A 56,137-nucleotide genomic window follows, 5' to 3' on the forward strand; every position below is an offset into this window, starting at 1 on the left:
GATACGCGCTCTCGCCCGCGCGCCACGCACGGCGCCGCGCCGATCGCGCGACTTGTTTGCGATTTCCCAAGGCGTAACCGTCCGCACTCGCCAGCGGATGCAGCGTAGCGTCATGCAAAAAGGGGCCACCGCAGCAGCCCCTCTCCGTTCACTCCACCACGAAGCTCAGCGCGCCATCACCCTCGTCGATGCGCACAGTGCTGCCATCCGGCACTTCGCCGCCCAGCAGCTTCTCCGCCAACGGGTCCTGCAGATACCGCTGCACCGCCCGCTTCAAAGGCCGCGCGCCATAGACCGGATCGTAGCCGACCCGGCCCAGCCAGCGCTTTGCCGCATCGGTCAGGTCCAGCACGATCTTGCGATCTTTCAGCAGCTTGGCCACCCGCGCCACCTGAATGTCCACGATCGGGGCCATGTGCTCCTGACCTAGCCTATGGAACAGGATGATCTCGTCCAAGCGGTTCAGGAACTCCGGCCGGAAGTGGCCGCGCACCACATCCATCACCTGCGGCTCCACGGTGCCCACGTCCTGCCCCTCTTCCAGATTGGCGAGGTATTGGCTGCCGAGGTTGCTGGTCAGGATGATCAGCGTGTTGGTGAAGTCCACCACGCGGCCCTGCCCATCGGTCAGGCGTCCATCGTCGAGAACCTGCAACAGCACGTTGAACACGTCGGAGTGCGCCTTCTCCACCTCGTCGAACAGCACGACCTGATAGGGCCGCCTGCGCACCGCTTCGGTAAGAACACCACCTTCATCATAACCAACATAGCCCGGAGGCGCGCCGATCAACCGGCTTACGGAATGCTTCTCCATGAACTCGGACATGTCGATGCGGACCATCGCATTGTCGTCGTCGAACAGGAAGCCCGCCAACGCCTTGGTCAGTTCGGTCTTGCCCACGCCCGTCGGGCCAAGGAACAGGAAGCTGCCCAGCGGACGGTTCGGGTCTTGCAAGCCAGCACGCGCACGGCGCACCGCCTTGGACACGGCCAGCACCGCGTCCTTCTGTCCGATCACGCGCTTGCCCAGCACCTCTTCCATCTTGAGCAGCTTCTCGCGCTCGCCTTCCATCATTCGGTCAACCGGCACCCCGGTCCATTTGCTGACAACGGCGGCGATGTCGTCGGCGGTCACTTCCTCGCGCAGCATCGCGTTCGCGCTCACGCCCTGCGCCTCGGCAAGCTGCCGCTCCAGATCGGGAATGCGGCCATAGGCAAGCTCCCCGGCCTTCGCCAGGTCGCCATTGCGCTGCGCCACGTCCAGCTCGCTGCGCGCCGCATCGAGCGCTTCTTTGACCTTGCCCTCGGCGGCAATCTTGTCGCGCTCGTTCTGCCAGCGCGTCGTCAGCTCCGCCGATTGCTGCTCAAGGTTCGCCAGTTCCTCGCGCAAGGTCGCCAGCCGGTCCTTCGACGCGGTGTCGGTCTCCTTCGAAAGCGCCATCTCCTCGATCTTCATCTGGATGATGCGCCGGTCGAGTTTCTCGATCTCCTCGGGCTTGCTTTCCACTTCCATGCGGATGCGGCTCGCTGCCTCGTCCATCAGGTCGATGGCCTTGTCGGGCAGGAAGCGGTCGGAGATGTAGCGGTTGGACAGGGTTGCGGCCGCGACGATCGCATTGTCGGCAATGCGCACGCCGTGGTGCAGTTCGTACTTGTCCTTGATGCCGCGCAGGATGCTGATCGTGTCCTCTACGGTCGGTTCGCCCACGAACACAGGCTGGAACCGCCGCTGGAGCGCAGGGTCTTTCTCGACGTACTTCTGGTACTCATCCAGCGTCGTCGCGCCGATGCAGTGCAGTTCGCCACGCGCCAGCGCGGGCTTGAGCAGGTTGCCCGCATCCATCGCGCCTTCCGATTTACCCGCGCCGATCAGCGTGTGCATCTCGTCGATGAACAGGATGATCTGCCCCTCGGCGCCCTTCACCTCGTCAAGCACGGCTTTCAACCGTTCCTCGAACTCGCCGCGATACTTTGCGCCCGCGATCAGGCTGCCCATGTCGAGCGCCATCAGCGTGCGGTCCCGCAGCGAATCCGGCACGTCGCCATTTGCGATGCGCAGCGCAAGGCCTTCGGCAATCGCGGTCTTGCCCACGCCAGGTTCACCGATCAGCGCCGGATTGTTCTTGGTGCGGCGGGCAAGGATCTGCACGGTGCGGCGGATTTCCTCGTCGCGGCCAATAACAGGATCGAGCTTGCCCTCACGCGCCGCCTCGGTCAGATCGCGAGCATATTTCTTCATCGCGTCATAGGCATTTTCCGCGCTGGCGCTGTCCGCCGTTCGCCCGCCGCGAAGCTGCGTGATCGCAGCTTCCAGCGCCTGCGGCGTCACGTTGGCCGCCTTCAATGCCTGCCCGGCAGACGTTGCAGAGGCCAGCGTAAGCGCCACCAGCATCCGCTCCACGGTAACGAAACTGTCGTTCGATTTCGCCGCAATCTGCTCAGCCGAATCCAGCACGCGCACGGCGTCGTTGTCCAGACCGGGCGTCTGTTGCGCGCCCGAACCTGAAACAGCGGCGATCTTCGCCAGCGCCTTGTCCACTTCGGTCTGCGCCAAAGCAGCATTGCCGCCCGCGCGCTGGATCAGCCCGCTGGCCATGCCTTCGCTGTCTTCCAGCAAGGCTTTCAGAATATGGTCCGGCGTGATCCGCTGATGGTTCATGCGGATCGCCACGGTCTGCGCGGCTTGCAGAAAGCCCTTGGCGCGGTCGGTGAATTTTTCGAGGTTCATGGTGTTGAACGTCCTCCTGTTGCGCCAGACATGGTGTGGCTTTTTCGCAACACAAGGGCTGCGCCGACGAAAAAGCTACGACCTTCGACTAGGGTCGTTCCTTGATGGAACGCAATGCGCATTGCCGACCTCCAACCCCTCCCGCCTGCGGGAGGGGAGCGAGACTTACTGAACGCAGTGAAGTTAGTCGCAGCGGGGTGGGCTTTGGCGCAACGTCACTTCCCTGGATCAGCCGCCTTCGCCGCTCCCGGCGCAAACTCCTTGCCGAAGAAGCTGCCCGCATACCACTTGGGCCGCTCATCCGCGTTCGCCAGCGCCTGCACGGTGTAGTAGTTCACCTTGGCGAACAGTGCGCCTGCCTCCCAGTCAAACGGCAGCTTCATGTCGTCGCTGGGTTTGTGGTAGTGATCCTTCAGGAAATCGCGGAAGGCCTTTTCGCCCGGCCCGGCAAAGCCCGTCATCATGAACACGGCGGGCACGCCCTGCTGCACGAAGCGGTAGTGATCGGAGCGGGTGAACAGCCCCTCTTCCGGCATCGGATCGGGCGAAAGCGTCAGCCCGGCCTTCTTCGCAGCTTCGGCCACTGCCGGCCCCATCGTCGAATTTTCGGCACCAAACGCCACCACATCGCTGAACTTGTAGGTCAGGACCGGCATGTCGAAGTTGACGAGGCCGACTACTTCACCCTTCACCACCGGATTGCGCGCCAGATAGTCTGACCCGATCAGCCCGCCCTCTTCGCCCGTCAGCGCCGCGAAAAGCACCGAGCGGCGGGGTTTGTCCTGCGCCACCGCACGCGCCACTTCCAGCATCGTCGCCACGCCCGAAGCGTTGTCCATCGCGCCGTTGAACAGCTTGTCATCACCCTTGCCGTGATCGCCAATGTGATCGAGATGCGCGGTCATGCCCACGAATTCGGCGCTGAGTTTCGGATCGCTCCCCGGCAGCATGGCAACCACGTTTTCGCTCGTCACGTCCTTCCACGCGCTGGCGAACGCAAGGCTGGCTTTCGCTTTCAGATCAAAGCCCTTTGGCCGCCCGCCCTTGCGCTCCGCCTCGGCCAGAACTTTGGCCAGTGGCTTGCCCGCAGCGGCAAAGAGCGGCGCGGCGGCATCGGGGTTCAGCGTAACCGACCCCTTGATCGCGCTCGCCCGGCTGAACGCCTTGCCATCGGTGCCGACCCAGCCCTTGGCCGGACCATCAGAAATCTCCACGCGGCGCGGCCACGGGCGGCGGGCGGTGTCTTCGGTCGTCGGCACGGCGATCACCGCCACCGCGCCGCGTTTCATCGCCATCACCGCCTTTTCGGAATTGAGATGCGCGCCCAGTTCGCTCGGCGTGCCTTTGGGAAAGCCCGTCAACACGACCACGATCTTGCCCTTCACATTCAGGCCCTTGTAATCGTCAAAGCCCAGATCGGGGCGGTCGAAGCCGAAGCCTGCAAAAACCAGCGGCGCTTCCACCGCCACCGCCTTGTCGGTCAGGCTTGGCCGCACCAGAACTTGGGTGGTGTCAGACAGCACCTTTTCCTTGCCGCCGAATGTCAGTGCCAGCTTGGGCGTTCCATCAAGCCGCGCTTCACGCACGGTCAGCTTTTGGAAGAACGTGCCATCGGGCGCTGCGGGTTTCAGCGCCATCGCGATGAACTGCGACGCCACATAATTTGCCGCGATATCATAACCGCGTGTGCCAGTGTCGCGCCCTTCCAGCAGATCGTCGGCAAGGAACGTCACATGCGCACGCACAGCCTGCGCGTTGAAAACCGGTTCCTGCGCAAAGGCAGGCGCGGCGGTCGAAGCCAGCAGGGCGGTGGAAAGGAACAGCTTGACGTTCATCGGGTTCTCTCTGTCGTTCGTCGAAAGGAATTGAGCGGCACCTGCCCGATGGGCACGCGCCCCTTGCACGCGCGATCATGGGCACTAGAAAGTTACCAATCAAACCAAATCTGGGGCACGCCATTCGGGCCACGTTCAGGCCGAACCCGCTCTGGATTTACGGAACAACGGCAGCTTTCCTGCCAGACTGACAACATCGGGAATTCCATGCAGCGCAAAATCACCGCCAGCCTGATCGCTCTTTCCGCCGCAACCGCGCTTTCCGCCCCGACATTCGCGCAAGAGGCAAAGCCCGCGCCGCTCTCCGATCTGGTGTCGAAGGTCCAGATTCCCTACGAAAGCTTCAAGCTGGACAACGGGCTGACCGTGCTGGTCCACACCGATCGCAAGGCTCCGGTGGTGGCGGTATCGATCTGGTACGGCGTGGGGTCCAAGAACGAACCCAAGGGCAAAACCGGATTTGCCCACCTCTTCGAACACCTGATGTTCAACGGCACCGAAAACGTGCCGGGCGATTTCTTCACGCCACTGCAGCAGGTTGGTGCGACCGATGTGAACGGCACGACGTGGTTCGATCGCACCAACTATTTCGAAACGGTGCCCACCGCCGCGCTCGACATGGTGCTGATGATGGAATCGGACCGCATGGGCCACCTGCTGGGCGCGGTGACGCAGAAGGTGCTCGATAACCAGCGCGCGGTGGTGCAGAACGAAAAACGGCAGGGGGACAACAACCCCTATGGCATGGTCGAATACGAACAGCTCGAAAACCTCTACCCTACCGGGCACCCCTATCATCACTCCACCATCGGTTCGATGGCAGACCTCGATTCGGCCAGCCTTGACGATGTGAAGGGCTGGTTCAACGATCACTATGGCCCGAACAATTCGGTCCTCGTGCTGGCGGGCGATATCGATGCCGCCACCGCAAAGGCCAAGGTTGCCAAGTGGTTTGGCGATATCAAGCCCGGCCCGGCGGTAAAGCCGGTCAGCGCCCCGGTGCCCACCCTGCCCGCACCATTGGCCAAGACGATCAAGGATCAGGTTGCCACCACGCGCATCTATCGCATGTGGGCGATCCCCGGCCTCGACAATTCCGATTACCTGCCGCTGGAACTGGCAGGATCGGTGCTGGGCGGGCTGGCCTCGTCGCGGCTCGACGATGCGCTGGTGCGCCAGCAGAAGGTTGCCGTATCGGTTTCCGCCGATGCGGAAGTCTTTGCCCAAGCCGCGCAGTTCGTGGTCAAGGCAGATGTGACGCCGGGGCAAGATCCGGCCAAGGTCGCCGCCGCGCTGGACGCTGAAATCGCCAAGTTCATCAAGGAAGGGCCGAGCGCCGACGAACTGCAGCGTGCCGCCACGACCGAGACCGCAAACCAGATTCGCGGGCTGGAACGCACCGGCGGCTTTAATGGCAAGGCCCCGACGCTGGCCGAGGGCCTGCTCTACAACGGCGACGCCGCCCATTACCGCACGGAGCTGGAACGCATCGCCGCGATGAAGCCTGCCGATGTCCAGGGCGCAATGGCCAAGTGGCTGACCCGCCCGGCCTTTGCGCTGACGGTGGAACCCGGTGAGCGGACCGAAGGCGGCGAAGGGCGCGGCGGCTACTACACCGACAACGCCACCGGAATGCGCCCGGCGTTCTATGCCGATCCGGCCATGCCAATGAAGGGCGCGCCGTCCTCCACCGTGGGCGCGGCGGACCGTTCTAAGCTGCCTGCGGTGGGCGAACTTGCCCCGCTCGATTTCCCCGCGATCCAGCGCGCCACGCTGAAGAACGGCATCCCGGTCTATTTCGCCAAGCGCAGCGAAGTGCCGACCGTCTCGGTCCGCGTCAGCTTCGATGCGGGCTATGCCGCCGATCCCAAATCGGCACTGGGCACGCAGTCCCTGCTGCTCAGCCTGATGAACGAAGGCACTGAAAAGCTCGACAGTTCGGCGCTGGCGCGCGAACGCGAACGGCTGGGGGCGAATATCGCGCTGTCGGCGAACAGCGACATGACCTCGTTCCAGCTTGATGCGCTGTCGCCCAACCTTGCCCCTTCGCTGGGCCTGCTGGCCGATGTGGTGCGCCGCCCCGCGCTCAGCCCCGCCGAGCTGGAGCGCGTCCGCACGCAGCAGCTTACCGCGATTTCGGCGGAGATGAAGGACCCGCAGGCGCTGGCCACCCGCGTGCTGGTGCCCACGCTCTATGGCAGCCATCCTTATGCTTTCCCGTCGAGCGGGCTGGGCGATGCCGAGGTGGTGAAGAAGCTGACCCGCGACGATCTGCGCGCTTTCCACGCGCGCTGGTTCCGCCCGGATACGGCGAAGATCTTCGTCGTGGGCGACACCACGCTGGATGCGGTGGTGAAGATGCTGGACGACAGCTTCGGCAACTGGCCATCGAACCGCATGGCGCGCCCGGTGAAGGATTTTTCCACCGCGATCCCCACACAGAAGGCCCGCGTCATTCTGGTGGACCGCCCCGGATCGCCGCAGTCCTACATCATGGCAGGCAAGGTCATCGACACCAAGGGGACCGACGATAACGTGGCGCTGGGCACCGCTAACGACATCCTTGGCGGCAACTTCCTTGGCCGCATCAACATGAACCTGCGCGAGGCCAAGGGCTGGACCTATGGCGCCTACAACGGCGTAACCGAGCCGCTGGATCGCGCGCGCTTTCAGGTGATCGCCCCTGTCCAGACCGACCGCACGGGCGATTCGCTGGTCGAAATCAAGCGCGAGATCGACGAATATGGCACGACCAAGGGCGTGACAGCGGAAGAACTCGACTGGTCAACCAAGGGCAGCGCCCGCGAACTGCCCGGCATGTTCGAAACCAGCGCCACCGTACTGGATGGCATGGCCAAGATCGTGAACTTCAAGCGCGCAGACGATTTCTACGAAACGCTTGGCGCACGCTATGGGAAGATGACGGTGGCCGACGTGGACAAGGCGTTCCGGTCAAAGATCAACAGCGACGGCATGGTCTGGGTCGTTGTGGGCGATGCCGCCAAGGTGAAGCCGCAGCTTGCCGAGTTCGGCCTGCCGGTGGAAGACGTGGCCGCGCCGAAGTGATGCGCGCTCTCCCCCTCCTCTGAAGAGGAGGGGGCTTCACCTCACCAATTTCGTCATTCCCGCGCAGGCGGGAATCCAGCGCGCAACCGTTGTAACTGGATTCCCGCCTGCGCGGGAATGACGAAGGTATGGCGGCAACCCGCCTTGCTATTGACATGTTTGTAGATAAACTACCCCCACCACTCACAATGGGAGAGCATCCATGTCAGTCGCAGGCACGTACACTTGCGTAACCCGCACCCCGATGGGCGATCAGACCAGCACGTTTACTGTCAACGTCGATGGTGACAGCTTCACCGGCAGCAACGCCGGGCAGATGGGATCGATGGAGGTCGAGAACGGCAAGGTCGATGGCAACACGCTGACCTGGCAGATGAAAATGACCGTGCCGATGCCGATGACGCTCGATTGCACCGCCACCGTCGATGGCGACAAGCTGGACGGCAAGGTGACGGCGGGCATGTTCGGCACCTTCCCGATGGAAGGCACGCGCGCCTGATTTTGGGCTTCGAATGATAAAAGGGGGAGTAGGCCGAACGCCTGCTCCCCCTTTTTGTATCAGCGTGCCGCAGGTGTAGTGGCAGCGGCCTGAACGGTCAGGTCCACCACCTTGTCTCGGTCATAGCGCATCACGCCTTCGATCGGCATTACGCGATCGACTTCCAGCCCAAACCAGTTGGGCATCCGGTCCACCGGTGTGAAGCGCGCCGCCACGACCATATCGGCAGGGACGCGCGGGTCGCTGAACGCAGCGGGCGCGAAGGCAAGCGATGTAGTGCCTTCGGGAAGTTCGAGCGAGTTTTTCGCCCGCGTTTCCTTCGGGCCGCGCAGGGATTCGATCCACGGCAGGCGCATCTTGCCAAGCGAGGTGATCTTGCCCGCATCGGCCTTGAACGCCACGGTGCCAAGGCACGCGCAAATCCCGCCGGCAACGCCCATCATCACGCTGCCATAGAACACGTAATCGCCGGGTTCGACTTCCTGCAAATAAGTCGATGCGCCGCCTTCGGCCTTCGCAACGCGGTTTTGCGGACCGATGTAGACGGGGTGAACCTGTTCATAGCGCGGCCATGAGAAGTTTGCCTCGGTCGGTTCCTGCGGCTCGGTCGGGCGCTTGACCGAAGGGGGCGACTTGGCAAACACCGCCATTTCGCGTTCCCAGCTCGCGTGCTTCTTGACCCACTTTTCGTGTTCCTTGGCCAGTTCCTCGGCACGCTTGGTGGCGTGTTTGGCGGCCTCTTCAGCGTTCGGGCGCTTCATCAGCAGCGGGTTGACCTGATAGTCCCCCTGCACCGCGATATAGGCCTTGGCAGGGTTCAGCACGACCTGCGGCTTATCGGCCACGGCCTTGTTTTCCCACTTCTCCTTGTCGTCTGCCGCGTGGGCCGCGAACGGCACGAGGGCGAATGCGCTGATCAGCGCCAGAGCGTTCGAAATCTTCACAGGCCCAGATCCTTTCCTGCCGGGACGGGGCCAGACGCCACCTTGGCTTGTTGGGCCAGCAGCTTCTGCCGCTCGGCCTCTTTCACGCCATCAAGCCCTTCCTCGAAATTGAACGGCTCCCACTTTTCCTTGGCAAGCCCGAAGCGGCCATAACCCTTGTAGTGCATACATTTGCGCATGTTCACGCGGCGCAGGCGGCGCTTTTCGGATGAACCGAAGATCGCGCTCATCATCGCGTTGGCGATCAGACCGCCCGCCGCACCTGCCATCGTGTAGGTATAGGGATAGGGCGCGTCCTGATAGCGATAGCCCGAATCCAGACCGCGCGCCAGATTATCGCATTCGCGGATATCGGTCAGCGCATCGGCAAACGATGTCTCTGCGCGATTGAACACGTAATACTTGTCGAAGTCTTCTTCGATCAGCGGCGTTGGCGTGAATGCCAGATCGGGCATCGGCACGCTGGCCGGGTCCGGGATCGCGGTCATCACATCGTCGGCGGTGGCTTTCGCGGCGTCCTGCGCACGCGCAACCCCGCTTGCCGCCAGCGCGGCACAGGCCAGAACGGCCAGCGTTTGCTTCATATAGGCACCCCCTCGCCACGCTGCATGGTGCAGACGTGACGGGAGATTACCTAACCAGCGGCGCAAGCCCCGGCAAGATGGTCTTACGCGGCGACCTGTGAATTCAGGACAGCTTCTTCTTCAGCAGTTCGTTGACCACGCCGGGGTTGGCCTTGCCCTGCATGGCTTTCATCGTCTGGCCGACGAAGAAGCCGAACAGGGCTTCCTTGCCGCCCTTATACTGTTCCACCTTGTCCGCATTGGCGGCGAGGATGCCGTCGATGGCAGCTTCGATGGCGCCGGTGTCTGACGTCTGCTTCAGGCCTTCGCGTTCGACGATGGCGGCAGCGCCGTCACCCGTCTCCAGCATCTTTTCCAGCACCTGCTTGGCGATGGAGCCGGAGATCGTGCCATCGGCAATCAGCGCCAGCAGTTCAGCGCCCGCTGCCGGGCTGACCGGCGAATTGTCCAGCCCCTTGCCCAGCTTGTTCAGCGCACCGAACAGTTCGGAGATCAGCCAGTTGGCGGCTTGCTTGGCCACCTCTGCCTCCGGCTTCTTCGCCTTCGCTGCGGTTTCGGCCAGCAGCGCTTCGAACCAGCGCGCGGTTTCCACGTCCGCCGTCAGCACGCCTGCGTTGTAGGCCGAAAGGCCCAGCGCGATTTCATAGCGCGTGCGCTTGGCATCGGGCAGTTCCGGCAGGCTCGCGCGGCATTCCTCCAGGAAAGCGTCGTCCAGTTCCAGCGGCAGCAGATCAGGATCGGGGAAGTAGCGGTAATCGTGCGCATCTTCCTTCGACCGCATCGAGCGCGTTTCGTTGCGATCAGGATCGTAGAGGCGCGTTTCCTGCACCACTGTGCCGCCATCTTCGATCAATGCGACCTGACGCTTGGCTTCCTGTTCGACCACGGCCATCACGAAGCGGACCGAGTTGACGTTCTTGGTCTCGGTGCGGGTGCCGAATTCATCGCCCGGCTTGCGGACCGAGACGTTGACGTCCGCCCGCATCGATCCCTGATCCATGTTGCCATCGCACGAGCCGACGAAGCGCAGGATCGTGCGCAGCTTTGAAAGATAGGCCCCCGCCTCTGCCGGAGAGCGCATGTCCGGGCGGCTGACGATTTCCATCAGCGCCACGCCCGACCGGTTGAGGTCGACATAGGACATGGTGGGGTGCTGATCGTGCATCAGCTTGCCCGCGTCCTGCTCCACATGGATGCGCTCGATCCCGATGGTCTTCACGCTATCGGGGTTCTTGTCATCAAGCTGGATGTCGATAGCGCCTTCGCCCACGATGGGGTGATAGAGTTGGCTGATCTGGTAGCCCTGCGGAAGATCGGCGTAGAAGTAGTTCTTGCGGTCGAACCGGCTCCACTTGTTGATCTGCGCATTGATCGCCATGCCGGTGCGCACGGCCTGCCGGATGCACTCGCGGTTGGGCACCGGCAGCATCCCCGGCATTGCCGCATCGACAAGGCTGACCTGCGTATTCGGCTCCGCCCCGAACGCGGTGGCCGCGCCGGAAAACAGCTTGGCATTGGTGGTGATCTGCGCATGAACTTCAAGGCCGATCACGACCTCCCATTCACCAGTTGCGCCCTGAATACGATATTCGCTCATCTTACCACCACTTTGCCGGACGGGCGGAGAACTGTGCGCGCTGTTCGAGCGCGAGGCTGGCGTTGAGGACGCCCTGTTCGTCAAATGCCTTGCCGATGACTTGCAAGCCTAATGGCAAACCATTGCGGTCCAGCCCTGCCGGGACGGACATGGCGGGCAGACCGGCGAGGCTGGCGGGCACCGAGAACACGTCGTTCAGGTACATCTCCAGCGGATCGGCGCTCTTTTCGCCCAGCGCGAAAGCCGAGGACGGCGCGGTGGGGACGAGGATCACGTCAACCTGCTGGAACGCCTCAGTAAAATCGCGCGCGATCAGCGTGCGGACCTTCTGCGCCTGCGTGTAATACGCATCATAGAAGCCTGCCGAGAGCACATAGGTGCCGATCATGATGCGGCGCTTTACTTCCGGGCCGAACCCGGCAGCGCGGGTGGCAGCGTACATGTCCTGCAGCCCTGCGCCATCGGGCAGATCGCGCAAGCCGTAGCGCACGCCATCGTAGCGGGCGAGGTTCGAGGATGCCTCTGCCGGGGCGATGATGTAATACGTCGGCAGCGCATACTTGGTGTGCGGTAGGCTGATTTCGACGATTTCTGCACCCGCATCCTTGAGCCATGCGATGCCATCGTCCCACGACTTGGCCACGTCGGCGTCCATGCCATCCAGCCGGTATTCGCGCGGGATGCCGACCTTCTTGCCCTTCATGTCGGCGTTGAGGCCTGCGGTCCATTCGGGCACCGACAGGTTGAGGCTGGTCGAATCCTTGGGATCGAACCCGGCCATCGCTTCGAGCATGATCGCGCAGTCGGTCACATCGCGGGCCATCGGGCCTGCCTGATCGAGCGACGAGGCGAAAGCGACCACGCCCCAGCGCGAGCAGCGGCCATAAGTCGGCTTGATGCCCGAAATGCCGGTGAAGGCGGCGGGCTGGCGGATCGAACCGCCGGTGTCGGTGCCGGTGGCGGCAGGTGCGATGCGCGCTGCCACGGCAGAGGACGAACCGCCCGACGAGCCGCCGGGGGCCAGTGGCGCGGTGTCATTCGGACGCCGCCAGGGGGAGATCACGTTGCCGAAAGCGCTGGTTTCGTTCGAGGAGCCCATTGCGAACTGATCGAGGTTCAGCTTGCCCAGCATCCCCGCGCCCGCATCCCACAGCTTCTGCGAAACGGTGGATTCGTACTGCGGCTTGAAACCTTCGAGGATTTTCGATGCGGCGGTCGTCTGCGTGCCGTGGGTGGCGAACAAGTCCTTCATGCCGATGGGGACGCCCGCCATCGTGCCAAGCGCCTTTCCAGCGGCGCGGTCCGCATCGACCTTTGCCGCAGCTTCCAGCGCCTTTTCGGGCGTGGTGACGATGAAGGCGTTCAGCGCGGGCTGCGCCGCTGCAACCGCCGCGTTGAATGCGGTGGCGACTTCGGTGGCGGTGAAATCGCCCTTGGCCACGCCATCGCGGATGGCGGCAATGCCGAGATCAGTAAGCTGGGTCATTATTCGATCACCTTGGGCACGCCGAAGAAGCCATGTTCGGGCGCGGGCGCATTGGCCAGCACCGCATCGCGGATATCGCCGCCGGTCAGCGGATCGGCGTTCACCACGTCATCGCGCAGGCGCTGGGTGTTGGGGATGACGGCGGTCATCGGTTCGACGCCGGTCACATCGACTTCGCCCAGTTGTTCGACCCAGGCGAGGATGCCGTTCAGTTCGGGAACCATCGCGGTCAGGTCGGCCTCGGTCACCTTGATGCGGGCCAGCGAGGCGATCTTGGCCACGGTGGCGGTATCTACGGACATGGCGGATACTCTTCACGGGAGAAAAAGGAACGCCGCGCGCTACCAGAGCGCACGGCGTGCTTCAAGCCGAGGCGGGACCACAAGGCCCCTGCCCGGCAGATATCAGGGTTGCTGTGCGCCCGGCATCGGAGGCATCGGCATACCGCCGGGAGCCGCACCGGCTCCACCAGCGCCGCCCTGCATCTTCTGCATCTGTTCGAGCATCATGCGCTGCTGTTCCAGTTCAGCCGCGCTCTTGTAATCGATCAGTTCGATTTCGAACACGAGATCGGAATTGGCGGGAATGACCACTTCGCCAGTCTGCGGGTTGCGCTTTTCGTCTGCGCCGTAGGCCTTCTCCGCCGGGATTTCGAGGACGTACTTGCCGCCCTTCTGCATCTTCGACAGGCCTTCGGAGAAGCCGGGGATCACCGTTTCGAGCGGCAGCACCGCGCGTTCACCGCGATCGAACTCCTTGCCGCTGGCCAGACGGCCGACATAGTTGATCAGCGCAACGTCGGCCTTGGTGGGCGAACCGCCGGTGCCGGCCTTGACCGTTTCGATCTCGATCCCCTGATAGCGCGTGGCATAGGCAACGCCTGACCCCAGCACGACAGCGGCGATAACGCCAAGCCAGATCTTGCCGACCGAGCCTTTGGCAACCGGCTGAAGCGGAACGCGGGTGATTTCCGACATGCTTTACCCCCTGAAGCGCGATTCGCCCGAATCGCGCCGGATGATTCGAATGACTGAGCCGTGCCCAAGGAAAAGGGCGCCGATTTCGGCGCCCTCCTTGGCCCATAAGGGCGCTAACGGCAAGTAGCCAGATGGAGCCTTGCGGCCCCGATCAGCTTACTTCGCGCCGTCACGCTCCTGGCGCTTGCGCTCAAGCTTGCGGGCGCGGCGAACGGCAGCAGCCTTTTCACGAGCGCGCTTTTCCGAGGGCTTTTCGAAGTGGCGACGCAGCTTCATTTCGCGATAGACGCCTTCACGCTGCAGCTTCTTCTTCAGCGCGCGAAGAGCTTGGTCAACGTTGTTATCGCGAACGAGAATCTGCATAAACCGCTACACCTCAAACTGTCGGCAAGAGCCCGCAAAATCAGCGGGAGTTGCCCTGATTCTGGAAATACAAAACGCGCCGAATCCGTACAGGACCGGCCCGAACGGGAGCGCCACTAGCCAAATCGGGCAGCAAAGGCAAGCAAAGTCGTGCATTTCCCGGCCCAAGTGTTTAAGGGGCGGCAGATGAACTCTCCCAATACCCTGACGGCAACCGCCATCGTCGCCATTGGCGGCGGCATCGGCGCTATGCTGCGTTATCATGCGGGGCGCGCGGTTACGTCCGTTGCCGGTCCCAATGCGGTGTTTCCGTGGCACACTTTCCTGATCAATGTGGCGGGCAGCCTGCTGATGGGCCTGCTGGCCGGATGGCTGGCGCGCGAAGGCGGCGGCGAATCGCTGCGCCTGCTGCTGGGCGTCGGCGTGCTGGGCGGCTTTACCACCTTCTCTGCCTTCAGCCTTGAAACGGCCATGCTGATGCAGCGCGGCCTTTATGGCATGGCAGGAGCCTATGCGCTGGGTTCGGTGCTGGCAGGCGTGGCCGGGCTGTTCCTTGGTCTTTCATTGATGCGAGGTGCGGCATGAAGGCTCCTCGCAAGGGACAGGGCGCGCTGTCCGACGTCAACGTGCGCCAGTTCACCATCGGCAAGGATGATGAAGGCGCGCGGCTGGACCGCTGGTTCAAGCGGCACCTGCCGCAAGTGGGCTTTGCCACCGTATCGCGCTGGGCGCGCACCGGGCAGATCCGGCTGGATGGCAAGCGTGCCGATGTGGATACGCGGCTGGAAGCGGGGCAAACCCTGCGCGTACCGCCGGGCAATGCCACGCCGGTCGGCACCCCCGGCAAGGGCGAGCGTCCGCGCGCGCCATTGACCGAAGAGCAGATCGAGCTGGCCGAATCGATGGTGCTGGAGAAAGACCGCGCCGCAATCGTGCTGAACAAGCCGCCCGGCCTTGCCACACAGGGCGGCAGTGGCACCTATGAACATGTCGATGGACTGCTGGATGCCTATGCCGCCGATGGCGGTCCGCGTCCCCGTCTGGTTCACCGGTTGGACAAGGACACTTCGGGCGTTTTGCTGATCGCCCGCACGCCGGGCAGCGCAGCGTTCTTTTCCAAGCACTTTTCCGGCCGCTCGGCGCGCAAGATCTATTGGGCGTTGGTGGTGGGCGTACCCGATGTGAAGGACGGCCTGATCGAACTGCCGCTGGCCAAGCAGCCGGGCACCGGTGGCGAGAAGATGATGGTGGACGAAAGCGGACAGGGCCAGACCGCCCGCAGCCGCTATCGCGTGATCAGCCGCGCAGGCAATGCGGCAGCATGGGTGGAACTGCAGCCGCTGACCGGGCGCACGCACCAGTTGCGCGTGCACATGGCAGCCATCGGCCATCCCATCGTGGGAGATGGCAAGTATGGCGGGCAGGCAGCGTTCCTGACTGGCACGATCAGCCGCAAGATGCACCTGCACGCCCGCCGCTTGCGCATCGAGCATCCCGAAGGCGATCTGATCGATGTGACGGCGCCCCTGCCCTCGCACTTCGAAGCGAGCATGGCCAGCCTTGGCTTCCATGAAGAAGACGGCGATCTGGAAATCGATCCGATCAAGCCGATCCCCGAAAAGACCATGCAGAAGCGTGCGGCCAAGGCCCATGCCAAGGAATACCGCAAGGAACGCCGGGGCGAACGGCGCAAACGCGCCGATGGCGAGAAAGGCGCTGGCAGCGCGGGCCGCAAGCCTACAGGCAAGCGTGCCGGTCCGACCAAGGCTCCTGCCAAGCCGGGGCCGAAGCCTGCAGGCAAGCCTGACGCGAAGGCAGCGGCACGACCTGCCAAGCCCGCCGGAGTTCGCTTTGGAGCCGCACGCGGGTCCGAGGCGCGCAATGCCGAGGCGCGGTCCACCGGCGGCAGGGCCTCTGCCCGCAAGCCCGGCACCGGTGCTCCCAAGGGCAAGCCGCGCTGATGCACCCCAACCCGGCGTTCCGTCATGACGACCGCGCGCTGCTGGAAGCGCTGATCGGCGAGATCGGCTTCGGGATGGTCTTCGCGACCGTCCCTGATGGCCCGCGCGTGGCGCATGTGCCGCTGCTGTCCACTGGAGACGGCGCGGTGCAGTTTCACCTCGCGCGGGGCAATGCGCTGACCAAGCACCTTGACGGGATGATGGCCCTTGCCGTCCTCAACGGGCCCGACGGCTACGTATCCCCGCGCTGGTATGCCGATGCGGCGCAAGTGCCGACGTGGAACTACGTGACGCTGGAACTCGAAGGACGGGTGCGGCAGATGGACCAGGAAGGCCTGCTCGGACTGCTCGAAGCCTCATCCAGCCATTACGAAGGGCGCATTTCCGAAGGCACCCCGTGGACGATGGACAAGATGCCCCACGACACGCTGCGCCGGATGATGGGCGGTATCGTAGGCTTCGAAATGGAAGTGCTGGCGTGGCGGCCTACCTTCAAGCTATCGCAGAACAAGAGTGCCGACGAGCGAGCCCGCGTGGCGGCGGGGCAGGAGGCCCAAGGCTCTCCTGCGATTGCCGAACTGATGCGGAGGCTGGTGCCGTGAAACTTGCGATCTTCGATTGCGACGGCACGCTGGTGGACAGCCAGGCCGATATCTGCGCGGCGATGGATGCGGCGTTCACCGCCGCCGGGCTGATCCCGCCAGAACGCCATGCCACACGCCGCGTCGTGGGCCTTTCGCTGCACGAGGCGATGCGCCAGTTGCACCCGCAGGGCGAGCATCGCGATCACGCCAGCCTGACCGAGCTTTACAAGGACGCCTTCCGCGCGCGGCGGGCAGCGGGTGCCGTGGGCGAACCGCTGTATGAAGGCATCGCCACGCTGGTGGCTGACCTTGCCACCGAGGGCTGGCAACTGGCAGTGGCGACGGGCAAATCGGACAAGGGACTGGCCCACTGCCTCGCCTCGCACGGGCTGACGAAGCACTTCGTGTCATTGCAGACGGCGGACCGGCATCCATCAAAGCCCGATCCGTCGATGATCGAACAGTGCATTGCCGACGCAGGCGCGGACCGGCTGCGCACGGTGATGATCGGCGATACCGTCTATGACATCCACATGGCGGTGAACGCGGGCGTCAAGGGCATCGGCGTGGACTGGGGCTATCACGAAAGCGACGAACTGATCGAAGCCGGGGCGCAGGCCGTGGCGACGAGCATGGCCGAACTGCGCGCGCTGCTGGGAGCCATTGCATGAGCGATCCGGCGGCCGGACGGTTCTTCGCCTTGCAGGCGGTGCGGCTTTCGGGCGCAATCATGGTGCTGCTGGGCGTGATGATCGGGACGGGGCGTGCGCCTTCGTTCCTTGGCAGCGTGCCGCAGGAAGTGGGTTTTGTGCTGGCCGTGCTGGGCATGGCTGAATTCTTTTACGTGCCGCGCCTGCTCGCGCGGAAATGGCGGACGCCGGACGGACAATGAAGCGGTTTTACAAGCATGTAACGGTCGAGGCGGCAGATAGCGGCTTCGGGGTGCGGCTCGATGGGCGAGCGATCAAATCGGTGGGCGGCAGGCCGCAAGTGGTGCCGACACATGCGCTGGCCGAAGCGCTGGCAGCGGAATGGGCTGAACAGGGGGAGGAGATTGATCCCACCCGCTTCCTCTATCGCGACATGGCAGACTACGCTCTGGACGTGGTGGCGCGAGACCCAGCGGGCGTGATTGGCGAAATCCTGCCTTACGCCGAAACCGATACGCTGTGCTATCGCGCCGAACCGGACGAGGCTTTTGCCAAGCGGCAACGCCTGATGTGGGAACCTTTGCTGACGGATGCTGAAACACGGCTGGGCGTAAGGTTCGTGCGCGTTTCTGGCATCATCCACAAGCCACAGCCGCCCGAAACGCTGGCGCGATTGCAGGCGAAACTGGACCGGCTGAACCCGTTCGAACTGGCAGCCCTGCGCAACACGGCCAGCCTTGCCGCATCGCTGGTGATCGGGCTGGCCGCGCTCATGCCGGGGGTTGACCTCGACGCGCTGTGGGACGCGGCAAATCTGGAAGAAGACTGGCAGGCCGAGCTTTGGGGCAAGGACGAAGAGGCGCTGGACCGGCGTGAAAAGCGCTCTGCTGCTTTTGCGGCGGCGGCGCGGTTTGCGGGAATGGCGCGAAGTTAGTCACCTACAAACCACTGCACCCCCGCGAAGGCGGGGGCCTCGGTGTTGTCACAGAACATCAGTGTTAACCGACTGAGGCCCCCGCCTTCGCGGGGGTGCAGTGATTATCGGGTTGAGGGGTCTACTCCACCCAGTCAGCCACCTGCTTGGCTACGGCATTGGCCGCTTCATTCAGCGCAGGGCCAACGTATTGCGCTTCCGCTTCGGCCACGGGCACGGTGCTTTCGAAGCGCTTCGTTTCGATCTTTCCGCCTGCTTCCTTGATCGCATCGAGCCGCACCACCGCCATGCGGCTGCGCGCGTCATAGCCGATGTCGAGCAGGCGACCCGAAAGGTGCTGGCTGCTGGCACCCGGCTCGCCCTCGATCACCAGACGGCTGCCACGCGCGCGGATCGTTTCAGCCAGCAGGCGCTGGAACAGACGCGAGGGGCGTTCGATCCACATCGTCTTCTTCAGGTACGCCACATTGGCATCGTCGATCTGCACCGGCACGCGCGTAACCGAAAGGCGCGCCTCGGCGGCAGGTTCCATCACCACCAGCGCATTGCCGATCGTGCCAATCGTGCCGCTGCCAACAGCGGGCGCGGCAGTGGGGGTGAGCGACAGCAGCGTTTCGGGCACCTTCGGGCCAAGGCTGACGCAGCCGGACAGGCTGGCGACACAGGCGGCGGCGATCATTGTGTTGCGGATCATGGTCATCGCCTCATCAATCCTTGTAATCAGGCAGCTTCGGACCGCCGACAAAACCGCCGATCCCGCGATCATTCAAACGGTCGGTTACTTCACGCAAGGACCGCGTGGTGGCCTGCAGGTCGCGAATGGCGGCTTCGGCAGCAGGCAGCGTACGTTCGTTCAATTGGCGGGCGGCGGGACGCGCCTCACCCAGAGTGCCCTGCAATTCATCCGCCGCGCCTTGCGCCGATTTCAGCGTCTTGCGCAGTTGCTGCGCCAGCCCGTTGCCTTCGTCGTTGAGCATCGAATCTGCCGAGTTCGTCAGCTTCTCGAACGCAGCCAGCGAGTAGCTCGCCTGACGCAGCGTGGCCTGCAATTCGGCCAGTGTGCGCTTCACATCAGGCGAGGCGTCGGCGAGGTTGCCTGAAAGCCTGTCAGTGTTGGCGAGAATGTTCTCGATCGACTTCTGGTTCTTGTCAGACAGAACCATCGTCAACCGTTCCGTCAGCGTGGCAAGCCGTTCGAGCAGGAGCGGCGCGTTGGACAGGATTTCACCCAAGCCAGAGCGCTTGGTCGGTATTACGGGCACGCCTTCGGGGCAGGTCAGGCGCTTGTTTTCTTTCGGGCATTCAATCGGTGGAGCGCCCTTGTGGGCACCGGTAAGCTGAATCGTGGAAACGCCGGTAAAGCTGCCCTGCACGCTGGCGGTCGTCCCCACGAGGATCGGCACCTTCTTGTCGACGGCAATGCGCACGCGCACGAATTCGGGATCGCGCTCCCACAATTCGATGTTCTTCACCTGCCCCGAGGGCACGCCGGAGAACGAAACTTCCGATCCCTTTGCCAGGCCATCGACCGATTGCTTGAAGAAGATGTCGTATTCGTTCAGCTCGCCCTGGTTGAGCCGGGCGATCCAGACGGTGAGCAGGGCGGTGGCCGCCAGCAAGGCCAGTGTGACGAGGCCTACCCAGATATGGTTTGCGCGCGTTTCCATTGCCTGTCCTTATGCCTCATCCGCGCCGGCCTGCGAAGGCGCGTCTGCGGAAATGCGTGTCTTGACCGCTGCGTGCCGCTCTTGCGCGTCCTGCGCCGCGCGGCCACGCGGGCCATTGAAGTATTCCTGTATCCACGGATGGTCGAGCGCGAGCAGTTCGGGAATCGTGCCCACCGCGATCACTTTCTTGTCCGCGATCACGGCCACGCGGTCGCAAATCTCGTAAAGCGTATCGAGATCGTGGGTGATCAGGAATACCGTGAGATCAAGCGTCTGCTGCAATTGCAGGATCAACTGGTCGAAGGCCGCCGCACCGATCGGGTCCAGTCCGGCAGTGGGCTCATCCAGAAACAGCAGTTCGGGATCGAGTGCCAGCGCGCGGGCCAAGCCGGCGCGCTTTTTCATGCCGCCCGAAAGCTCTGACGGATACTTGCTCGTCGCCTCGGCAGGCAGGCCCGACAGCAGAACCTTGTAGCGCGCGATTTCGTGGCGAAGATCGTCGCTGATTTCGGGGTAGAATTCGCGCAGCGGCACTTCGACATTTTCCGCAACGGTCAGCGTCGAGAACAGCGCGCCGCCCTGAAACAGCACGCCCCAGCGGCTGCGGATGTCGATATCGGAATCGTCCTGCGCATCGGTGATCGTATCGCCCAGCACGTCCACTTCGCCCGCGTCGGGGATCTGCAGCCCGATGATCGTGCGCATCAGCACCGATTTGCCCGTGCCCGATCCGCCCACGACGCCAAGGATTTCACCTTTGCGCACGTCAAGGTCGAGGCCGTCGTGGATCACGTGCGAACCGAAGACGTTGCGCAAGCCGCGCACCCGGATGGGGAATTGCGCCTTCTCCATCAGCCCCACCCGATTTCGGTGAAGAACACCGCAAAGAAGGCGTCGAGCACGATGACGGTAAAGATTGCCATGACCACTGCTGCGGTCGTTCGCGTGCCGACTTCCTCGGCATTGTTCTTCACCTGCATCCCCTGATAGCAGCCCGCCAGCGCCACGATCAGGCCGAACACGGGCGCTTTGGTAATGCCCACCCACACGTCGTGCAGCGGTACCACTTCCTGAATGCGCGCAAGGAAGGTGAAAAACGGGATGCCCAGCGTGATGCTGGAGAGAAAAGCGCCGCCGATAATGCCGATAAACGCTGAATAGAAGCCGAGCAGCGGCATCATGAGCATAGTGGCAAGCAGGCGCGGCAGAACCAACGCTTCCATTGGCGAAACGCCGATGGTGCGCATGGCATCGACCTCTTCGGTCAGCTTCATCGTGCCAAGCTGCGCGGCGAAGGCCGAGCCAGACCGACCCGCGACCATGATCGCGGTCATCAACACGCCCAATTCGCGCAAAGTGAGGCGACCGACGAGGTTGACTGTGTAGATTTCGGCCCCGAACTGGCGCAACTGCACTGCGCCCTGTTGGGCGATGACGATGCCCACCAAGAAGCTCATCAACCCGATGATGGCGAGCGAATTGACGCCGACCAGTTCCATCTGGTGCACCAGCGCCTTCATGCGGAAGCGGCCCGGATGGCGGATCAGCGTGCCGGATGACTGGATGACCTGCCCGATGAAGCCGAGAACCTGCAGCGCGCCCTTGCCGAGCCCGATCATCACCTCGCCCACGTGGGCGGGGACGCGGCGCAGCAGCGGCAGGCGCGGGGCGCGCACGTTTTCAGCGTTGGTATCGGCCTTGCTGATGGCATCGACCAGCTTTTGCGCGGATTCGCTGCAACCGGTGATCTTCGCATCGTGATCGCGCGAAAGCCGCCACACCGTCCATGCGCCGACGGTATCCATGCGGGTGACACCCGACAGATCGATTTCCGCGATGGATTCGCTCAAATCACGCAGCCGCGCATCGGTGCGCCCCAGCGAGGATACGGTCATCGGCCCGCTAAACGCGAGCTTCGAGGCCCCCTCCCCGGTGGCGGGCACAATGGTGAAATCGGTCAGTTCCCGCATCTTGCCCGCTTCATGGGGTATTTGGTCCAAGGCGACAAGTGCATCACGTGCGCTGTAACGGTGGAACCGTGTCTACGGTTCCCCGCGGCGCTTGCAGGCAGGCGCGCGGGATGGCAAGGCGCTGCGCCATGACCGAGCAGAATGCAAACGAACTGGCCAAGACCTTCGAACCCGCCGGGATCGAGGCCAAATGGTATGCCCATTGGGAAAACAACAGCCTGTTCCGCCCCGAACGGCCCGATGCCCAGCCCTATACCATCGTCAACCCGCCGCCCAACGTAACTGGCTCCCTCCACATTGGCCACGCGCTCGACAACACATTGCAGGACGTGGTGATCCGCTATGAACGCCTGCGCGGCAAGGATGCGCTGTGGGTGGTGGGCACCGACCATGCGGGCATCGCCACGCAGATGGTGGTCGAACGCCAGATGGAAGCGCGGCAGGACAAGCGCACCAACTACACGCGCGAGCAGTTCGTGGACAAGGTGTGGGAGTGGAAGCACGAAAGCGGCGGCACGATCACCGGCCAGCTTCGGCGTCTGGGCTGCTCGATGGACTGGTCGCGCGAGCAGTTCACGATGGACCCGCATTTCACCAAGGCCGTGGTGAAGGTCTTCGTCGACCTTTATAACCAAGGCTTGATCTACCGCGACAAGCGGCTGGTGAACTGGGACCCCAAGCTGAAGACCGCGATTTCCGACCTTGAGGTGGAAACGCGCGAGATGCAGGGCGGCTTCTGGCACTTCAAGTATCCGCTGGCCGATGGCGTGACCCGCGACGATGGGCTGGATTACATCGAGGTCGCCACCACGCGCCCCGAAACAATGCTGGCCGATATGTGCGTGGCGGTGCATCCTGAGGATGAACGCTACAAGAGCGTGATCGGCAAGGATATCCTGCAACCGCTGACCGGGCGCCGGTTCAAGGTGGTGGCCGACGAACACGCCGACCCGGAACTGGGCAGCGGCGCGGTAAAGATCACGCCGGGACACGATTTCAACGACTTCGAAGTGGGCAAGCGCGCCGGGATCAAGGCGGCGGACATGCTCAACATGTTCGATGCCGAAGCCAAGGTGGTGCAGACCGCTGACGGGCTGGTGCCCGCCGAGTTCATCGGCATGGATCGCTTCGACGCACGCAAGCTGGTTGTCGAGCGGATGAAGGAACAGGGCTTCCTGATCCCGCACGTGACCAAGGACAAGGAAGGCAACGAGGTTCTGCACGACGCCGAACCGCGCACCATCCAGACGCCGTTCGGCGACCGCGGCGGCGTGGTGATCGAACCGTGGCTGACCGACCAGTGGTATGTCGATGCCGAAACGCTGGCCCAGCCTGCGATTGCGGCGGTGCGGTCGGGCGATATCGAGATCGTCCCGAAGACATGGGAAAAGACGTTCTTCAACTGGATGGAGAACATCCAGCCTTGGTGCGTGAGCCGCCAGCTTTGGTGGGGGCATCGGATTCCGGCTTGGTATGGGCCGCGCGCATTCGCTGCTGACGAAAAGCTCTCACCGAATTTTCCAGATTTATCCTACTCAATCTCCCAAGAATTTGCGACCGCTAACTCGGTTTCTTTGGATGACGCAGCATTCGTCTTTGAGTCTGAGGACGAGGCAATCAAGGCTGCGAAAGCCTACTACAAAGAAAAGCTTGGTCGAGATGTTGGCGTAGTCCTTTGTGAGAATAAAGTCGAAGCAACTCATTTAGCGCTTTACGAGATTGAGGACGGCGAGAACGTCGTCGCTATCTGGCGAGACGGAGACGTCCTCGACACTTGGTTCTCCTCCGCGCTGTGGCCCTTCGCCACGCTCGGCTGGCCGGATGAAAACGCCCCGCTGCTGAAGAAGCACTATCCCAACGACCTGCTCGTCTCGGGCTTCGACATCCTGTTCTTCTGGGATGCGCGCATGGCGATGCAGGGGCTGCACTTCATGAAGGAAGTGCCCTGGAAGAAGCTCTACCTCCACGGCCTCGTCCGCGCGGCGGATGGCGCGAAGATGAGCAAGTCGAAGGGCAACGTGGTTGATCCGCTGGGCCTGATCGACAAGTACGGGGCCGATGCGCTGCGCTTCTTCATGTGCGCGATGGAGAGCCAGGGCCGCGATGTGAAGATGGATGAGCGCCGCGTCGAAGGCTATCGCAACTTCGCCACGAAGCTGTGGAACGCCGCGCGTTTCTGCCAGAGCAATGGCATCACCGGCAGCACGTCGGTCGCCGCGCCTGCAGCCACATCGGCGGTGAACAAGTGGATCATCGGCGAGGTCGTGGAAACCGTCGCCGCGCTCGATCAGGCAATGACCGACCTGCGCTTCGATGCGGCGGCGAACACCGTCTATCACTTCGTGTGGGACCAGTTCTGCGACTGGTACATCGAACTGATCAAGGGCAACTTCGATGCCGAAACCAAGGCCGTGGCTGGCTGGGTGCTCGACCAGATTCTGGTGATGCTGCATCCGTTCATGCCTTTCGTGACCGAAGAGCTTTGGCACGCTCTTGGCGATCGGGATGACGAACTGATCGTGGCGGCGTGGCCGAAGCCGGAAGCAGCGGTCGATCCGGCGGCCAAGCGCGAAGTCGAATGGCTGATTACGCTGGTTTCGAACCTGCGCACCGCCAAGAACGAACTCGGCATTTCGCCGGGGGCGAAGCTGGACGCCTACCTGCCCGAACCTTCGGCGCAGACACGCGGCATCATCGAAGCGAACCCCGCTGCCATCGAACGTCTGGCGCGGCTCAACGGTATCCGCTTTGAAGCAGCGCCCGCAGGCGCGGCAATGCAGGTGGGTGCTGGCGATGCCAACATCGTCGTGCCGCTCGAAGGCGTGATTGACATCGCCGCCGAAAAGTCCCGTTTGGAGAAGGCGCTGGCGGTTTCGCAGAAGGAAGCGAAGTCTTTGGAAGGGCGCTTGAGCAATCCTTCGTTCGTCGAAAAGGCCAAGCCCGAAGCGGTCGAGAAGGCCCGCGCCGATCACGCCCTGCACGCTGCCGAGGCCGAACGTCTGGCGGCGGCGCTGGCACGGTTGGGGTGATCTTCAGCGGCACTTTGCTTCCCCTCCTTTTCAAAGGAAGGGATCGAGGGGTGGTTTTGACCCGCAGGGTCACTTCTGCGCGCCACCACCCCCAAACCCCCTCCTCTGAAGAAGAGGGGGCTTAAAGTCATGCTAACGCTCGCCACCGTAAACCCCGGCGAGGCGGAGGTTTTCTCCTCATTACAGGGCGAAGGCCTTGGGCTGGGGCGGCCTTCGGTGTTCATGCGCCTGAGCCGTTGCAATCTCGCCTGCCGCTGGTGCGACACAGCCTATACCTGGCGCTTTGAAGGCGACAATCGCCCGCACCGCGATGAAGTGGCGTTCGAGCGGGCGGAAAACCAGATCGCGATGAGCGAGGAGGACGCCGCTGCGCTGATCCTTGCGCACCCCGAAGACCGGCTGGTGATCACCGGGGGCGAGCCTTTGCTGCAAGGCGCGGCGCTGGCGCGGGTGGTCGCTCTGTTGAAAGCGGCGCGCCCTGCCCTGCATGTGGAGATCGAGACGAACGGGACCGTGGCGGTACACCCCGCACTCGATCCGCTGATCGACCAGTTCAATGTCAGCCCCAAGCTCAAGCATTCGGGGAACGATGCCGCGCTGGCGCTGGTGCCTGAGCGGCTGGCCGAATGGGCGCAGGATGCGCGCGCATGGTTCAAGTTCGTGGTGGCATCACCCGCCGATCTTGCCGAGATTGCCGCGCTGCAGGAGCAGTTTGGTATTGCCAGCGATCATCTGTTCGTGATGCCCGAAGGCACAGCCAGTGCAATCTTGCGCGAACGGTCGCGCTGGCTGGCCGAAGAGGCGCTGGAGCGCGGCTGGCGCTTTACCGACCGGCTGCATATCCATCTTTACGGAGATACGCGGGGGACTTGATCCCGGTCTCAAATCGCCTGTCCTTAAAAAAGCCTCTTCTAAAAACGAAAGCGCCCCCGCGCAGGCGGGGGCCTCAGTCGGTTTACGCTGCCGTTCCATAACAACACCGAGGCCCCCGCCCCCAAGTTTTCTCAGGCGCGGGGGCGCAATGTGGTTTTGCTCAGAACGGAATATCGTCGTCCAGATCGTCGCCAAAGCCGCTGCCGCCGCCTTGGTTCCAGCCACCGCCCTGCGATGCGCCACCCGAAGAGGCACCGCCACGCGCGCCACCGCCGTAGCTGCCACCGCCAGAACCGCCGCCCGACGAACCACCATCATTCCAGCCACCACCGCCGGACGAACGGCCACCGCCTGAACCGCCGCCCGCGCCGTCGAGCATGGTCAGCACGCCGCCCATGCCGCCAACCGAGATTTCGGTGGTGTAGCGATCATTGCCCGATTGGTCCTGCCACTTGCGGGTGCGCAGCTGGCCTTCGATGTAAACCTTGCTGCCTTTGCGCAGAAAGCGTTCGACAACGCCGACAAGGCCATCCGAATTGATCACCACGGAGTGCCACTCGGTGCGCTCCTTCTTTTCGCCGGTGGCGCGGTCTTTCCAGCTTTCAGACGTGGCGATACGCAGGTTGGCGATGCGGCCGCCGTTCTGGAAGCTCTTCACTTCCGGGTCGGCACCCAAGTTGCCGACGAGGATGACCTTGTTGACGCTGCCTGCCATCGAATCGTGTCCCTTTTGATCTGGCGGCTTGCCTAGCGCATCGACCCGCGCCACGGCGAGTCACCGTGGCAGCGTTTCCACAGCCGAAGGCTTCGTTTCAGCCCAATCCGGCGGCAGTCGCAGCCCAGAACGTAATCCCCGCCGCCGCATAGGCCAACGCGAAGAGGTAGGCGAGCATGAAGGCAGGCCATGTCCAGCCATTGGTTTCGCGCCGGGCAACCGCGATGGTCGAAAGGCACTGTGGCGCGAACACGAACCATGCGAGGAACGCCAATGCCATCGGCAAGGTCCAGCGCGATTTCAGCTGTTCGCCCAGATCAAGCGCGGCCTGCTCCTCGTCCTCTGCCCGCACGGCATAAGTCGTGGCGAGCGAACTGACCGCCACTTCGCGCGCGGCCATCGCGGGAATGATGGCAAGGCTCATGTCCCGGTTGAAGCCGATGGGTTCGAGAACGACCGACAGGCCATTGGCCAGCGTGCCTGCAACCGATGCGTTGATCTGATCCTGCCCCGGTTCGGCACGCGGGAAGTTTAGCAGAATCCACAGCGCAATGGTGACAGTGAAGATCATCGTCCCCGCACGCCGCAGGAATATCCACGCGCGCTGCCACAAGCCCAGCGCCAGATCCTTCACCGTGGGAAGCTGATACTTGGGCAATTCCATGATGAAGCCCGAAGCCGCGCCCTTCGTCACCGAGCGCCGCAGCACCAGCGCCACCAGCATCGCACCCAGAATGCCTGCGACATAGAGGCAGAACAGTACGAGGCCCTGCAAACCGACGCCGGGGCCGACTGCCCGGTTGGGGATGAACGCGGCGATGATCACCGCATAGACCGGGAGGCGCGCCGAACATGTCATCATCGGGGCGATCAGGATCGTCGTCAGCCGGTCCTTGGGATCGGTGATGCTGCGCGTGGCCATGATGCCGGGAATTGCGCAGGCGAAGCTGGACAGCAGCGGAATGAAGCTGCGCCCCGAAAGGCCAACGCCTGCCATCATGCGGTCCATCAGGAAGGCCGCGCGAGCCATGTATCCGGTCGCCTCCATCACGAGGATGAAGAAGAACAGGATCACGATCTGCGGCAGGAACACTACCACCGAGCCGACACCCGCGATAACGCCTTCGGTGAGGAGATCGCGCAGAAGGCTTTCGGGCAGCGTGGCCTTGGCGAAATCGCCGACTGCACCGACAAGCGCCTCAATGCCATCGGCAAAAGGCGTGGCCCAGGTGAACACCGCCTGGAACACCACGAAAAGCAGCGCGAACAGGATCGGCGGCCCGGCCCAAGGGTGCAGCAGCAGCTTGTCCATACGCGCATGGATGCGATGCTTCGCGGTTTCCGAAAGGATCGCCCCTTGCGCCATCTGGTGCGCCAGCATCCGCCGTTCGGGCAGAGTAACGTGCGGGCGCGGCGCGGGATGCGCAGCCTCTGGCCGTTCGCGCGCTTCGCCAATGGCAGCGGCCAATTCGGTCAGGCCGCGACGGCGCACGGCGACGGTGGGGATCACCGGCACGCCCAGTGCGGTTTGCAGCGCGGCGGGATCGAGCGTGAGGCCATCGCGCTCTGCCAGATCGACCATGTTGAGCGCAACCACGGTGGGGCAGCCCAGTTCAATCACTTCCTGCGCGAAGACGAGGTGCTGCTCGAGGTTGGAGCTGTCGAGCACCAGCACGATCACGTCGGGCTTCGCCTGCCCTTCCTGCTCACCCATGATGACCTTGCGGGTCACTTCCTCGTCCGGGCTGGTGGCATCAAGGCCATAGGAACCGGGCAGATCGACCAGTTCCACCGGCTCACCCGATGGCAGCAGCAGGCGGCCTGCCTTGCGCTCAACGGTAACGCCGGGATAGTTGGCGATCTTCTGACGCGCACCGGTCAGCGCGTTGAACAGCGCGCTCTTGCCCGCGTTCGGGTTGCCGACCAGCGCGGCGACTGTCGGCATCCGGCTCATGCCGCACCCCTTTCGGAAAGCGCCTCAACCGTCATCGCGCGGGCGTGGACCCGACGCAGGGCCACGGTCATGCGGCCAACCTCCACCGCCAGCGGATCACGCCCCATGAACACCCCGCGATAGGCAAGGCTGACCCGCGCCCCTTCATCCAGCCCAAGCGCGCGCAGGCGCTGCGCCTCTTCCGCAACGAGCGCGGACCAATCAACCGACGCGATTCGCGCAGGCGTGTTCAGGGGGAGTTGATCGAGCGTCACCAGTTCCCGCTGCCATAGCGCGGGGGTGATTGCAAGTCATTCGCAATAGAATTGCTCTGGATCAAAAAGAAGGTTCCGGCTCAAGCTGCCGGGTAACGCAACCTTCCCAGCAGGCGCATCAGCGAGAAGGTCTCGTCGCGCGGCTTGAGCAGCTTGGCTTTGGCCTTTTCGAACTGCATCACGTTCTCGATCCGGCGATCCAGAAACGCGCGCGTTTCTTCATGCCCCTCGCTGCTGTCCTGCGCGAAATAGGCCAGCGTGGCGGCATAGATCGAGCCGAGCGTCATGCGCTTGGTGTAATGGTTGTAATCGGTCGCCACATCGCCCGCGAGCCGCCACATCGCATCCGCGCTGGACCAGCCGAGCCGCGTGGCGGCGGGCACGTTCTGCGGCATGGCCATGATGGCCAGCGCGCGACGCAGCGCCTCCTCCTTGCCCACCAGCGCATCAAGTCGGAACTGCACGAGACGGCGAATACGCTCACGGATCGGCAGGTTACCCAGCTGGCTGGCGGGCAGCGCGGCGGCCATATCGGCATCGATCCGTTCGATCCACGCCGTGATCATCTGCATCGCGCCGCCATCGAAAGCGAATGCGGCCAGCGCCGGATCAACGCCTTCCATTTCGGCGGCTGCGGTCACAGCCTCGCTCTTCCAGCCATCAAAGGCGGCAGACTCGGCAATGGCCGGAGCAAGGCGGAGGCGCAGGGCTTCGAGCGAGGTATCTTCAGTCATATGCCTACAATGCCCGGCTCAGAAAGAAGGTCCATAGGTCTTCTTGGGCGCAGTGCCCTTGGCTTCGGTGGTCGACCGCTCGATTTCGCCAAGCACCGCGCTGCCCTTGTCCAGCGTGGCATAATCGCGCGCGGAACGACCGGAATTGTCCGGGCGGTCGGGGTTGGCCCCGGCCTTGATCAGCATCCGCACCAGCGCCAGATCCTTGCGATGGACCGCACTGATCAGCGGGGTTTCGCCGGTATTGTTCGCCTCATCAATGCGCGCGCCAGACTTGATCAGTTCGTCCACGCCTTCGATGAAGCCCATTTCACAGGCCAGCACCAGCGGGGTAACACCCCGATTGTCGCGTGCATTCACGTTCGCGCCCTTGGCGATCAGGAACTGCACCCACGTGAGGTCGCGGCGCGCGGTGACGATGTGCAATCCGGTTTGGCCGGTGGTGTAATCCTTGGTGTTGACGATCTGGGTGCCCGGCTCGTTCAAAGCCTCGGTCACCTTGTCGCCCTCTTTCTTGCGAACGGCTTCAAGGAACTTGTAGCTTTCGGAGAACTGGGCCTGCGCAGGAATAGCGGTGGCAGCAGCCAGCAGGATCGCCACCACGGTCAGCGGCCTGCGGATAATCGAAAGCATTCATTCCTCCTGTTGCGCGCCCCTGCAGCCTTACCGGCCGGATGGACTCGCCTCTTGCAAGGTCACGGTTAGCAGAGCATGAACCGGCGCGCCATGACCAGCACCTTCAAATCGTTAGCCGTCGCCCTTGCGGCAACCTGCACTTTCGCACTTTCGGCCTGTGGCGGAAGCGTGGGCGAAAGCCCGCCATTGGAAGGCGCAGCCATTGGCGGCAATTTCACGCTGACCGGCAAAGACGGAAAGCCAGTGAAGTGGAGCGATTTCAACGGCAAATACCGCATCGTCTATTTCGGTTACACCTTCTGCCCCGACGTTTGCCCGGTCGACATGCAAAACATCGGCCTCGGCGTGCGCCAGCTTGAAAAGGCGCATCCCGATCTTGCCGGCAAGGTCGTGCCGATCTTCATCACTATCGACCCGCAGCGCGATACGCCCGAAGTGGTCGGTGCCTTTGCCGCGAATTTCGGGCCGAACGTTATCGGCCTTACCGGGACAGAAACGCAGATTGCCGACGTTGCGAAGAAGTGGGCGGTGTTTTACGCCAAGCGCGATGGCGGCACGCCCGACGCCTATCTGATGGACCACAGCCGTGGCGTGTTCCTGATGGGTCCGAAGGGGGAACCGATTGCGCTGCTCCCGGCAGACAAGGATGCCAAAGCCGTTGCCACCGACCTTGAAAAGTGGGTGCATTGAGCGCTGACCGCTTCTGGGAAAGGCCGGTCGAGGCCCTGAGCCGCGAGCAGTGGGAAGCCCTGTGCGATGGCTGCGGCAAGTGCTGCCTGCACAAGCTGGAAGATGATGCGACCGGCGATGTCTATCACACCAATGTCGCGTGCAAGCTGCTGGACCTGAAGACCGCGCGTTGCAGCGATTACAAGCACCGGCGCGCTTTCGTGCCCGATTGCCTGCGGTTGACGCCCAAGCTGGCGCGGCAGTTGCCGTGGCTGCCCGATACCTGCGCCTATCGCCTGCGCGCCGATGGCGATCCCCTGCCCGAATGGCATTACCTGATCTGCGGTGATCGCGATGCGGTTCATCGCGCAGGCCAATCGGTCGTCGGCAAGGCCATCAGCGAGGTCGTGGCGGGGCCGCTGGAAGAGCATATCGTGCCAGCGGACCATTTCGATGCGTGAAACACGCGGAATGCTCGATTGGCTGCGCAAGGCCGATCCGCGCGCCAAGGAAGCGCCAGCGCCCAAGGGCGTATCGCGGCGCATGATCGCCGTGGGCGGGCGCGATCTGCCGCTGGTAATCCGCAAAGTCGGCCATGCCCGGCGTATGACATTGCGGCTCGCCCCGGATGGCAGCGAAGCGCGCGTGTCCATCCCGGCATGGGGCCGCGTGGGCGATGCCGAAGCCTTTGCGCGTGATCGGGCGGACTGGTTGGCCGGGCAACTGGAACGTCTGCCAGAAGCGGCGGCTATCGCGCCTGATGCAAGCCTGCTGTTTCGTGGCGAAACGCTGTTGATCGCCTGGCAGACGTCAGCGCGGCGTAAGCCAGTGATAGAACAGGGGCGCGTGATCGTGGGCGGCCCTGCCGAGGGCCTATCATCCCGGCTGCAAAAGTGGCTTGAAAGCGAAGCGCTGCGGCAGTGTGCCGAGGATCTGACGCATTATTGCACCCGTGCCGGAGAGCCACTGCCACGGCTTTCGTTGTCACGCGCCCAGCGGCGCTGGGGCAGTTGCGCTTCGGACGGCACGATCCGCATCAACTGGCGGCTGATCATGGCGCCCGATTTCGTGCGGCGTTCGGTCGTGGCGCACGAAGTCGCGCATATGCGGCACTTCGATCACAGCCCGGCTTTCCACGCACATCTTGCAGCGCTTTATGAAGGCCAAATTGACGCGGCGAACCGCTGGCTCAAGCGGTTCGGGCGCACGCTTTATGCACCATTCGGGTGAGAACTAGCGAAATGGCCGTCGAACCTCTATCTAGGCGCGCATGAAGGGTTTTTTCCGCAACGTCTCCCCGCGCCGCGCCGCCGTCGATCTGTGGGAAGTGCTTGGCGCTCCAAGCGAATACCGTCTGGTCGGCCTGCTAATGGCAGCGGCGGTCACCGGCGGCGTGTTCTATGTGATGAGCCAGCAGGGCGGCAGGGGTCTGCCCCGCCCGCCTGAGATCATCTATTTCCCCAGCTTCCTCGAAGGCCGCACCGACGCTGAAATCCTTGCGGAAAACCGCGAAGCCAGCGCCAAGGCCCGTGCTGCCGAGGCTGAAGAGGAAGCCAGCGCTGAGCGCGTGCGCCAGATGTATCGCGCAGTGGGCAATGCCACCGGGGTCGATGCCGACAAGGCCTATAAAGAAGGCAATGCCGAGCGCGCCGCGATCAAGGCCAAGATCGACGCCGAACGCAAGGCGATCCTTGACCGCAATCTGGTGAAGAACCCGGTGTTCGAGGCCGAACAAAAGAAGTTCCGGGAAAAGTCCGAAAACACCGGCGAATGAGCGCGGCGGAAGACCAGCGCTGGCTGAATGCAGCCGCTGCGCTGGCCGCGCGTGGACGCCCGCTGAGCAGGCCGAACCCTGCGGTTGGCGCGGTGATCGTCAAGCACGGCATAGTTGTCGGGCGCGGGTGGACGCAGGCTGGCGGAAGGCCTCATGCCGAAGCAGGCGCGCTGGCCCAGGCAGGCGCGGCGGCGCAGGGCGCGACGCTCTACGTAACGCTGGAACCTTGCGCCCACGCCAGCACGCGCGGGCCTTCGTGCACGTCGCTGGCGCTGGAAAGCGGCCTTGCGCGCGTGGTGATCGGCGTTGAAGACCCTGACCCGCGCACGGCGGGCAGCGGGATCGCTGCGATGCGGGCGGCAGGCATTGCGGCGGAACTGGCGCCCTGCCCTGCGGCGCGGGAATCGCTGGCGGGCTACCTGACGCGCACCGCTTCGGGCCGACCGCACATTACGTTGAAACTCGCAACCTCGCTCGACGGCAAGATCGCGCTGGCGGACGGGTCCAGCCAGTGGATCACCGGGCCGGAAGCGCGGGCGCATTGCCATGCGGAACGCGCGCGGGCAGACGCCATCCTTGTGGGCGGCGGCACGTTGCGCTCCGATGCCCCCCGGCTCGACGTGCGTCTACCGGGGCTGGAACAGCGCAGTCCGCGGCGGTTGGTTCTGACGCGCGGGGACGCACCTGCAGGATGGACGGCGGTTTCAGATATTGCCGCGCCCGGCGCATTTGGCGATGCGCAGTATCTCTTCGTTGAAGGCGGCGCGCAGGCGGCAGCGGCCTTTCTCGCCGCCGATATGGTTGACAGGCTGCTGATCTACCGCGCGCCGATCATCGTCGGGAATGGCCTGCCGTGCATCGCAGACATCGGCTTGGAGTCTTTGGCGCAAACGCACGGGCGCTGGCACAATGTCGACAGGCGGACGCTTGGCAGCGATGCGCTGGACGTTTACGAGCGGGTCCGCTGAAGGAGATTTCAATGTTCACCGGGATCGTCACCGAAGTCGGCAATATCCTCTCGATCGAGGAAATGGGCGACCGTCACATCACCATTTCCTGCGCGATGGACCCCGCAAAGATTGCCATTGGCGCTTCCATCGCCTGTTCGGGCGTGTGCCTGACGGTGGTCGATAGAGGCGGCGTGGCGGGTGAAGGCTGGTTCGCGGTGGACGTTTCGGGCGAAACGGTCAGCCGCACCGCGCCCGAACAGTGGCAGGCCGGTGCCCCGCTCAATCTCGAACCCGCGCTCAAGCTGGGCGATGAACTGGGCGGGCATATCGTGACGGGCCATGTCGATGCGGTGGGCGAAGTGGTGGGAATTTGCCCCGAAGGCGCATCGCTGAAGATCGGCATTTCCGCGCCGAAGGAACTCGCGCCCTATATCGCGGCAAAGGGTTCCATCACCGTCGATGGCGTATCGCTGACGGTGAACGAGATTGCCGACCAGCCCGACGGATCATGCCATTTCGCGCTGAACATCATCCCGCACACCGCCGAGGTAACCACGCTGGGAACGCTCGCGCCGAGGCGGAAGGTCAATCTCGAAATCGACGTGCTGGCGCGTTATCTCAAGCGGATGCAAAGCCTCGCCGCCCAGGGTTGAGAGGCATTTTCCGAACGACACCTAGATGCACCTAGATGCACCCAGGTGGCACCAAGGTGTTCAAAACGCAGCCAGAATGCCCGTAAATCAGGCGCAACCCAGCACGATCTGCAACAACTGTTCCGGCTGATCCGACATCAAATCGTGACTGGCCTCAGCCTCGTGATATTCCCACGCGGGATCGTCCTGCACGGCGTCGGCAAACTTCGCAAACGGTGTAGGCTGCCAGCCATTGGCGAAGACATAGATGCGCCGAGGGATTTTCGCTTCCTCGCCGGTGAAGCGCACCGCCTCTACCAGCGTGAGCAACGGATGCGGCGATAGGACCGCGCTTTCAAGGCCCGGCAGTGGGGCGACTGCGCCGGGGCTGTGCTTCTGGCTGCCGATATAGTGGTTGTGTTCCCAATCGCCGGTCAGATCCCAAAGCGACTGGCCATCGCGCGGCAGGAAGGCATCGACATAGACGATGGCGTCTATCCGGCTGCCAAGCCGCGTGGCAACGCCGGTAATCACCATGCCGCCCCACGAATGGCCGACCAGCACGAAGCGGTCTAACCCCGCGTCGGCGATCTGGGCGCAGACATCATCGATGTGCGTCGTCAGCGTGATGCCGGGATGGAACTCTGCCTTGCGACGGCCGAGGCCCGTCAGGTCGGCGGCGAGGACGCGGTGGCCGGCGGCGATGAGATCGGCTTTCAGGCGATCCCATGCAAAGCTGCCGCCCCATGCGCCGTGGACCAGCACGAAATCGGTCACTGATTGATGCCGTGCTTCTTATTGTAGCCCTGCAGCCATTCGAGGGTCTTGGTCAGACCGCCGAAGGGGTAGAAGTGCAGGCGGACCTTGCCATGTTCGGCGCCAAGGCCGCGCGCGAAGGCATCGACCAGCTTGTCCGGTCCGGCCGTGCCGAGCAGGTTCGTGACCGAGATACCGTATTTCTTGAGCACCGAGGTGGAGGCACCGACGCCGCAGCGGGCAGCAAAGGCCAGCAGGCGCTTGATCCCGGCGGGCCCCGGCACGCCGATGCGGACCGGGGCATCGATGCCGCGCGCGCGCAACTCCTTGAGCCAGTTCAGGAAAGCATCGGGATCGAAGCCGAACTGGGTGACGATCAGCGGGGCCATGCCGCGCGCGGTGATATCGGCCACCTTCTTTTCCAGCACCGCCCAGCATTCAGCTTCGGTCATGTTGGGATGCCCTTCGGGGTGCCCGCCGATGCCGATGGCCTTGATGCCGCTGCGTTCGAACGCGCCGGTGGCAATCAGCGCAGAGGTATCGAAATAAGGGCCGACCGGTTCGGGCGGATCGCCTGCGACGATGAAGCAGCGCTCAACGCCAGCCTGTTCGACCACGGCGCGCAAGTAGCCTTCGAAATCGTCTTCCGATGTGATCCGGCGGGCGGAGAAATGGGGCATCGGCTCAAAGCCGAGTTCGCGCACCGCAACTGTGGCCGCAACGCGGGCGGCAACATCCTCACCGGGGAGGAAAGTAATCGCAATTGGGGTTTCAGCCGGGATGAGCGGGGCAGCATCGCGCAGCGACGCTTCGTCCTTCGCGGTCATCTCAAGCGAGAAACCATCGGTGATCCCGTTGGGCACCTTGTCCCAGTTGGGATGGATTTGGGGTGTTGCCATGATCGGGATCCTCATTGAGTCTTGGGCGATCCGCCCGGCCACCTTTGCGGTGATCCGGGCGGAGCCTGTTTGATTGGCCTTAGCGAGCGGTGCGCCAGCCTTCGGCGTAGGCTTCACGCGCAACGCGGCTGTACGGAACCGGCGAGACGATCACGCGGACGTTGAGCTGCTTGTGCGGTTCGACGGTGGTCTTCCTGGTGCCGCCGTTTTCTTCGCCCCAGACCACGTGCAGTTCGGTCCCGAACGGGATTTCGGGATCGATCGTGGCGAGCGAAAGCGCCTGCTTTTCGTTGTAGGAGAAGCCGGTGAACATCGAGAGGCCAACGGTCTTGCCATCGGCATCGACAACGCGATCGTAGTTCGACGACGCATAGTTCGCGAGCGGAACGTCGAAGAACTTGTACGCTTCACCATCGGGGTTGAACATCGAAGCCATGATCTTGGCCATGTCTTCAGGATGCCAAGCCAGCGTCACCTTCTTGCGCTGTTCGGCGGGGTTCAGCGCTTCGAGAGCTTCACGACCGTGGAAATCATGGTCGAACTTCACGAAGTTGCCGTAACCCAGTTCCCACGGGTTGAGGTAGTAGTCTTCGATGTTTTCCGAAACGAACGACCCGCCGATGGAACCGGTTGCTTCGTAGCTGTCAGCCGCCAGCCATTCGCGGAAGCCCTTCAGCTTTTCGCCGGTGTAGATGGCGGGCAGCGGCGACGGGATCCAGCCCGACTCCAGGGTGTTCGAAGGATAGGCGCGGCTGCCGCAAGCGATCAGGCCGAATTCCTTGCCCGCTTCCAGAATGGCGGCGCGGATTTCTTCCTGCTCTGCATAGGGGCCCCAGATTTCAAGACCCGGTGCGCCCGACATGCCGTGGCGCAGCGTGCGCACGGTCTTGCCGGCGATGTTCATCGTCGACATGTTGAAGAACTTGAGCTGTTCGAGCGGACCGCCGTGCAGCTTTTCGATCACGGCCCATGCGTTCGGCCCCTGAATCTGGAAGCGCCATTCCTTGCGCGTCACGGGCTTGCCCATCGGACGCATCGGCGAACGGTCGTCCAGTTCGATTTCGCAATCGTAGCCGCCGGTGGCAGCGTGATAGCGCAGCCAGTTCGAGGCAGGGGCGCGACCGACATAGGTGAACGATTCTTCTTCTTCCCAGAAGATGATGCCGTCACCGATGACGTGGCCATAAGGCGTGGTGGGAACGTACTGCTTGGCCTTGTTGACGGCCCAGCCCTTGGGGCTGTTGATCATGGTGTCGGACAGCAGCTTCAGCGCGTCCTTGCCACGAATATACAGGTTCACCATGTGGTGCGACTGGTCGAACAGCACGGCGCTGTGCTGCCATGCCCACTGCTCCGAACGCCAGTTCGAGAATTCCGGTGCGACGACCGGATAGACATATGCACCAAGCTGCGAGTTGCGCAGCATTTCGACCACATTGCCGTTCTCGTTGATTACCTCTTCGAGGTTCTTTGCCATGTTGAACTCTCCCGACTGTGAAATGGCCAAGTTTGAAAAGACGAGTTGAAAAACTTGTATGCAACACATACAATCTCCGCAGAGATTCGCAATGGGAAATGTTGCGCCTTATGAGCGCGGCACAAACGGGAGAGATTTTGATGAGCGCATCGCTGATTCTGACGCTATCTTGCGAGGACAAGCCGGGGATCGTCTCGCGCGTGACGGGCAATCTATTCGAAGCTGGCGGCAACATCCGTGAAGCCCAGCAGTTTGATGACCCCCTGAGCGGGAAGTTCTTCATGCGCGTGGTCTTCGATCCGGGCGCGGGATCAGTTGACCAGTTCCGTGCAGCATTTGCGCCTGTTGCGCAGCAATTTTCGATGGAATGGAACCTGCGCGACACATCGGTGAACCGCAAGGTGGTGCTGATGGTCAGCAAGTTCGACCACTGCCTTGGCGATCTGCTTTATCGCACCCGCATTGGCGAACTGCCGATGGATGTGGTGGCAATTCTGGGCAACCACCCCAAGGAAGCGCTGAACATTTCGCTGATCGGTGACATTCCCTATTACCACCTGCCCATCACCAAGGACACCAAGCCGCAACAGGAAGCCGAAGTGAAGCGCATCGTTACCGAAACGGGCGCGGAACTGGTGGTGCTGGCGCGCTATATGCAGATCCTTTCCGACGATCTGGCTGCGTTCCTTTCGGGTCGCTGCATCAATATTCATCATTCCTTCCTGCCCAGCTTCAAGGGTGCCAAGCCCTATCATCAGGCGCACGCACGCGGGGTGAAGATGATCGGTGCGACCGGCCACTATGTGACCGCCGACCTCGATGAAGGCCCGATCATCCATCAGGACGTGGAAACGGTGACCCATGCCGACAGCCCGGAAGATCTGGTACGCAAGGGCCGCGATGTGGAACGCCGCGTGCTGGCCGAAGCAGTGCGACTCCATCTGGAAGACCGCGCGCTGGTGAACGGCAACAAGACTGTTGTGTTCAAAAGCTGAGCGCTTTGATCAGTTGAGATCTGGCGGCGGCGGGGGCACCATGCTCCTGCCGCCGTTTTGCTGCGGGAGAGAGACAATGCACGTCAACGCGCTGGACCACGTCAATATCATCACCGACCGTCTCGACGAGACGGCAGAGTTCTATCGCGCCCTGCTGGGGCTGGAGCGGCGCGATGGGCCGCCGCCGCTCACGCCGCAGAACGCGCAGTGGATGTATGATGCGGGCGGCAAGGCCATCGTTCACATCAACGCCGTGGATTGCCCGCGCGCCTATGACCGCGACGTGCAGCCGGGATCGTTGACCGGGGCGATCCATCACGTGGCATTGAACTGTTCAGGCTATGATGAAACGCTGCGCCGCATCAGCGCGTTGGGGCTGGATTGCCAGACCAACACAGTAGAGGCCATCGGTCTGCGGCAGATATTTACCGCAGACCCCAACAACGTGCTGCTGGAACTGAACTTCTTCGGCGACTAGGCCGGAATCGCACCTTCCAGCGCATCGGCCAGTTCCATCGGGAAGGACAGATAGGGGCTGTGATCTGCGGGCAGCGTCACTACGTTTGCACCGGGTGAAAAGTGCAGCATTCGGCGCTGGCTGTCGATCGGGATGGTGCGGTCTTCGGTGCACTCCACATAGGTGCGCGGAAGGCTGCCCCAGCGGTGGGGCGTGACATGGACCTTCTGTGCGCGTGGCGCGTGGGGTTCGGCCATCAGGCGCGCCATTGCTGCCGCGACCAGATGAGGCGGTGAAAGCTGGGCGAACACCGGCGCAGCATTTGCCGCATCGATCTCTGTCGCCACGCCTTCATGAACCTTGCGGATGATGCCATCGAAGGCCGGGTTGGCACCTTCAAGCTGCTTGAATTCGGCGCGGCTCATGCCATCGGGCAGCATCATCGCGCAGATATAGACCAGTGCATCCACCGCAGCCGGATCGCGCTCTGCCGCCGTGGAGACGACAAGCCCTCCGCGTGAGTGCCCGGCGAGAACCACCGGCCCAACGCCTTGCGCTTTCAAATCGCGGCAATGCTGCGCAGCAAATTCGCCCCAGCCATCCAGCGTTACAGCGGCCATTTCCGCTGCCGTGCCGCCCATGCCGGGAAGTGTGGGCGCGACAACCGTGTGGCCCCGCGCACGCAGAATGTCCGCCACCAGATCGAAGCACCAGCCGCCGTGCCACGAACCGTGAATGAGAACGAAACCGGCCATCAGCGGACTTCTCCCGACCAGACCCGGAGACCCGGTGCGGTGCGGTCTTCACCCTTCAGCGCTTCGGCAATGGCTGGGCGGGCGGTCATGCGGTCGCGCCATTCGCACAGGCGCGGGGCACGTGCGGCGATTTCCATTTCGGGGAACATGCGTTCAACCATGATGCCGCAGTGGGAATAAAAATTGATGTCGGCAAGGGTATAGGTATCGCCCGCCAGCCAGCGGGTTTGGCCAAGTTGTGCTTCCACTTTGGCGACAGCATATTCGATTTTCGCCGTGGCATTGGCAAGGTCTGCTTCGGAAAAGCCGGAGCGGGCGGTGGCCCATTTCTTGCGCTGATCGGGCAAGGGAATGCTTTCCAGCAGCTTTTCGAAATCGCCACTTTCGATGTTGCGTGCGATGACGCCGACCATGCGGTGCCAGCCGTGCATTGAAACGAAGTTCATCACGTGTTCGTCAACGAACTTGTTCCAGTAGCGCATCCGGCTTGCGCCCACCGGATCGCGCGGGCGCAGCGGGGCGTCGGCGGGCTGGGCATCGGGGAAGGCGTCTTCCAGATATTCGTTGATGACGGTGGTGTGGGTGATGATCGCACCATCATGGTCCAGCACAGGCACCTGACCTTCGGGATTGATGGCGGTGAACCACGGCTGATGCTGTTCGAACTTGTGCAGATCGACATAGATGCTCTCGTAAGCCAGCCCCTTTTCCTTCAGGGGAATCATAGACTTCAACGAGTTCGCCAGCGGTTCGGCGTGGTAGTATTTCAGGCTCATCGGTTCAGACTCGCATTGTGCCAAGCATGCCGCCGTCCACGGCCCAGCTTTGGCCGGTCACGTGGCTGGCGGCATCGGAAAGAAGGAAGGCGGCGACTTGCGCCAGTTCTTCAGGCTGCCCGGTGCGGCCCTGCGGGACCGCCTTGGCCATTTGTTGCGCGGCTTGCGGAGGAAGGCCATCGAGCATCGGGGTTTCGATCAGGCCGGGCACGATGCAATTGCAGCGCACGCCGTGTTCCGCCGCTTCGTTGGCCACTGCGCGCGACAGGCCGAGCACCGCGTGCTTGCTGGCGACATAGCCCGCGTTCATCGGCAAGCCGCGCTCGCTGGCAAGGCTGCCAGTGACGAGGATCGCACCGGTTGCGCGCTGCTTCATCGCGGGTAATGTGTGCTGGATTGCCCAGAACACGCCTTTCAGGTTGACCGCCATGACCGCATCGAACGCTTCGTCGGTATAGTCTTCAACGGGCGCGAACATGCCGCCGATCCCGGCGTTGAGGAACAGCCCGTCAATCGGGCCATTGGCGGCGACGGCATGATCAAGCGCGGCGTGCAGCGCGGACTTGTTGGCCACATCGGCAGCGGCGAAGGCGGTGTTGCCGCCGAGATCGTGTGCGGCCTGTTCCAACAGATCGGCGCGGCGGGCAATCAGGGTGACGTTTGCGCCCGCCGCGACGCAGCATTTTGCCGTGGCGCGGCCTATGCCGGTTGAAGCTCCTGTAATGACAATGTGCTTGCCGGTAAGATCGGTCACGTATCGCTCCGTGCGATGAAGGCGGCCCATACCCGCGCCTCGTTGCTGTCATGCCCTTCGGGCGACCACTGGCGCTCCATGATGGCGCGGGCTTCGGCTTCGGGCATCTGGCGATGGTCGCGGTTGAGGCGGTAGAAGAAGGCCGAAACGCGCCAGTTCATGATGCAATGGACGTGAACGGGCTGTGGGCCGTCCTTCACCGCATCGACGAATGCGGCGAAGTGATCCTCGCCCGGCGCATCGAACGGCACGGGGATGTGGGTATAGGCGATGCCGTGTGCGGCCAGTTTCTCTCCCTCGCCTGCCAGCGCTTCGGGATGGGTTTCCAGTGCCAGATTGATGACGTGGCGCACGCCAAGATCGGCAAGGCGCGCCACGTCCTTATCCTCGATCCGGCCAGACGTGGTGGTTTCGGCGTCGAGCCTTTGCCACGCCCGGATATCGACCGGATCGGCCATCGTTCAGGCTAACCCAAGCAGGCGCGCGGCGTTGTCCTTCATGATGCCGGGCATGACTTCTTCCTTGAAGCCGACCTGCAGCGCCGCATCGATCCACTTTTGCGGGTGGATCAGCGGGAAGTCGGAGCCGAACAGCATCTTCTTCTTCAGTTGCGTGTTGGCGTACTGGATGATCTGCGGCGCGAAGTATTTAGGCGACCAGCCGGACAGATCAATGAACACGTTGTTCTTGTGCAGCGCCATCGACAGGCTTTCATCCACCCACGGCCATGACGGGTGGGCAAGGATGATCTTCATGTCGGGGAAATCGACCGCAACGTCATCCACCAGCATGGGCTGGCCGTATTTCAGGCGCATCCCGCCGCCGCCGGGCATACCTGTGCCCATGCCGGAATGGCCGGTGTGGAAGATGGCAGGTAGACCGTATTCGGCAATGACTTCATAGATCGGATAGCCGACGCGATCTGCCGGGTGGCAGTTCTGGGCGATGCCGTGAAACTTAAAGCCCTTCACGCCATAGTTCTCGATCAGGTCACGCGCTTCTCGCGCGCCGAACTTGCCCTTGTGCGGGTCGATAGAGGCAAAGGCGATGCAGATGTCGTCGTTCTTGAGCGCCATTTCAGCGACTTCGTAGTTCGACACGCGCTTGGCCCCCATGCCGCATTCGGCATCGACTGTGAACATGCAGAAAGCGATCTGCTGTTCGCGGTAAATCTCGACGATTTCGGGCATTTTTGGCCGTTCGCGCGGGGCCTTGAAATAGGTGCTGGCCGCATCGAAGAACTGGCCCATGACCGGATCTTCGGGATCGTGGCACGAAATCTCGGCATGGACGTGAACGTCGATGGCCTTGATCTTCGAAAGGTCGATGGGCACGGAATTGTTCCTTTGTTTGGCAGCGTCAAGCCAGCCCTGCCGCGATACGGCAGAGCTGGCTTCAGCATTCAGGCGCGGATCAGACCAGCGCGTCCTTCTTGACGGTGATCACCTGCGTGTAGGTGAACTCCTTCAGGCCTTCGATGCCGTATTCAGCGCCAAAGCCGGACTGCTTGTGACCGCCGAAGGGCGCGAAGGGCGAGAGGTGGAGGAATTCGTTGATCCACACCGTGCCAGTTTCAAGCTGTTCGGCAATCTTCACGCCGCGTTCCGCGTCCTTGGTCCACACTGCGCCCGCAAGGCCGTAGTCGGAATTGTTGGCGCGTTGGATGACTTCCTCTTCGGTCGAGAACTTCATCAGCGGCATGACCGGTCCGAACTGCTCTTCGGCCACGATGCGTGCGTCTTCGGGCGGGTTGTCGAGGATGGTGATCGGCACATAATAGCCCGAACCCGAAGGATCGACATCGCCACCGACGAGGAACTTGTAGCCGTTGTCCTTGGCGTCCTGAATCAGTTCGCACACGCGCTCGAACTGCTTCTTGTTCTGGATGGGGCCAACGCCGGTGCCCTGATTGGCGCCGTCACCAACCGTCACGCCCTTGGCATATTCGGCAATCGCGGCGCTCATCTCGTCATAGATGTCTTCGTGGATATAGACCCGCTTGGCCGCGACGCAGATCTGGCCGGCGTTGGTGAAGCTGGACCAGAAAAGCTGTTCGGCAACCTTTGCCACATCGGCATCGGGCAGAACGATGGAAGCGTCGTTACCGCCAAGTTCAAGCGTGATGCGCTTCAGGTCTTTCGAAGCGCCTTCCATGATGCGCTTGCCGGTGGCGGTCGATCCGGTGAAGGTGATTTTGTCGATATCGGGGTGCGAGGTCATCAACGGCCCCAGCGAATCTTCGCCGGTGATGATGTTGACGACGCCTGCGGGCACGATGTCCTTGATCAGTTCGGCAAACTTCAGCGTGGTCAGCGGCGTGAACGGCGACGGCTTGAGCACGATGGTGCAGCCCGACAGGATGGCGGGCGCGATCTTCTGCACGGCCATCAGCACCGGGAAGTTCCACGGCACGATCCCCGCGACAACGCCCACCGGCACGCGGCGCGTGCGGCTGAGGCGCGTATCGCTATCCTCGTTGATCGTCTCTTCAAGGCTGAGGGTGGACTGCGCGCTCATGATCGCGGCGCTGGCACCGATTTCGTGCTGCGCCTGATGATGCGGCTTGCCCTGTTCGCTGGTGAGCAGGCGATAGAGTTCGTCGAAGTTCGCTTCGACGGCGGCGGCCATGTTGCGGATGACGGCGCGGCGATCATCCACCGGCGTCTTCGACCAGGTTTTGAACGCGGTCCGCGCGGCGGCAACCGCACGGTCCAGTTCGGCAGCGCCACAGGCAGGCACGCTGCCGATAACCTGTTCGTTCGCCGGGTTCACGACATCAAGCGAGGTTGCCGTGGTGACAAGTTCACCATTGATCAGATTGGGATAAAGCTGCGTCATGATTCTCTCCGAGGGTTATAGTTGCTATGATTCATAGCAATCTTGTTAGTGCCCTTCCAGTGCCTTGTCCTCGTTGGCACGTTTTATCACGTAATGCCGGATCGATTCGATCTGCTCCTTGGTCATATATTTGCCCCAGCCGATCATGCCGTTGTCGACCAGCGCACCGTCATGCACGACAGTTTGCCACGCACCGGCATCGGCATTCACGCCGCTGTGGCGCAGATCGGGCAGCAGACCGCCGATGGCTGCATCGCCGTGGCAGACCGTGCAATATTTGCCATAAAGGTAGCTGCCCTGCGCAATCGTGGCAGGAGTGCCAACAGGCGCAGGCGGATCAAGCGGACGTTCTTCGAACGGCGGCGCATCGGGCAGCTTACCCTTTCCGCCCAGCTTGAACACCAGCAGGCGGCTAATGTTGCGCACCGGGCCAGACTTGTCGGCCAGCACGCCGGTTGCCAAAGGCCACACGCCACCCCAGCCTGCCAGAACGGCAACGTACTGATCGTTGCCGACCTTGAACGTAACAGGCGCGGCGACGACGCCGGTCTGCGCCGGGAACGACCACAGTTCCTTGCCATCCTTGGCGGAATAGGCTGCGAAAGTGCCTTTGGCATTGCCCTGAAACAGCAGACCGCCCGCTGTTGCCAGCAGGCCACCGTTCCACGGCCCGGCGAACGGAATGCGCCAGCGTTCCTTCTTTTCTACCGGATCCCACGCGACCACAGCGCCCGTCGTGGCGGCCTTTGCCGCTTCGCGCGCTTCCTTGATCGCAGGCATCGCACCGGCAGAACTGTCCAGCCCCACGTTGAAGCCAACGGCCTGCGGCTTCCAGTCTTTTTCAGGGAAATAGGGATAGGCCGCGAATTGCGCCGGGATATAGACCAGACGATTGTTCGGATCAAAGGCCATCGGGTGCCACGAATGCGCGCCAGCCGCACCGGGTGTGCTGATGAATGGCTTGCCCGTCTTGTCATAGCGCGCTTCGGGATTTTCAATCGGACGGCCATTGGCATCCAGACCCTTGGCCCAGTTCACCGGGGCATAGGCGTTGCCCGAAATGAACTGCCCGTTGGTGCGGTCCAACACATAGAAGAAGCCGTTCTTGGGCGCCTGCATCAGCACCTTGCGCGGTTTTCCGTCAATCTGAAGGTCCGCCAGAATGATGTGCTGAGTTGCGGTGAAATCCCACGTTTCGCCGGGGGTTTCCTGAAAATGCCAGGCGTATTCGCCGGTCTTGGCCTTGATCGCCACGATGGACGACAGGTAGAGGTTATCGCCACCACCGGGCGAGCGATAAGCCTGATTCCACGGGCTGCCGTTGCCGACGCCGATATAGAGCAGATCAAGCTCAGGGTCATAGGCCATCGCATCCCAAACGGTGCCGCCACCGCCCAGCTTCCACCATTCGCCTTTCCAGGTGGCTTCGGCCTTCTTGAGATATTCCTCGTCGTTCTTCCCCGGCATGTCGGGCACGGTGTAGAACCGCCAGACCTGCTTGCCGGTTTGCGCATCATAGGCCGTAACGTAGCCACGCACGCCCATTTCCGCGCCGCCATTGCCGATGACGATCAATCCGCCAATCGCACGCGGTGCGCCGGTGATCGTATAGGGCTTGGACTGATCGACGGTGACGGTGGACCACACCTGCTTGCCGGTGTTCCGATCCAGTGCAATCAGCCGACCATCAAGCGTGCCGAAATAGAGCTTGTCACCCCATGCGGCCATGCCCCGGTTCACCACGTCACAGCAGGCCTTTACCGCGGTTTCGCCCGGCACCTTGGGATCGAATTCCCACAGCAGCTTGCCCGTCAGCGCGTCATAGGCCTTGGCCTTGGACCACGCGGTGGTGATGTAGATCTTGCCATCGATTACCAGCGGCGTGGCTTCCTGTCCGCGCGCGGTGTCCATATCGGCAGACCATGCAAGGCCCAACTGGCCGATGTTTTCCGGCGTGATCTGGGTGAGCGGGCTGAAACGCTGTTCGTCATACGTGCGACCATAGGACAGCCAGTTCGCCCCATCGCCCGCGATGATCTGCTGTGCATTGACGCCGGGATCGGCATTGGCAGCCATCGTGCACGCGGCCAGTGGCAACGCCAGCGCCAGTGTTCCTGCGAGCACGAATTGCAACTTGCGGTTCAATCGCATCTCAAACCCTCTCACCCAGTCCGGTTATCGCCGGATCAATTCACCATGCGGTCGCTGTTGCCCCAGTACGGAGCGCGCAGCGCCTTCTTGTCCATCTTGCCCGCTGCGGTGCGCGGAATCGAGTCCACAAACTTGACAGATTTCGGCGCTTTGACTCCGCCGAGCCGATCCTTGGTATAGGCGATGATCTCAGCCTCGGTGATCCCGTCTGCAACCACCACGGCGTGAACCTGTTCGCCCCACTTTTCATGTGGAATGCCGAATACACAAGCTTCGCGCACGGCTGCGATCTCGGTCACGGCAGCCTCAACCTCGGCAGTGAAGACGTTGAACCCGCCGGACACGACCATGTCCTTTTTGCGGTCTACAATATAGAGGTAGCCGTCTTTGTCGAACTTGCCGACATCGCCGGTGTGGTGCCAGCCGAACTTGCGGATTTCGGCGGTTTCCTCAGGCTTTTCAAAGTAGGAATGCGTCACCAGCGCACCGCGCACGCAGATCTCACCCGCCTCACCCAGCGGCACTTCGTTGCCATCGTCATCCAGCAGGGCAACCTTGATCGAGCGCGAAGGCTTGCCGCAGGCGGCCAGCTTTTCGGGCGCTTCCATCGCGAACTTTGCCACATCCTCGGGCGGGAACCATGCAACGATCATCGGGCATTCGACCTGCCCATAGGACTGGCACATCGCCGGGCCGAACACTTCGACCGCCTGCCGCAGTTTTTCCGGGCTGCACGGCGAACCGACGAGGATGAAGATGCGCAAGCTGGAGTAGTCATGGCTGCCCAGTTCGGGCGAGGCCAGCAACTGGTACAGCGCCGTCGGCGGCAGGTACATGTGCGTGACCTTGTGCTCCGCAATGGTGCGCAGCACGCGCTCTGCATCGAAGCCGGGCAGGATCACCTGCGTTGCGCCAAGGCTCAGCGTCGAAAGCGCAATCGGCCCCGCCGCATGGGTGATCGGCGCAGAGACAAGCGCCACCGGATTATCGGTGCGACCGCCCATGCCATCGGCAGCGGTTTCGATCATCGTGCCCCAGCCAAGGTTGGTCACGTTCGCGCCCTTTGAAGGGCCAGTCGTGCCTCCGGTGGGGAAGATGCCGACCATGTCCATCAGGTTGCCGAAGGCGTCGATTTCCGGCTCGACGAAGTCTGCTTCGGAAACGCCGTCCATGAACTCTTCAAGGCTGGGGTCATCGCCCATACGCTGATCGAGGCAGACGAAGTGCTGGAGCGTGGGGCACAGGGCCTTGAGCTGCTCCACCTCGTCAGCCTTGGACGAATGATAGACCATCCATTTGAGGCGGACGTAGTTGATATAGGCGGCGTTCGCATCAATCGCGTTGCGCGTGTTGACCGGAATCCACTTCCCGTTCGCACGCCACATGGCGAGCAGCGCGACCAGCAGCATCCCGTCGTTCGGACCATAAAGACCAAGCAGATCCTGATTTTCGAACCCGCCTTTTTGCAGCGCCGCAGCGATGCGCACCGAAAGCGCCTTCGTTTCGGCAAACGTCATTGAAAGACCGGTATCGGTATCAACAATCGCAAGGCGCTGCGGGTTGCGATCATGGCCACGGTCAAAATAGTCGATAGCGCGCATTGGTTATCCCCAACGGTTGATTTCTGGCCCCGGCGCCCATGCGCGGAGCGGGTCTGGAACAGTGGCGCGGGCAAAAGCCGCCTGAATGCAGGGCAGCGCAGTGGTGCGTGCCAGCCATGCCTGTGTGCGCGGTGCTGCGGTGAACGCTTGCGGCAAAAGCGGCTCCATCGCGGCAAGCCACGAGTACGTCACCAGATCGGCAATGGAGAAAGACCCCATCAGCCAATCGCGCCCATCGACCAGTTGCTTTTCACAGCGTTCGACCGCAGCGGCGACCTTGGCTTCGCTATCCGCGATCTGCGCGGCATCAATGCGGCCATCGTGCAGCGCCTGCCAGCGTTCGCGCAAATCGTCCGATGCGATACTCGCGGTGATATCCGCAAAACCCTCTGCCGGGATGGCCGCAAGGGCCGCCTGCGCACTGGCGACATTGCCCAGCAGCGCCGCGGCGGGCGAAAGCCGCTCGGTGATCTGGCGGCACCACATCATCATTTCCCAGCGGGCAAAAGCATCAGTCGGCTGCAAGCCCGCGCCCCCGGCTGCTTCATCCAGATACTGCGCGAGGAAGACAGATTCGGTCATCGCCTCTCCATCTGCCACCAGCACCGGCCCTTCACCCTCAATCCCAAGATCGAGCGCGATTGAGTCCGAAATACCGGGCAGTGCATGACGCTCTCCCGCCAGCAGATCGATGTGGCGACATTCGATAGCAAGGCCCGATTCCGCCAGCGCCGCCAGGACGGTCAGCGAAGCGCCATTCGGCTCGCCGTGATAGAGAATGGCGCTCATCCTTCGATCTCCGCCATGATCAGGCCATAGCGATGGGCGAGGTCCGTTTTCCCCATCGCCCACGTCTTCTTGACAGCATCGCGGCTGTAGACACGCTTCAGCCAGCGCATGATGTTCGGCGTCTTGTCCTTGCCCGCCAGATCGGGCTGCGACAGTGGCAGCGAATAGGTGCTGTTGAAGATGTTGATATCGGCCAGCGTATATTGGTCAGAGCCGACATAGGGCCGCTTGCCCAGTTCCTCTTCCAGCTTGGCGATGCCCAGCCCCACACGGCGGCGGCTTTCGGCCATTTCGCTGTCCGAGAAATTGCCGCTGATCGCCTTGCGCCATGCCACGCGGCGTTCAGGCAGTGGAATGCGTTCGATCGCGGCATCGAGTTCTGCCGGGTCACGTTGGCGCACCATCGGCCCTACGAACACGCTCCACCCGATCATGGAAAAGCTGGGGCCGAGCCACTGGTCCATGAACTTCATCCACCAGCGCACCCGCCAGCGGTCCTGCGCATCACCGGGCATCAGATCAGGCCCGGCGAACTGGTCGTTCACATATTCCATGATCGCGGTGCTTTCGGTCAGCACGCGCGAACCGTGGGTCATCGCCGGGATCGTGCCCTGCGAGTTGATCGCGAGGTATTCCGGCTTGTGCTGATCGAACTGCAGCATGTCGATGTAATGGCTGGCAAAGGGCACGCCCTTTTCCATCAGCGCCAGCATCGGCTTGCCCGAATTCGCATTCGGCTCCCAGTGATAGAGGGTAACCTCGTCCATCCGCCGCCTTGCCTCTCTCCCGATTCCGCTTGTCACGGAATTTGTTAGTAACACATACTAAATCAGCGGGAGCGCGGGTCAAGCCCGCTCGTCTCGAAAATTCGTGTCATGGCTATGGCGAATGCGCAGACCAGCGCACCCCGCCGATTTTGCGGGTTTCACGCAGTGCAACGGCGCGGATGGCAAAAGGGGCACGTCCCAAAGAGACGCGCCCCTCAAGCTTTCTGGACATCCGACGCGAGGGATCAGCGCGCAGTCATGGTCCAGCGGAAGAGATGGTTGCGGCCAGAGAGCGGCGCGGCCACAAGCATTTCTTCCGTGAGTCGCAAGCCCTGCTCCTCAAGAAGCCCTCTTAGCGCAGTCCAGTCACTCCAGCGAGTGAGGCCCGTCACCCTTTGCGGGGAACCGAGCGCACGCCGTGCGTTTTCCAGCCCATCGGCCAGATCGATTTGCTGCGCCCCGTGCTGCGTGGCGGCAAAAGCGAGCGATTCCGGTACACGGCTGTCAAACGCCACCAGCGGCGCATCGCCAAGGCTGGCGGCAAAGGCGGGCGCGGCAACAGCCGTTCCAGCCAACGCGCTGCCTTTCAACATCGAACGGCGGGAAAGGCGCATCAACCTGCCTTCCCCAAATAGGCCGCCACGGCATCAAGCTCGGCGTCGGTCAGATCAACCTTGGTCTGCTGCGGCATCGCGCCCTTGCCCATGCGCACCACTGCTTTCACGTAATCGCGGGTCAGATCGTCACGGTTGGCAAGCAGGCCCTTTTCCGGCGGATTGCCCGCCATCATCTGCTGCTTGGTCAGCAGGTTGGTGCCCATGCCACCAACCAAATGACAATAGCCGCACTGCGCCTCGAACACGGTCTTGCCATCGCGGCCCAGCTTCAATCGGTCACCCTCTGGCGCAACCGGGCGCATCATGTAGGGCGGCATAGGTGGGGGGCCTCCGGCAGGCGGCGCGGCATAGGCGGCAGCGCCCACGGCAACGAGAGCGGCGGCAATCACGATACGCTTCATATCAGTTGCCCCCCTTGTAGGCAGAGCCGCGCTTGTCGGCATAGGCCGCAGGCCACACGCCCTGCTTGCCCGGCGCGATGATCCCGTTGGGATCGAGCGCGGACTTCACCTTTTCGTCGAAGCGGCGCAGCGCGTGGTTGTTGAAATCGAAGGTTTCCATCACCGGGTCCATCCAGCCCAGATGGGTGCGATATTCCGCATAACCCGCCTTGGCCGTCTCGACGATCAGCGCATCGAACAGCTTGCGCATCTTCACGACTTCCTCAGCGTTGTCGCGGTCATACATCAGCATATTGACGTTGTTGGCAAAGCGCCCGCCGATGGTGAAGCTGGCATAGAAATCGACGTCGAAATCCGCGATGATCTTGCGGCTGCGCGCCATCTGATCCAGCACGTGCTTGCCCGTGGCGGGCACCACCGGCGAAAAGCCCATGTGCGCCCCGCGCCCGCCGATCCAGTCGGACATCTGCAATGGCACGGCAGACGGCACGCCCATCGTCGTTTCATACTGCCCGATGGGATCGCCCTGCCGCCACCAGTGCTCTGCAGGTGCGGCATCGAGATGGCGCTTCATCGCCGCCTTCACCACTTCGGCCCGCGCCTTGACCACCGGTTCCTCACCATAAAGACGTAGTGCGACCTGCCAGTAGCCGAGCTTGTGCTCTTCCAGCAGTTCTTCGACGCGCCATTCGGGAATGGCCGATGGCTTGTCCCAGAAGTCCTTGCGCTGGCCTTTCAGCACCATCTTGCCCAGCCACGACGGGATGAACACGTTCTGATCGATCAGGCCGGATATCTTGAGCGGCGTGATCGTGTCGATCACCCAGCCGATATCCTCAACCTTCGGGATATCCCACACGATTTCCAGCGAGGTTTCCGGCGCAGGCTGCAGCCACACGCCTGCCTTGGTCACCACGCCAAGGTTCGATTGCGAGAACGCCAAATCCCACGTCGGGCCATAGCTCATCGGGAAGAGGTGCCACGCCGGGTTGTTGTTCATCGCGCCCATGCCGGTGCGCACCAGATCGCCATCGGGCAGCACCGCCTCGATCCCGCAAAGGTTGCGCGCGTGAAGGCCATAGGGCGTGTAGCCGATGCCGTGTTCCAGCGCATTGCCCAGCACCGAACCCCAGGCGTTGCCGGGGACCGAAAGCCACAGCGGGGCCTTTTCGCGCTGAATCTGGTCGTAAAGATCAAAGAAGCCCACGCCCGGTTCGACCACGCAGTACGCCAGCTTGTGATCGAGTTCGAGCACCTTGTTCATCCGGCCGAGGTCCATGACCACGGTGCCTTCCATGCGCGGCGCGGCAGTGCCATAACCCAGGTTCTTGCCACGCGCGACGGGCCAGAGCGGCACCTTATGCTCGTTCGCCAGCCGCACAATAGCGCGCACTTCGTCCACGCTGGCGGGCGCGACGGCGGCAGACGCAGGCCACTCCTCGGTGCTGCCGGGGGCGTATGTATCTGCATAGGCATCGCGATCAGCGTCGGTGTCCATGGCCCATTCCTTGCCCACGACACCGGCAAATGCGGTCATCGCAGACTGGAACTGCTTGGGGCTGACGCGAGGGGGCAGGTGAAGCTTCACCGGACGGATTCTCCCATGTGTTTTTCTAACAATTGTTATTGTTATGCGGTGTGATGAGTTTTTCGTCAAGCACTCTCCCCCTCCTCTTCAGAGGAGGGGGCTGGGGGGTGGTGCTTGCAACCTTGAACAGCGCGCGAACCACACCACCCCCTACCCCCTCCTCTGAAGAGGAGGGGGCTAGAATACCGATCACGTCAGCGCGTAATACTTCACGTAGTTGCCATCAGGCTTGCGCTCGCCCACGCCGATGAAGACGTGGCGGGTCAGCCAGTCATGCTTGCCCTTGCTCGTCTCGAACGTGGGCTGCGCGCGCAGGTAGTATTCGGCGTGAGGCACCGGTTCGCCCCCGGCAAAGGCCCAGGCGCGCAGCCGGTCCATCGTGCCCGGTTCACGCCCCCACAGAAAGCCCTTGTTCTGCATGTAGATCAGTGTGCCGTCATCGACTTCCAGCACATAGCGCGCATCGAAGACGGCGGTGTCGTCCGGCCGGAAGAAGGCATAGTCCCCGCCCGAATTGGGCACGGCCTTTCCTTTCAGACGCGGGCCTTCAAACTCGCCCTCGTCCACATAGACCGCGCTGCGCATTCCGCCCGATGGCAGATCGGGCACCATCTGCACGCGGGTGAAGCGCAGGCGGCAGGCGAAGGCAAATTCGAGGCGGGGATTGTCGAGCGTGGAGAAGTCCATTCAGCGGTTCCTTATCTGCCACCCTCCCCTCGTCATCCCGGGCTTGACCCGGGAACCCGCTTTCTTTTGCGACATCAGCAGAAGGAAGCTGGACCCCGGGTCAAGCCCGGGGTGACGAGGGTGTTTGGGGTGTGGCGCAAAGCATCAATAGTTCGACAGGATCGTCAGGCTCGGCCCGTCCAACGGCTTTCCGACCTTCTGCTTTTCCAGCTCATCCTTCCGCGTCTGTCCTTGCAGATCGATCAGGTAGGCGTGGATCGCATCGGCATCGTCCATTGAAAGGATATCGTTCCAGCGCGGCATGCCGTTCTGCACCAGCAAGCCCTCCATCACGATCTCGCGGAACATCTCGTGGCTGGCGGGCTGCATCCGGCGTAAGTCCGGTGTGATCGAACGGGGCTGGTTCGCGTGGCAAATCGCGCAATTGCCGAAGAACAGCCCCTGCCCGCGCGCGATGGTTGCCGCCGTGACACCCGGCGCTTGCGCAGGCGGTGCCGGTGCCACTTCCAGCGCGGGGCGCATGTCAGGCTTTGGTACTGCGCCACCGCCGATCTTGAACACCAGCAAGCGGTTGGTGTTGTAGCGGTTATAGGCCGCCGAATAGCGGGGCACGAAAGGATAGCCTCCACCGCCCCACCCGGCCATGACCGCGATGTATTGCACGCCGCCCACCTCATAGGTCATCGGCGCAGCCATGATCGCGCTGCCGGTGTCGATCTCCTTGATCAGCCTGCCAGTCTTCGTCTCCCGCACGAAGAGCTTGCCGGTAACTCCACCATATATGGTCAGCCCGCTGGCGGTGGTCAGCACTCCGCCCCGGTCCTGCCATCCAGCGGTATCGGCGGCCCAGACCGTCTTGCCCGTAAGCGGATCGATAGCACGGATCTGCGCGCTCGCCGGGTTCTTCAGCGCCTCCGCATAAGCGGGCGTCTTGCGCACCGCTTCACCGAATGCGGGCGGGAAGCCAGCCAGCGCGGCTTCCACGTCGGGCGTGAAGATCAGCGCGGCATCGTTGTTCAAGGCCCGCGCCTTGTGTGGCTTCTGCCCCTCGGTCATGAAGATCAGGTTCCCCATGTCCAGCACCGCGCCGACATAGAGGCCCGTGGCCGGATCATAACTGGCGGGATGCCAGTTGCGCGCGCCGGTGGTGGCGGGGAACACGATCTTGGGACCGGTGGTATAGTCCGCCGCTTCTGGATCGAGGATCGGGCGGCCCGTCTTGGGATCAATGCCCTTGGTCCAATTGGTACGCACGATGGGATTGGCGCGCAGCAGCTTTCCGTCGCGCCGGTCAAGGATGTAGAGGAAACCGTTCTTGGGCGCGTGCAGCACCACCGGGCGATCTTCGCCATCCACTTTCATGCGGGTGAAGATCATCGGCTGCGTGGCGGTGAAATCCCAGTTGTCGCCGGGGGTTTCCTGATAGTGCCATTTCATCCGCCCGGTCTTGGGGTCAAGCGCGACAAGGCTGGCAAGATAGAGGTTGTCACCGCCTGCGGGTGATCGCTTCGACGTGGCATATGGCCCGCCGTTGCCCGTGCCGACAATCACCAGCCCGGTTTCAGGATCGAAGGAAATCGCATCCCACGGACTGCCGCCGCCGCCGATATCCCACCGACTGTTCGGGTCCCACGTTTTCAGCGCGGCTTCCAGTTGTGGCGTTTCCTGCGGCCCCAGCTTGGGATCATGCGGCACCACGTGCCAGCGCCAGCGCAGCTTTCCGGTTTCCAGATCGAGCGCGGTCACATAGCCTCGCACATCGTATTCCGCGCCGCTCATGCCCACGACCACCACATCGCCCGCAATTTCCGGTGCGCCGGTGGAATTGTCGCCGCGCTTGCGATCTTCGATGAAATCGGTCTTCCACACCACCGCGCCGGTCTTGGCGTCCAGCGCGTACATCCAGCCATCGAGCGCGGCGACGAAGACCTTGCCCCGCGCCACCGCAACACCGCGATTGACCATATCGCAACAGACCGTGCGGTTGACCTGCATGTCCACTTCGGGTTCGAACCGCCAGAGTTCCTTGCCCGTCGCCGCATCGAAAGCATAGGCGCGGCCCGTGGTGCCGGACGTGTAAAGCACGCCGTCCATCACCACCGACGTTGCTTCCTGCCCGCGCAAGGTGCCAAGATCGGCCTCCCACGCAAGGCCAAGCTGGCCGACGTTTTCGGCGTTGATTGCGGTCAGGCGGGAGTGGTGCGTCTTGCCGATATCGCCGCCGGGGCTGGTCCATTCGGAACCCGCGCTCACTTGCGGTGGCGAAGCACCGATAGCGCAGGCGGCGAGCACCAGCGCTCCTGCTGCCAATATCCCCTTTTTGACAAAGCGCATCACAGCGAATCCCAAGGGCTTGGCATCCGGTAAGGCACCGTGATGAAATTCGCCTCGATCTGTTCGATCATGCCGTGATCGATCTTGAACAGTTCCGAGATATAGAAGCTGTGCGGGCGCAGCACCGGGCTTTTCACCGTGCGTCCATCGGTAAGCTGAAATTCGCGCAAGCAGCCCGAATGGTCGATGAAGCCGAAGGCCAGCACCAGCCCGCGCTCTTCATCGACCAGCGGAAAGCGGCGAGCGCGCAGATCGTCGTCATAGCGGTAGTTGCCCATGCGGAACTGCTCTTCGCAGCCCAGCGCGGATACCGGCACGATCTTGGCAAAGTCCGGGTTGCGCGTGGTCTGGACGCCGTTTTCCACGCGGTTGCAATCGGGGTGAAACTTGGTGTGGATCGTCCCGTCGTTGCGCTGGAGCGTGTCGAAATAGCCGTTGGACAGTCGCACCATCTCTTCGCGGGCAACCGGCGCTTCCGGTTCGCGGTGCAGGATCGGCTTGTCCCAGTATCGGCAGTTCTCGAACTTGATCCCGCTGTCAGACTGGCGGACGATCAGCATTTCGCATTCGGCAATCTGGCCTGCTTCGTTCAGTCCAAGGCGCAGCGTGAAGGCGGATTCCTCAATGGGTTCGATCACCGTGCCGAAGTAGCCTACTTGGCGCGTGCGCGTATCGGCAAAGCGCAACTGGTAATCGCCCAGCCGATCGATCGTGCCCCAAACGCCATCACCGATTTCCAGCATGACGTTGTTCTCGCTGTGATTCGCACCTTGCGCCCAATCGAGCGAATGCGGATCGCGGGCGTTCAGCGCGGCCAGAAAGCGGTCCAGAACGGCATAAAGCTCGGCGCGGGTCATCACTTCTCCCAAACTTGTCATTGAGGCTTTGACGGCCTTCTCATCGCAAGGCATACTCTACCAAATGTTATAAATAAAGGGGAGAGAACGCATGGCGCGGACCGCGCAGGAACAGGCCAATCACGATCTGGTGCTGGAGATGAATCGCAACGTCCTGATCGCGATGGATAGCAGCGCGGTGGACCGGTACATCGCGCCCGGTTACGTCCAGCATTCCTCCTTGGCCGAACCTTCTGTAGCAGCTTTGAAGGGCTTTCTGGATCGCGTGCGCGCGGAATCGCCCGATGCCACGCAGACCATCCACCGCAGCTTCGTCGATGGCGATCACGTGATTACCCATACGCAAGTAGTGCGCTGGCCGGGCGATGCTGGCCTCGCCGTGGTCGACATCTTCCGCGTGGAAGACGGCCTGATTGTAGAACACTGGGACGTGATTCAGGACGTGCCGGAAAACCCGGTAAACCCCAACAGCATGTTTTGAAGGGAGAGAAACGATGCGCCTTTTCACCACCGCAATCGCCTTCGCGCTGACCGCCAGCGCAGCGCAGGCCGAGGAATGCAAGCTGACGCCGA

The 56,137-nt window shown here is 62.7% G+C and carries 57 protein-coding genes (1 of these 57 cut by a window edge); 20 read left to right on the plus strand and 37 right to left on the minus strand.

The features are described from left to right. Positions 1-148: 148 nt before the first annotated feature. The gene (gene clpB, locus HGI47_RS15045; protein WP_168853592.1) at positions 149-2,728 is read right to left on the minus strand and encodes an ATP-dependent chaperone ClpB; all 2,580 of its coding nucleotides are present in this window, start codon (positions 2,726-2,728) and stop codon (positions 149-151) included. Between the two features lie 215 nt (positions 2,729-2,943). Then, complete coding sequence (locus HGI47_RS15050; protein WP_168853593.1) at positions 2,944-4,563, minus strand: M28 family metallopeptidase; 1,620 nt, start codon at positions 4,561-4,563, stop codon at positions 2,944-2,946. Positions 4,564-4,770: 207 nt separating this feature from the next. Between HGI47_RS15050 and HGI47_RS15055 the strand changes: the two genes are divergently transcribed. After that, entirely contained in the window at positions 4,771-7,629 is a 2,859-nt protein-coding gene (locus HGI47_RS15055) for a pitrilysin family protein (RefSeq protein ID WP_168853594.1), read from the plus strand. A 202-nt stretch (positions 7,630-7,831) separates the two neighbouring features. Then, positions 7,832-8,128, plus strand: coding sequence for a hypothetical protein (locus HGI47_RS15060; protein WP_168853595.1), 297 nt, complete (start codon positions 7,832-7,834; stop codon positions 8,126-8,128). 59 nt (positions 8,129-8,187) lie between these two features. Here HGI47_RS15060 and HGI47_RS15065 read toward each other — a convergent pair whose 3' ends face one another. The 7 genes from HGI47_RS15065 to rpsU all read right to left on the minus strand — a co-directional run bounded on the left by HGI47_RS15065 (position 8,188) and on the right by rpsU (position 14,079). Then, positions 8,188-9,072 (minus strand): hypothetical protein, encoded by an 885-nt coding sequence (locus tag HGI47_RS15065; RefSeq protein ID WP_168853596.1) that lies wholly within the window; start codon positions 9,070-9,072, stop codon positions 8,188-8,190. Beyond that, positions 9,069-9,656, minus strand: a complete 588-nt coding sequence (locus HGI47_RS15070; protein ID WP_168853597.1) for a hypothetical protein — start codon at positions 9,654-9,656, stop codon at positions 9,069-9,071. The genes HGI47_RS15065 and HGI47_RS15070 overlap by 4 nt, the downstream gene beginning before the upstream one ends. A 103-nt stretch (positions 9,657-9,759) precedes the next feature. Beyond that, complete coding sequence (gene gatB / locus HGI47_RS15075) at positions 9,760-11,253, minus strand: Asp-tRNA(Asn)/Glu-tRNA(Gln) amidotransferase subunit GatB (protein ID WP_168853598.1); 1,494 nt, start codon at positions 11,251-11,253, stop codon at positions 9,760-9,762. Position 11,254: 1 nt separating this feature from the next. Beyond that, positions 11,255-12,739, minus strand: coding sequence for an Asp-tRNA(Asn)/Glu-tRNA(Gln) amidotransferase subunit GatA (gene gatA / locus HGI47_RS15080; protein WP_168853599.1), 1,485 nt, complete (start codon positions 12,737-12,739; stop codon positions 11,255-11,257). Further along, a complete protein-coding gene (gene gatC / locus HGI47_RS15085) occupies positions 12,739-13,041 on the minus strand; it encodes an Asp-tRNA(Asn)/Glu-tRNA(Gln) amidotransferase subunit GatC (protein WP_168853600.1) in 303 nt (100 codons plus the stop codon). Before gatC ends, gatA begins: the two co-directional genes overlap by 1 nt. Positions 13,042-13,143: 102 nt before the next feature. Beyond that, entirely contained in the window at positions 13,144-13,716 is a 573-nt protein-coding gene (locus tag HGI47_RS15090) for an FKBP-type peptidyl-prolyl cis-trans isomerase (RefSeq protein WP_168853601.1), read from the minus strand. A 156-nt stretch (positions 13,717-13,872) separates the two neighbouring features. Next, positions 13,873-14,079 carry a 30S ribosomal protein S21 gene (gene rpsU / locus HGI47_RS15095; protein ID WP_011446475.1) on the minus strand — a complete coding sequence of 69 codons (207 nt, stop codon included), beginning with the start codon at positions 14,077-14,079 and terminating at the stop codon, positions 13,873-13,875. A gap of 186 nt (positions 14,080-14,265) precedes the next feature. On the opposite strand from rpsU, the gene crcB reads away from it, so the two are divergent. Genes crcB through HGI47_RS15125 form a run of 6 tightly spaced genes read left to right on the plus strand, consistent with a single transcriptional unit; the run spans position 14,266 to position 18,208 of the window. After that, entirely contained in the window at positions 14,266-14,664 is a 399-nt protein-coding gene (gene crcB, locus HGI47_RS15100) for a fluoride efflux transporter CrcB (RefSeq protein ID WP_206066223.1), read from the plus strand. Then, positions 14,661-16,040, plus strand: coding sequence for an RluA family pseudouridine synthase (locus HGI47_RS15105; protein ID WP_168853602.1), 1,380 nt, complete (start codon positions 14,661-14,663; stop codon positions 16,038-16,040). Before crcB ends, HGI47_RS15105 begins: the two co-directional genes overlap by 4 nt. Continuing rightward, positions 16,040-16,642, plus strand: a complete 603-nt coding sequence (locus HGI47_RS15110) for an FMN-binding negative transcriptional regulator (protein ID WP_168853603.1) — start codon at positions 16,040-16,042, stop codon at positions 16,640-16,642. The genes HGI47_RS15105 and HGI47_RS15110 overlap by 1 nt, the downstream gene beginning before the upstream one ends. Then, the gene (locus tag HGI47_RS15115; RefSeq protein WP_168853604.1) at positions 16,639-17,295 is read left to right on the plus strand and encodes an HAD-IA family hydrolase; all 657 of its coding nucleotides are present in this window, start codon (positions 16,639-16,641) and stop codon (positions 17,293-17,295) included. Before HGI47_RS15110 ends, HGI47_RS15115 begins: the two co-directional genes overlap by 4 nt. Beyond that, complete coding sequence (locus tag HGI47_RS15120) at positions 17,292-17,516, plus strand: hypothetical protein (RefSeq protein WP_168853605.1); 225 nt, start codon at positions 17,292-17,294, stop codon at positions 17,514-17,516. Before HGI47_RS15115 ends, HGI47_RS15120 begins: the two co-directional genes overlap by 4 nt. After that, positions 17,513-18,208 (plus strand): ATP12 family chaperone protein, encoded by a 696-nt coding sequence (locus tag HGI47_RS15125; RefSeq protein ID WP_168853606.1) that lies wholly within the window; start codon positions 17,513-17,515, stop codon positions 18,206-18,208. The genes HGI47_RS15120 and HGI47_RS15125 overlap by 4 nt, the downstream gene beginning before the upstream one ends. Positions 18,209-18,329: 121 nt before the next feature. Here HGI47_RS15125 and HGI47_RS15130 read toward each other — a convergent pair whose 3' ends face one another. From HGI47_RS15130 to HGI47_RS15145, 4 genes are read right to left on the minus strand one after another with little or no spacing between them, the layout of a single operon-like run. Next, complete coding sequence (locus tag HGI47_RS15130) at positions 18,330-18,902, minus strand: ABC-type transport auxiliary lipoprotein family protein (RefSeq protein ID WP_168853607.1); 573 nt, start codon at positions 18,900-18,902, stop codon at positions 18,330-18,332. Between the two features lie 13 nt (positions 18,903-18,915). Continuing rightward, on the minus strand, positions 18,916-19,875 hold the full coding sequence (locus HGI47_RS15135) for an MlaD family protein (protein WP_168853608.1): 960 nt from the start codon (positions 19,873-19,875) through the stop codon (positions 18,916-18,918). A 9-nt stretch (positions 19,876-19,884) separates the two neighbouring features. Then, a complete protein-coding gene (locus HGI47_RS15140; protein WP_240950216.1) occupies positions 19,885-20,727 on the minus strand; it encodes an ABC transporter ATP-binding protein in 843 nt (280 codons plus the stop codon). Continuing rightward, the gene (locus tag HGI47_RS15145; RefSeq protein ID WP_168853710.1) at positions 20,727-21,845 is read right to left on the minus strand and encodes an ABC transporter permease; all 1,119 of its coding nucleotides are present in this window, start codon (positions 21,843-21,845) and stop codon (positions 20,727-20,729) included. Before HGI47_RS15145 ends, HGI47_RS15140 begins: the two co-directional genes overlap by 1 nt. A gap of 128 nt (positions 21,846-21,973) precedes the next feature. Between HGI47_RS15145 and HGI47_RS15150 the strand changes: the two genes are divergently transcribed. Continuing rightward, the gene (locus HGI47_RS15150) at positions 21,974-24,874 is read left to right on the plus strand and encodes a valine--tRNA ligase (protein ID WP_168853609.1); all 2,901 of its coding nucleotides are present in this window, start codon (positions 21,974-21,976) and stop codon (positions 24,872-24,874) included. A 129-nt stretch (positions 24,875-25,003) separates the two neighbouring features. After that, positions 25,004-25,747: a 7-carboxy-7-deazaguanine synthase QueE gene (locus HGI47_RS15155; RefSeq protein ID WP_168853610.1), complete on the plus strand. Its 744-nt coding sequence runs from the start codon at positions 25,004-25,006 to the stop codon at positions 25,745-25,747. Positions 25,748-25,907: 160 nt separating this feature from the next. Here the strand turns inward: HGI47_RS15155 and ssb are convergent, their stop codons facing one another. From ssb to HGI47_RS15180, 5 genes are all read right to left on the minus strand, one after another. Continuing rightward, positions 25,908-26,462 carry a single-stranded DNA-binding protein gene (ssb, locus tag HGI47_RS15160; protein ID WP_168853611.1) on the minus strand — a complete coding sequence of 185 codons (555 nt, stop codon included), beginning with the start codon at positions 26,460-26,462 and terminating at the stop codon, positions 25,908-25,910. Positions 26,463-26,559: 97 nt separating this feature from the next. Continuing rightward, complete coding sequence (locus HGI47_RS15165; protein WP_168853612.1) at positions 26,560-28,416, minus strand: ferrous iron transporter B; 1,857 nt, start codon at positions 28,414-28,416, stop codon at positions 26,560-26,562. Then, positions 28,413-28,670, minus strand: coding sequence for a FeoA family protein (locus HGI47_RS15170; protein ID WP_168853613.1), 258 nt, complete (start codon positions 28,668-28,670; stop codon positions 28,413-28,415). Before HGI47_RS15170 ends, HGI47_RS15165 begins: the two co-directional genes overlap by 4 nt. A gap of 80 nt (positions 28,671-28,750) precedes the next feature. Next, a complete protein-coding gene (locus tag HGI47_RS15175; protein ID WP_168853614.1) occupies positions 28,751-29,404 on the minus strand; it encodes a COQ9 family protein in 654 nt (217 codons plus the stop codon). An 18-nt stretch (positions 29,405-29,422) separates the two neighbouring features. Continuing rightward, the gene (locus HGI47_RS15180) at positions 29,423-30,037 is read right to left on the minus strand and encodes an ankyrin repeat domain-containing protein (protein WP_168853615.1); all 615 of its coding nucleotides are present in this window, start codon (positions 30,035-30,037) and stop codon (positions 29,423-29,425) included. A 78-nt stretch (positions 30,038-30,115) separates the two neighbouring features. On the opposite strand from HGI47_RS15180, the gene HGI47_RS15185 reads away from it, so the two are divergent. The 6 genes from HGI47_RS15185 to HGI47_RS15210 are packed head-to-tail and all read left to right on the plus strand — an operon-like array spanning position 30,116 to position 34,086. Next, on the plus strand, positions 30,116-30,730 hold the full coding sequence (locus HGI47_RS15185; RefSeq protein ID WP_168853616.1) for an SCO family protein: 615 nt from the start codon (positions 30,116-30,118) through the stop codon (positions 30,728-30,730). After that, positions 30,727-31,170 carry a YcgN family cysteine cluster protein gene (locus HGI47_RS15190; protein WP_206066224.1) on the plus strand — a complete coding sequence of 148 codons (444 nt, stop codon included), beginning with the start codon at positions 30,727-30,729 and terminating at the stop codon, positions 31,168-31,170. Before HGI47_RS15185 ends, HGI47_RS15190 begins: the two co-directional genes overlap by 4 nt. Positions 31,171-31,180: 10 nt before the next feature. Continuing rightward, positions 31,181-31,939, plus strand: coding sequence for a SprT family zinc-dependent metalloprotease (locus HGI47_RS15195; RefSeq protein WP_168853711.1), 759 nt, complete (start codon positions 31,181-31,183; stop codon positions 31,937-31,939). Positions 31,940-31,979: 40 nt separating this feature from the next. After that, the gene (locus HGI47_RS15200) at positions 31,980-32,483 is read left to right on the plus strand and encodes a hypothetical protein (RefSeq protein ID WP_168853618.1); all 504 of its coding nucleotides are present in this window, start codon (positions 31,980-31,982) and stop codon (positions 32,481-32,483) included. After that, positions 32,480-33,451 (plus strand): bifunctional diaminohydroxyphosphoribosylaminopyrimidine deaminase/5-amino-6-(5-phosphoribosylamino)uracil reductase RibD, encoded by a 972-nt coding sequence (gene ribD / locus HGI47_RS15205; protein ID WP_168853619.1) that lies wholly within the window; start codon positions 32,480-32,482, stop codon positions 33,449-33,451. Before HGI47_RS15200 ends, ribD begins: the two co-directional genes overlap by 4 nt. 11 nt (positions 33,452-33,462) lie before the next feature. Further along, positions 33,463-34,086, plus strand: coding sequence for a riboflavin synthase (locus HGI47_RS15210; protein WP_168853620.1), 624 nt, complete (start codon positions 33,463-33,465; stop codon positions 34,084-34,086). A gap of 87 nt (positions 34,087-34,173) precedes the next feature. Here HGI47_RS15210 and HGI47_RS15215 read toward each other — a convergent pair whose 3' ends face one another. The 3 genes from HGI47_RS15215 to HGI47_RS15225 form a co-directional block, all read right to left on the minus strand. Further along, the gene (locus HGI47_RS15215) at positions 34,174-34,842 is read right to left on the minus strand and encodes an alpha/beta fold hydrolase (RefSeq protein ID WP_168853621.1); all 669 of its coding nucleotides are present in this window, start codon (positions 34,840-34,842) and stop codon (positions 34,174-34,176) included. Next, positions 34,839-35,720 (minus strand): methylenetetrahydrofolate reductase, encoded by an 882-nt coding sequence (locus tag HGI47_RS15220; RefSeq protein WP_168853622.1) that lies wholly within the window; start codon positions 35,718-35,720, stop codon positions 34,839-34,841. The genes HGI47_RS15215 and HGI47_RS15220 overlap by 4 nt, the downstream gene beginning before the upstream one ends. A 79-nt stretch (positions 35,721-35,799) precedes the next feature. Next, positions 35,800-37,197 (minus strand): aminomethyl transferase family protein, encoded by a 1,398-nt coding sequence (locus HGI47_RS15225; RefSeq protein WP_168853623.1) that lies wholly within the window; start codon positions 37,195-37,197, stop codon positions 35,800-35,802. Between the two features lie 140 nt (positions 37,198-37,337). Between HGI47_RS15225 and purU the strand changes: the two genes are divergently transcribed. Continuing rightward, the gene (purU, locus tag HGI47_RS15230; protein WP_168853624.1) at positions 37,338-38,192 is read left to right on the plus strand and encodes a formyltetrahydrofolate deformylase; all 855 of its coding nucleotides are present in this window, start codon (positions 37,338-37,340) and stop codon (positions 38,190-38,192) included. A gap of 76 nt (positions 38,193-38,268) precedes the next feature. After that, a complete protein-coding gene (locus tag HGI47_RS15235; protein ID WP_168853625.1) occupies positions 38,269-38,670 on the plus strand; it encodes a VOC family protein in 402 nt (133 codons plus the stop codon). Here HGI47_RS15235 and HGI47_RS15240 read toward each other — a convergent pair. From HGI47_RS15240 to HGI47_RS15315, 16 genes are all read right to left on the minus strand, one after another. Beyond that, a complete protein-coding gene (locus HGI47_RS15240; protein WP_168853626.1) occupies positions 38,667-39,404 on the minus strand; it encodes an alpha/beta fold hydrolase in 738 nt (245 codons plus the stop codon). The genes HGI47_RS15235 and HGI47_RS15240 overlap by 4 nt on opposite strands. Beyond that, positions 39,404-40,180 (minus strand): glutathione S-transferase family protein, encoded by a 777-nt coding sequence (locus HGI47_RS15245; protein WP_168853627.1) that lies wholly within the window; start codon positions 40,178-40,180, stop codon positions 39,404-39,406. Before HGI47_RS15245 ends, HGI47_RS15240 begins: the two co-directional genes overlap by 1 nt. A gap of 4 nt (positions 40,181-40,184) precedes the next feature. Then, a complete protein-coding gene (locus tag HGI47_RS15250) occupies positions 40,185-40,934 on the minus strand; it encodes an SDR family NAD(P)-dependent oxidoreductase (protein WP_168853628.1) in 750 nt (249 codons plus the stop codon). Then, on the minus strand, positions 40,931-41,392 hold the full coding sequence (locus HGI47_RS15255) for a beta-lactamase hydrolase domain-containing protein (protein WP_168853629.1): 462 nt from the start codon (positions 41,390-41,392) through the stop codon (positions 40,931-40,933). Before HGI47_RS15255 ends, HGI47_RS15250 begins: the two co-directional genes overlap by 4 nt. Positions 41,393-41,395: 3 nt before the next feature. Beyond that, positions 41,396-42,268: an amidohydrolase family protein gene (locus tag HGI47_RS15260; RefSeq protein WP_370521744.1), complete on the minus strand. Its 873-nt coding sequence runs from the start codon at positions 42,266-42,268 to the stop codon at positions 41,396-41,398. A 79-nt stretch (positions 42,269-42,347) separates the two neighbouring features. Continuing rightward, positions 42,348-43,772, minus strand: coding sequence for an aldehyde dehydrogenase family protein (locus HGI47_RS15265; protein ID WP_168853630.1), 1,425 nt, complete (start codon positions 43,770-43,772; stop codon positions 42,348-42,350). Positions 43,773-43,817: 45 nt separating this feature from the next. After that, entirely contained in the window at positions 43,818-45,923 is a 2,106-nt protein-coding gene (locus HGI47_RS15270; protein WP_168853631.1) for a PQQ-dependent dehydrogenase, methanol/ethanol family, read from the minus strand. Positions 45,924-45,958: 35 nt separating this feature from the next. Next, positions 45,959-47,524, minus strand: a complete 1,566-nt coding sequence (locus tag HGI47_RS15275) for an AMP-binding protein (RefSeq protein ID WP_168853632.1) — start codon at positions 47,522-47,524, stop codon at positions 45,959-45,961. A gap of 3 nt (positions 47,525-47,527) precedes the next feature. Further along, positions 47,528-48,313, minus strand: coding sequence for a glutathione S-transferase family protein (locus HGI47_RS15280; RefSeq protein WP_168853633.1), 786 nt, complete (start codon positions 48,311-48,313; stop codon positions 47,528-47,530). Continuing rightward, a complete protein-coding gene (locus HGI47_RS15285; protein ID WP_168853634.1) occupies positions 48,310-49,080 on the minus strand; it encodes a glutathione S-transferase family protein in 771 nt (256 codons plus the stop codon). Before HGI47_RS15285 ends, HGI47_RS15280 begins: the two co-directional genes overlap by 4 nt. A 245-nt stretch (positions 49,081-49,325) precedes the next feature. Then, positions 49,326-49,694 (minus strand): hypothetical protein, encoded by a 369-nt coding sequence (locus tag HGI47_RS15290; protein ID WP_168853635.1) that lies wholly within the window; start codon positions 49,692-49,694, stop codon positions 49,326-49,328. After that, on the minus strand, positions 49,694-50,098 hold the full coding sequence (locus tag HGI47_RS15295; protein WP_168853636.1) for a cytochrome c: 405 nt from the start codon (positions 50,096-50,098) through the stop codon (positions 49,694-49,696). The genes HGI47_RS15290 and HGI47_RS15295 overlap by 1 nt, the downstream gene beginning before the upstream one ends. Position 50,099: 1 nt before the next feature. After that, positions 50,100-51,686 (minus strand): FAD-binding protein, encoded by a 1,587-nt coding sequence (locus tag HGI47_RS15300; protein WP_168853637.1) that lies wholly within the window; start codon positions 51,684-51,686, stop codon positions 50,100-50,102. 189 nt (positions 51,687-51,875) lie between these two features. Further along, positions 51,876-52,373 (minus strand): DUF3237 domain-containing protein, encoded by a 498-nt coding sequence (locus HGI47_RS15305; protein WP_084279875.1) that lies wholly within the window; start codon positions 52,371-52,373, stop codon positions 51,876-51,878. Positions 52,374-52,517: 144 nt separating this feature from the next. After that, positions 52,518-54,707: a PQQ-dependent dehydrogenase, methanol/ethanol family gene (locus HGI47_RS15310; RefSeq protein WP_168853638.1), complete on the minus strand. Its 2,190-nt coding sequence runs from the start codon at positions 54,705-54,707 to the stop codon at positions 52,518-52,520. Then, positions 54,707-55,585: a hypothetical protein gene (locus tag HGI47_RS15315; RefSeq protein WP_240950218.1), complete on the minus strand. Its 879-nt coding sequence runs from the start codon at positions 55,583-55,585 to the stop codon at positions 54,707-54,709. The genes HGI47_RS15310 and HGI47_RS15315 overlap by 1 nt, the downstream gene beginning before the upstream one ends. Positions 55,586-55,655: 70 nt before the next feature. On the opposite strand from HGI47_RS15315, the gene HGI47_RS15320 reads away from it, so the two are divergent. Continuing rightward, entirely contained in the window at positions 55,656-56,045 is a 390-nt protein-coding gene (locus HGI47_RS15320; RefSeq protein ID WP_168853639.1) for a nuclear transport factor 2 family protein, read from the plus strand. Between the two features lie 13 nt (positions 56,046-56,058). Further along, positions 56,059-56,137: the 5' portion of a nuclear transport factor 2 family protein gene (locus tag HGI47_RS15325; protein WP_168853640.1), read on the plus strand. Its footprint extends 374 nt past the window's final position; only the first 79 of its 453 coding nucleotides appear in the window; it begins with the start codon at positions 56,059-56,061; its stop codon lies off the right edge, out of view.

This window comes from Novosphingobium sp. ERN07 (assembly GCF_012641335.1).
Classification (GTDB): domain Bacteria; phylum Pseudomonadota; class Alphaproteobacteria; order Sphingomonadales; family Sphingomonadaceae; genus Novosphingobium.

Bases quoted from the DNA above. Each gene is read 5' to 3' on its own strand.
- HGI47_RS15320 (WP_168853639.1), top strand. From the start codon at position 55,656: ATGGCGCGGACCGCGCAGGAACAGGCCAATCACGATCTGGTGCTGGAG.
- HGI47_RS15070 (WP_168853597.1), bottom strand. From the start codon at position 9,656: ATGAAGCAAACGCTGGCCGTTCTGGCCTGTGCCGCGCTGGCGGCAAGC.
- HGI47_RS15185 (WP_168853616.1), top strand. From the start codon at position 30,116: ATGAACCGGCGCGCCATGACCAGCACCTTCAAATCGTTAGCCGTCGCC.
- crcB (WP_206066223.1), top strand. From the start codon at position 14,266: ATGAACTCTCCCAATACCCTGACGGCAACCGCCATCGTCGCCATTGGC.
- HGI47_RS15305 (WP_084279875.1), bottom strand. From the start codon at position 52,373: ATGGACTTCTCCACGCTCGACAATCCCCGCCTCGAATTTGCCTTCGCC.
- HGI47_RS15120 (WP_168853605.1), top strand. From the start codon at position 17,292: ATGAGCGATCCGGCGGCCGGACGGTTCTTCGCCTTGCAGGCGGTGCGG.
- HGI47_RS15195 (WP_168853711.1), top strand. From the start codon at position 31,181: ATGCTCGATTGGCTGCGCAAGGCCGATCCGCGCGCCAAGGAAGCGCCA.
- HGI47_RS15315 (WP_240950218.1), bottom strand. From the start codon at position 55,585: ATGACAAGTTTGGGAGAAGTGATGACCCGCGCCGAGCTTTATGCCGTT.
- HGI47_RS15145 (WP_168853710.1), bottom strand. From the start codon at position 21,845: ATGCGGGAACTGACCGATTTCACCATTGTGCCCGCCACCGGGGAGGGG.
- HGI47_RS15285 (WP_168853634.1), bottom strand. From the start codon at position 49,080: ATGGACGAGGTTACCCTCTATCACTGGGAGCCGAATGCGAATTCGGGC.
- HGI47_RS15055 (WP_168853594.1), top strand. From the start codon at position 4,771: ATGCAGCGCAAAATCACCGCCAGCCTGATCGCTCTTTCCGCCGCAACC.
- HGI47_RS15270 (WP_168853631.1), bottom strand. From the start codon at position 45,923: ATGCGATTGAACCGCAAGTTGCAATTCGTGCTCGCAGGAACACTGGCG.
- gatC (WP_168853600.1), bottom strand. From the start codon at position 13,041: ATGTCCGTAGATACCGCCACCGTGGCCAAGATCGCCTCGCTGGCCCGC.
- HGI47_RS15050 (WP_168853593.1), bottom strand. From the start codon at position 4,563: ATGAACGTCAAGCTGTTCCTTTCCACCGCCCTGCTGGCTTCGACCGCC.
- HGI47_RS15200 (WP_168853618.1), top strand. From the start codon at position 31,980: ATGAAGGGTTTTTTCCGCAACGTCTCCCCGCGCCGCGCCGCCGTCGAT.
- HGI47_RS15155 (WP_168853610.1), top strand. From the start codon at position 25,004: ATGCTAACGCTCGCCACCGTAAACCCCGGCGAGGCGGAGGTTTTCTCC.
- HGI47_RS15265 (WP_168853630.1), bottom strand. From the start codon at position 43,772: ATGACGCAGCTTTATCCCAATCTGATCAATGGTGAACTTGTCACCACG.
- HGI47_RS15150 (WP_168853609.1), top strand. From the start codon at position 21,974: ATGACCGAGCAGAATGCAAACGAACTGGCCAAGACCTTCGAACCCGCC.
- HGI47_RS15290 (WP_168853635.1), bottom strand. From the start codon at position 49,694: ATGCGCCTTTCCCGCCGTTCGATGTTGAAAGGCAGCGCGTTGGCTGGA.
- HGI47_RS15105 (WP_168853602.1), top strand. From the start codon at position 14,661: ATGAAGGCTCCTCGCAAGGGACAGGGCGCGCTGTCCGACGTCAACGTG.
- HGI47_RS15295 (WP_168853636.1), bottom strand. From the start codon at position 50,098: ATGAAGCGTATCGTGATTGCCGCCGCTCTCGTTGCCGTGGGCGCTGCC.
- HGI47_RS15275 (WP_168853632.1), bottom strand. From the start codon at position 47,524: ATGCGCGCTATCGACTATTTTGACCGTGGCCATGATCGCAACCCGCAG.
- gatA (WP_168853599.1), bottom strand. From the start codon at position 12,739: ATGACCCAGCTTACTGATCTCGGCATTGCCGCCATCCGCGATGGCGTG.
- HGI47_RS15125 (WP_168853606.1), top strand. From the start codon at position 17,513: ATGAAGCGGTTTTACAAGCATGTAACGGTCGAGGCGGCAGATAGCGGC.
- gatB (WP_168853598.1), bottom strand. From the start codon at position 11,253: ATGAGCGAATATCGTATTCAGGGCGCAACTGGTGAATGGGAGGTCGTG.
- HGI47_RS15180 (WP_168853615.1), bottom strand. From the start codon at position 30,037: ATGCTTTCGATTATCCGCAGGCCGCTGACCGTGGTGGCGATCCTGCTG.
- ssb (WP_168853611.1), bottom strand. From the start codon at position 26,462: ATGGCAGGCAGCGTCAACAAGGTCATCCTCGTCGGCAACTTGGGTGCC.
- ribD (WP_168853619.1), top strand. From the start codon at position 32,480: ATGAGCGCGGCGGAAGACCAGCGCTGGCTGAATGCAGCCGCTGCGCTG.
- HGI47_RS15135 (WP_168853608.1), bottom strand. From the start codon at position 19,875: ATGGAAACGCGCGCAAACCATATCTGGGTAGGCCTCGTCACACTGGCC.
- HGI47_RS15110 (WP_168853603.1), top strand. From the start codon at position 16,040: ATGCACCCCAACCCGGCGTTCCGTCATGACGACCGCGCGCTGCTGGAA.
- HGI47_RS15310 (WP_168853638.1), bottom strand. From the start codon at position 54,707: ATGCGCTTTGTCAAAAAGGGGATATTGGCAGCAGGAGCGCTGGTGCTC.
- HGI47_RS15240 (WP_168853626.1), bottom strand. From the start codon at position 39,404: ATGGCCGGTTTCGTTCTCATTCACGGTTCGTGGCACGGCGGCTGGTGC.
- HGI47_RS15140 (WP_240950216.1), bottom strand. From the start codon at position 20,727: ATGGAGAAGGCGCAATTCCCCATCCGGGTGCGCGGCTTGCGCAACGTC.
- HGI47_RS15280 (WP_168853633.1), bottom strand. From the start codon at position 48,313: ATGAGCGCCATTCTCTATCACGGCGAGCCGAATGGCGCTTCGCTGACC.
- HGI47_RS15060 (WP_168853595.1), top strand. From the start codon at position 7,832: ATGTCAGTCGCAGGCACGTACACTTGCGTAACCCGCACCCCGATGGGC.
- rpsU (WP_011446475.1), bottom strand. From the start codon at position 14,079: ATGCAGATTCTCGTTCGCGATAACAACGTTGACCAAGCTCTTCGCGCG.
- HGI47_RS15245 (WP_168853627.1), bottom strand. From the start codon at position 40,180: ATGAGCCTGAAATACTACCACGCCGAACCGCTGGCGAACTCGTTGAAG.
- HGI47_RS15130 (WP_168853607.1), bottom strand. From the start codon at position 18,902: ATGATCCGCAACACAATGATCGCCGCCGCCTGTGTCGCCAGCCTGTCC.
- HGI47_RS15235 (WP_168853625.1), top strand. From the start codon at position 38,269: ATGCACGTCAACGCGCTGGACCACGTCAATATCATCACCGACCGTCTC.
- HGI47_RS15220 (WP_168853622.1), bottom strand. From the start codon at position 35,720: ATGGCAACACCCCAAATCCATCCCAACTGGGACAAGGTGCCCAACGGG.
- HGI47_RS15175 (WP_168853614.1), bottom strand. From the start codon at position 29,404: ATGACTGAAGATACCTCGCTCGAAGCCCTGCGCCTCCGCCTTGCTCCG.
- HGI47_RS15210 (WP_168853620.1), top strand. From the start codon at position 33,463: ATGTTCACCGGGATCGTCACCGAAGTCGGCAATATCCTCTCGATCGAG.
- HGI47_RS15255 (WP_168853629.1), bottom strand. From the start codon at position 41,392: ATGGCCGATCCGGTCGATATCCGGGCGTGGCAAAGGCTCGACGCCGAA.
- HGI47_RS15090 (WP_168853601.1), bottom strand. From the start codon at position 13,716: ATGTCGGAAATCACCCGCGTTCCGCTTCAGCCGGTTGCCAAAGGCTCG.
- HGI47_RS15165 (WP_168853612.1), bottom strand. From the start codon at position 28,416: ATGAGCCGGATGCCGACAGTCGCCGCGCTGGTCGGCAACCCGAACGCG.
- HGI47_RS15225 (WP_168853623.1), bottom strand. From the start codon at position 37,197: ATGGCAAAGAACCTCGAAGAGGTAATCAACGAGAACGGCAATGTGGTC.
- purU (WP_168853624.1), top strand. From the start codon at position 37,338: ATGAGCGCATCGCTGATTCTGACGCTATCTTGCGAGGACAAGCCGGGG.
- clpB (WP_168853592.1), bottom strand. From the start codon at position 2,728: ATGAACCTCGAAAAATTCACCGACCGCGCCAAGGGCTTTCTGCAAGCC.